General features: G+C 69.7%; 53 protein-coding genes and 3 pseudogenes (1 of these 56 only partly in view). 31 read left to right on the top strand and 25 right to left on the bottom strand.

From position 1 onward, the window contains the following. The 5 genes from ACGFRF_RS40250 to ACGFRF_RS40230 form a co-directional block, all read right to left on the bottom strand. On the bottom strand, nucleotides 1–1,978 hold the 5' portion of the coding sequence (locus ACGFRF_RS40250) for an ATP-binding protein (RefSeq protein ID WP_393748875.1). Its footprint begins 794 nt before the window's first position; only the first 1,978 of its 2,772 coding nucleotides appear in the window; it begins with the start codon at nucleotides 1,976–1,978; the stop codon falls past the left edge of the window. A gap of 291 nt (nucleotides 1,979–2,269) precedes the next feature. Continuing rightward, a complete protein-coding gene (locus ACGFRF_RS40245) occupies nucleotides 2,270–2,611 on the bottom strand; it encodes a hypothetical protein (RefSeq protein WP_393748874.1) in 342 nt (113 codons plus the stop codon). A 327-nt stretch (nucleotides 2,612–2,938) separates the two neighbouring features. Continuing rightward, the gene (locus tag ACGFRF_RS40240; protein ID WP_393748872.1) at nucleotides 2,939–3,658 is read right to left on the bottom strand and encodes an alpha/beta fold hydrolase; all 720 of its coding nucleotides are present in this window, start codon (nucleotides 3,656–3,658) and stop codon (nucleotides 2,939–2,941) included. A gap of 192 nt (nucleotides 3,659–3,850) precedes the next feature. After that, entirely contained in the window at nucleotides 3,851–4,801 is a 951-nt protein-coding gene (locus ACGFRF_RS40235) for an alpha/beta hydrolase (RefSeq protein WP_393748870.1), read from the bottom strand. A 167-nt stretch (nucleotides 4,802–4,968) separates the two neighbouring features. Beyond that, entirely contained in the window at nucleotides 4,969–5,757 is a 789-nt protein-coding gene (locus ACGFRF_RS40230; RefSeq protein ID WP_393748868.1) for a DUF427 domain-containing protein, read from the bottom strand. 310 nt (nucleotides 5,758–6,067) lie between these two features. On the opposite strand from ACGFRF_RS40230, the gene ACGFRF_RS40225 reads away from it, so the two are divergent. From ACGFRF_RS40225 to ACGFRF_RS40210, 4 genes are all read left to right on the top strand, one after another. Beyond that, complete coding sequence (locus ACGFRF_RS40225) at nucleotides 6,068–6,538, top strand: carboxymuconolactone decarboxylase family protein (RefSeq protein ID WP_393748866.1); 471 nt, start codon at nucleotides 6,068–6,070, stop codon at nucleotides 6,536–6,538. A 206-nt stretch (nucleotides 6,539–6,744) separates the two neighbouring features. Continuing rightward, nucleotides 6,745–7,710, top strand: a complete 966-nt coding sequence (locus ACGFRF_RS40220; protein WP_393748864.1) for an alpha/beta fold hydrolase — start codon at nucleotides 6,745–6,747, stop codon at nucleotides 7,708–7,710. Beyond that, a complete protein-coding gene (locus ACGFRF_RS40215) occupies nucleotides 7,707–9,242 on the top strand; it encodes an MFS transporter (protein WP_393748862.1) in 1,536 nt (511 codons plus the stop codon). Before ACGFRF_RS40220 ends, ACGFRF_RS40215 begins: the two co-directional genes overlap by 4 nt. Nucleotides 9,243–9,366: 124 nt before the next feature. After that, entirely contained in the window at nucleotides 9,367–9,861 is a 495-nt protein-coding gene (locus ACGFRF_RS40210; protein WP_393748860.1) for a cupin domain-containing protein, read from the top strand. A gap of 158 nt (nucleotides 9,862–10,019) precedes the next feature. Here ACGFRF_RS40210 and ACGFRF_RS40205 read toward each other — a convergent pair whose 3' ends face one another. Continuing rightward, the gene (locus ACGFRF_RS40205) at nucleotides 10,020–10,487 is read right to left on the bottom strand and encodes a cupin domain-containing protein (protein ID WP_393748858.1); all 468 of its coding nucleotides are present in this window, start codon (nucleotides 10,485–10,487) and stop codon (nucleotides 10,020–10,022) included. A 280-nt stretch (nucleotides 10,488–10,767) separates the two neighbouring features. Here ACGFRF_RS40205 and ACGFRF_RS40200 point away from each other — a divergent pair, with 280 nt between their 5' ends. The 3 genes from ACGFRF_RS40200 (at nucleotide 10,768) to ACGFRF_RS40190 (ending at nucleotide 15,631) form a co-directional block, all read left to right on the top strand. Beyond that, nucleotides 10,768–11,508 (top strand): SDR family oxidoreductase, encoded by a 741-nt coding sequence (locus tag ACGFRF_RS40200; protein ID WP_393748857.1) that lies wholly within the window; start codon nucleotides 10,768–10,770, stop codon nucleotides 11,506–11,508. 111 nt (nucleotides 11,509–11,619) lie between these two features. Then, nucleotides 11,620–14,307, top strand: coding sequence for a pyruvate dehydrogenase (acetyl-transferring), homodimeric type (gene aceE, locus ACGFRF_RS40195; RefSeq protein WP_393748856.1), 2,688 nt, complete (start codon nucleotides 11,620–11,622; stop codon nucleotides 14,305–14,307). 100 nt (nucleotides 14,308–14,407) lie between these two features. Then, nucleotides 14,408–15,631: a 2-oxo acid dehydrogenase subunit E2 gene (locus ACGFRF_RS40190; protein ID WP_393748855.1), complete on the top strand. Its 1,224-nt coding sequence runs from the start codon at nucleotides 14,408–14,410 to the stop codon at nucleotides 15,629–15,631. A 417-nt stretch (nucleotides 15,632–16,048) separates the two neighbouring features. Here ACGFRF_RS40190 and ACGFRF_RS40185 read toward each other — a convergent pair whose 3' ends face one another. The 4 genes and pseudogenes from ACGFRF_RS40185 to ACGFRF_RS40170 all read right to left on the bottom strand — a co-directional run. Further along, nucleotides 16,049–16,567 carry a GNAT family N-acetyltransferase gene (locus ACGFRF_RS40185; protein WP_393748853.1) on the bottom strand — a complete coding sequence of 173 codons (519 nt, stop codon included), beginning with the start codon at nucleotides 16,565–16,567 and terminating at the stop codon, nucleotides 16,049–16,051. A gap of 337 nt (nucleotides 16,568–16,904) precedes the next feature. After that, nucleotides 16,905–17,747, bottom strand: a complete 843-nt coding sequence (locus tag ACGFRF_RS40180) for an alpha/beta fold hydrolase (RefSeq protein ID WP_393748851.1) — start codon at nucleotides 17,745–17,747, stop codon at nucleotides 16,905–16,907. A gap of 317 nt (nucleotides 17,748–18,064) precedes the next feature. Next, entirely contained in the window at nucleotides 18,065–19,684 is a 1,620-nt protein-coding gene (locus ACGFRF_RS40175; protein ID WP_393748879.1) for a cytochrome bc complex cytochrome b subunit, read from the bottom strand. Between the two features lie 459 nt (nucleotides 19,685–20,143). After that, a pseudogene (locus ACGFRF_RS40170) lies at nucleotides 20,144–20,434 on the bottom strand (NAD(P)-dependent oxidoreductase); the annotation flags it as partial. Between the two features lie 254 nt (nucleotides 20,435–20,688). On the opposite strand from ACGFRF_RS40170, the gene ACGFRF_RS40165 reads away from it, so the two are divergent. The 6 genes from ACGFRF_RS40165 (at nucleotide 20,689) to ACGFRF_RS40140 (ending at nucleotide 27,291) form a co-directional block, all read left to right on the top strand. After that, nucleotides 20,689–21,453 (top strand): class I SAM-dependent methyltransferase, encoded by a 765-nt coding sequence (locus ACGFRF_RS40165; protein WP_393748849.1) that lies wholly within the window; start codon nucleotides 20,689–20,691, stop codon nucleotides 21,451–21,453. A 224-nt stretch (nucleotides 21,454–21,677) separates the two neighbouring features. After that, nucleotides 21,678–22,910 carry an NAD(P)/FAD-dependent oxidoreductase gene (locus ACGFRF_RS40160; RefSeq protein ID WP_393748847.1) on the top strand — a complete coding sequence of 411 codons (1,233 nt, stop codon included), beginning with the start codon at nucleotides 21,678–21,680 and terminating at the stop codon, nucleotides 22,908–22,910. Between the two features lie 195 nt (nucleotides 22,911–23,105). Beyond that, complete coding sequence (locus ACGFRF_RS40155; RefSeq protein ID WP_393748845.1) at nucleotides 23,106–23,579, top strand: carboxymuconolactone decarboxylase family protein; 474 nt, start codon at nucleotides 23,106–23,108, stop codon at nucleotides 23,577–23,579. A gap of 400 nt (nucleotides 23,580–23,979) precedes the next feature. After that, complete coding sequence (locus tag ACGFRF_RS40150) at nucleotides 23,980–24,723, top strand: PIG-L deacetylase family protein (RefSeq protein ID WP_393748843.1); 744 nt, start codon at nucleotides 23,980–23,982, stop codon at nucleotides 24,721–24,723. Nucleotides 24,724–24,799: 76 nt separating this feature from the next. Then, nucleotides 24,800–25,900 (top strand): phenazine antibiotic biosynthesis protein, encoded by a 1,101-nt coding sequence (locus ACGFRF_RS40145; RefSeq protein WP_393748841.1) that lies wholly within the window; start codon nucleotides 24,800–24,802, stop codon nucleotides 25,898–25,900. Continuing rightward, nucleotides 25,900–27,291 (top strand): aldehyde dehydrogenase family protein, encoded by a 1,392-nt coding sequence (locus tag ACGFRF_RS40140; protein ID WP_393748839.1) that lies wholly within the window; start codon nucleotides 25,900–25,902, stop codon nucleotides 27,289–27,291. Before ACGFRF_RS40145 ends, ACGFRF_RS40140 begins: the two co-directional genes overlap by 1 nt. A gap of 8 nt (nucleotides 27,292–27,299) precedes the next feature. Here ACGFRF_RS40140 and ACGFRF_RS40135 read toward each other — a convergent pair whose 3' ends face one another. After that, nucleotides 27,300–27,932, bottom strand: coding sequence for a DUF5134 domain-containing protein (locus tag ACGFRF_RS40135; protein WP_393748837.1), 633 nt, complete (start codon nucleotides 27,930–27,932; stop codon nucleotides 27,300–27,302). Nucleotides 27,933–27,940: 8 nt separating this feature from the next. Continuing rightward, the gene (locus tag ACGFRF_RS40130) at nucleotides 27,941–28,168 is read right to left on the bottom strand and encodes a hypothetical protein (protein WP_393748835.1); all 228 of its coding nucleotides are present in this window, start codon (nucleotides 28,166–28,168) and stop codon (nucleotides 27,941–27,943) included. Between the two features lie 258 nt (nucleotides 28,169–28,426). Between ACGFRF_RS40130 and ACGFRF_RS40125 the strand changes: the two genes are divergently transcribed. After that, entirely contained in the window at nucleotides 28,427–29,323 is an 897-nt protein-coding gene (locus tag ACGFRF_RS40125; protein ID WP_393748833.1) for an RNA polymerase sigma-70 factor, read from the top strand. Nucleotides 29,324–29,601: 278 nt separating this feature from the next. Then, nucleotides 29,602–30,099 carry an Ohr family peroxiredoxin gene (locus ACGFRF_RS40120; protein ID WP_393748831.1) on the top strand — a complete coding sequence of 166 codons (498 nt, stop codon included), beginning with the start codon at nucleotides 29,602–29,604 and terminating at the stop codon, nucleotides 30,097–30,099. 60 nt (nucleotides 30,100–30,159) lie between these two features. Here ACGFRF_RS40120 and fdxA read toward each other — a convergent pair whose 3' ends face one another. Next, complete coding sequence (fdxA, locus tag ACGFRF_RS40115) at nucleotides 30,160–30,546, bottom strand: ferredoxin (protein ID WP_393748829.1); 387 nt, start codon at nucleotides 30,544–30,546, stop codon at nucleotides 30,160–30,162. A 321-nt stretch (nucleotides 30,547–30,867) separates the two neighbouring features. Between fdxA and ACGFRF_RS40110 the strand changes: the two genes are divergently transcribed. The 3 genes from ACGFRF_RS40110 (at nucleotide 30,868) to ACGFRF_RS40100 (ending at nucleotide 34,216) form a co-directional block, all read left to right on the top strand. Then, nucleotides 30,868–32,568: an L-aspartate oxidase gene (locus ACGFRF_RS40110; protein WP_393748877.1), complete on the top strand. Its 1,701-nt coding sequence runs from the start codon at nucleotides 30,868–30,870 to the stop codon at nucleotides 32,566–32,568. A gap of 123 nt (nucleotides 32,569–32,691) precedes the next feature. After that, a complete protein-coding gene (locus ACGFRF_RS40105; RefSeq protein ID WP_393748827.1) occupies nucleotides 32,692–33,438 on the top strand; it encodes an SDR family oxidoreductase in 747 nt (248 codons plus the stop codon). 181 nt (nucleotides 33,439–33,619) lie between these two features. Further along, the gene (locus ACGFRF_RS40100; RefSeq protein WP_393748876.1) at nucleotides 33,620–34,216 is read left to right on the top strand and encodes a YceI family protein; all 597 of its coding nucleotides are present in this window, start codon (nucleotides 33,620–33,622) and stop codon (nucleotides 34,214–34,216) included. Between the two features lie 206 nt (nucleotides 34,217–34,422). On the opposite strand, the gene ACGFRF_RS40095 is transcribed toward ACGFRF_RS40100, so the two are convergent. Further along, on the bottom strand, nucleotides 34,423–34,689 hold the full coding sequence (locus tag ACGFRF_RS40095; protein ID WP_393748825.1) for a WhiB family transcriptional regulator: 267 nt from the start codon (nucleotides 34,687–34,689) through the stop codon (nucleotides 34,423–34,425). A gap of 472 nt (nucleotides 34,690–35,161) precedes the next feature. Here ACGFRF_RS40095 and ACGFRF_RS40090 point away from each other — a divergent pair, with 472 nt between their 5' ends. Further along, the gene (locus tag ACGFRF_RS40090) at nucleotides 35,162–36,082 is read left to right on the top strand and encodes an RNA polymerase sigma-70 factor (RefSeq protein WP_393748823.1); all 921 of its coding nucleotides are present in this window, start codon (nucleotides 35,162–35,164) and stop codon (nucleotides 36,080–36,082) included. Between the two features lie 22 nt (nucleotides 36,083–36,104). On the opposite strand, the gene ACGFRF_RS40085 is transcribed toward ACGFRF_RS40090, so the two are convergent. Further along, complete coding sequence (locus ACGFRF_RS40085; protein WP_393748821.1) at nucleotides 36,105–36,968, bottom strand: RNA polymerase subunit sigma; 864 nt, start codon at nucleotides 36,966–36,968, stop codon at nucleotides 36,105–36,107. 556 nt (nucleotides 36,969–37,524) lie between these two features. Here ACGFRF_RS40085 and ACGFRF_RS40080 point away from each other — a divergent pair. Beyond that, a complete protein-coding gene (locus ACGFRF_RS40080; RefSeq protein ID WP_393748819.1) occupies nucleotides 37,525–37,776 on the top strand; it encodes a hypothetical protein in 252 nt (83 codons plus the stop codon). A gap of 200 nt (nucleotides 37,777–37,976) precedes the next feature. Beyond that, complete coding sequence (locus ACGFRF_RS40075; protein WP_393748817.1) at nucleotides 37,977–38,516, top strand: hypothetical protein; 540 nt, start codon at nucleotides 37,977–37,979, stop codon at nucleotides 38,514–38,516. 120 nt (nucleotides 38,517–38,636) lie between these two features. Here ACGFRF_RS40075 and ACGFRF_RS40070 read toward each other — a convergent pair whose 3' ends face one another. Beyond that, nucleotides 38,637–39,986, bottom strand: a complete 1,350-nt coding sequence (locus ACGFRF_RS40070; protein ID WP_393748815.1) for an NAD(P)/FAD-dependent oxidoreductase — start codon at nucleotides 39,984–39,986, stop codon at nucleotides 38,637–38,639. Nucleotides 39,987–40,432: 446 nt separating this feature from the next. Next, nucleotides 40,433–41,167 (bottom strand): alpha/beta fold hydrolase, encoded by a 735-nt coding sequence (locus ACGFRF_RS40065; protein ID WP_393748813.1) that lies wholly within the window; start codon nucleotides 41,165–41,167, stop codon nucleotides 40,433–40,435. A 259-nt stretch (nucleotides 41,168–41,426) separates the two neighbouring features. Here ACGFRF_RS40065 and ACGFRF_RS40060 point away from each other — a divergent pair, with 259 nt between their 5' ends. From ACGFRF_RS40060 to ACGFRF_RS40050, 3 genes are all read left to right on the top strand, one after another. Then, nucleotides 41,427–42,323, top strand: a complete 897-nt coding sequence (locus tag ACGFRF_RS40060; protein ID WP_393748811.1) for an RNA polymerase subunit sigma — start codon at nucleotides 41,427–41,429, stop codon at nucleotides 42,321–42,323. Nucleotides 42,324–42,853: 530 nt separating this feature from the next. Beyond that, nucleotides 42,854–43,435: a hypothetical protein gene (locus ACGFRF_RS40055; protein ID WP_393748809.1), complete on the top strand. Its 582-nt coding sequence runs from the start codon at nucleotides 42,854–42,856 to the stop codon at nucleotides 43,433–43,435. Nucleotides 43,436–43,722: 287 nt separating this feature from the next. Then, complete coding sequence (locus ACGFRF_RS40050; protein ID WP_393748807.1) at nucleotides 43,723–44,313, top strand: MarR family winged helix-turn-helix transcriptional regulator; 591 nt, start codon at nucleotides 43,723–43,725, stop codon at nucleotides 44,311–44,313. 70 nt (nucleotides 44,314–44,383) lie between these two features. Here ACGFRF_RS40050 and ACGFRF_RS40045 read toward each other — a convergent pair whose 3' ends face one another. After that, entirely contained in the window at nucleotides 44,384–44,728 is a 345-nt protein-coding gene (locus ACGFRF_RS40045) for a hypothetical protein (RefSeq protein ID WP_393748805.1), read from the bottom strand. Between the two features lie 312 nt (nucleotides 44,729–45,040). Between ACGFRF_RS40045 and ACGFRF_RS40040 the strand changes: the two genes are divergently transcribed. From ACGFRF_RS40040 to ACGFRF_RS40030, 3 genes are all read left to right on the top strand, one after another. Next, a complete protein-coding gene (locus ACGFRF_RS40040; protein WP_393748803.1) occupies nucleotides 45,041–45,997 on the top strand; it encodes an alpha/beta fold hydrolase in 957 nt (318 codons plus the stop codon). 449 nt (nucleotides 45,998–46,446) lie between these two features. Continuing rightward, a complete protein-coding gene (locus ACGFRF_RS40035) occupies nucleotides 46,447–47,919 on the top strand; it encodes an FG-GAP-like repeat-containing protein (RefSeq protein ID WP_393748801.1) in 1,473 nt (490 codons plus the stop codon). Nucleotides 47,920–48,064: 145 nt separating this feature from the next. Further along, nucleotides 48,065–48,373, top strand: coding sequence for a hypothetical protein (locus ACGFRF_RS40030; protein WP_393748799.1), 309 nt, complete (start codon nucleotides 48,065–48,067; stop codon nucleotides 48,371–48,373). A 47-nt stretch (nucleotides 48,374–48,420) separates the two neighbouring features. Here ACGFRF_RS40030 and ACGFRF_RS40025 read toward each other — a convergent pair. After that, nucleotides 48,421–48,613, bottom strand: a pseudogene (locus ACGFRF_RS40025) (IS5/IS1182 family transposase); the annotation flags it as partial. Between the two features lie 108 nt (nucleotides 48,614–48,721). On the opposite strand from ACGFRF_RS40025, the gene ACGFRF_RS40020 reads away from it, so the two are divergent. Further along, nucleotides 48,722–49,120 (top strand): DUF6234 family protein, encoded by a 399-nt coding sequence (locus ACGFRF_RS40020; RefSeq protein ID WP_393748798.1) that lies wholly within the window; start codon nucleotides 48,722–48,724, stop codon nucleotides 49,118–49,120. Nucleotides 49,121–49,365: 245 nt separating this feature from the next. Next, nucleotides 49,366–49,827, top strand: coding sequence for a pyridoxamine 5'-phosphate oxidase family protein (locus ACGFRF_RS40015; protein ID WP_393748796.1), 462 nt, complete (start codon nucleotides 49,366–49,368; stop codon nucleotides 49,825–49,827). A gap of 354 nt (nucleotides 49,828–50,181) precedes the next feature. Here ACGFRF_RS40015 and ACGFRF_RS40010 read toward each other — a convergent pair whose 3' ends face one another. Together ACGFRF_RS40010 and ACGFRF_RS40005 are read right to left on the bottom strand one after the other, a co-directional pair. Next, nucleotides 50,182–51,372: a PP2C family protein-serine/threonine phosphatase gene (locus ACGFRF_RS40010; protein ID WP_393748794.1), complete on the bottom strand. Its 1,191-nt coding sequence runs from the start codon at nucleotides 51,370–51,372 to the stop codon at nucleotides 50,182–50,184. Nucleotides 51,373–52,068: 696 nt separating this feature from the next. Further along, entirely contained in the window at nucleotides 52,069–52,566 is a 498-nt protein-coding gene (locus ACGFRF_RS40005) for a lanthionine synthetase LanC family protein (RefSeq protein WP_393748792.1), read from the bottom strand. Here ACGFRF_RS40005 and ACGFRF_RS40000 point away from each other — a divergent pair. Then, a complete protein-coding gene (locus tag ACGFRF_RS40000; RefSeq protein ID WP_393748790.1) occupies nucleotides 52,544–52,948 on the top strand; it encodes a hypothetical protein in 405 nt (134 codons plus the stop codon). The two genes, ACGFRF_RS40005 and ACGFRF_RS40000, sit on opposite strands and share 23 nt — an antisense overlap. 63 nt (nucleotides 52,949–53,011) lie before the next feature. Here ACGFRF_RS40000 and ACGFRF_RS39995 read toward each other — a convergent pair whose 3' ends face one another. After that, nucleotides 53,012–53,287, bottom strand: a complete 276-nt coding sequence (locus ACGFRF_RS39995; RefSeq protein ID WP_393748788.1) for a helix-turn-helix domain-containing protein — start codon at nucleotides 53,285–53,287, stop codon at nucleotides 53,012–53,014. A gap of 60 nt (nucleotides 53,288–53,347) precedes the next feature. Between ACGFRF_RS39995 and map the strand changes: the two genes are divergently transcribed. Beyond that, nucleotides 53,348–54,115, top strand: coding sequence for a type I methionyl aminopeptidase (gene map, locus ACGFRF_RS39990; RefSeq protein ID WP_393748786.1), 768 nt, complete (start codon nucleotides 53,348–53,350; stop codon nucleotides 54,113–54,115). A gap of 661 nt (nucleotides 54,116–54,776) precedes the next feature. Here map and ACGFRF_RS39985 read toward each other — a convergent pair. The 3 genes and pseudogenes from ACGFRF_RS39985 to ACGFRF_RS39975 form a co-directional block, all read right to left on the bottom strand. Then, nucleotides 54,777–55,157, bottom strand: a complete 381-nt coding sequence (locus tag ACGFRF_RS39985) for a VOC family protein (protein ID WP_393748784.1) — start codon at nucleotides 55,155–55,157, stop codon at nucleotides 54,777–54,779. 15 nt (nucleotides 55,158–55,172) lie between these two features. Next, entirely contained in the window at nucleotides 55,173–55,343 is a 171-nt protein-coding gene (locus tag ACGFRF_RS39980; protein WP_393748783.1) for a hypothetical protein, read from the bottom strand. Nucleotides 55,344–55,761: 418 nt separating this feature from the next. Beyond that, nucleotides 55,762–55,887, bottom strand: a pseudogene (locus tag ACGFRF_RS39975) (IS5/IS1182 family transposase); the annotation flags it as partial.

The following is a 55,887-nucleotide window of genomic DNA, read 5'->3' as shown; positions in this document are numbered from 1 at the left end:
CCCGTCCCTTGAAGGGCTCCACGACGAGTGCTCCGTAGTGCGCGAAGAAGCTGCTGCCCGTGGCCTCACCGATCGCGTTCGCTTCCACGGCAAGGGAATCGGCGCCGCGGAGGTCGCCGGCGAACACCCGGTTGGACAGGCGCAGAAGGAGGGCCGAGGGGAGCACGGCGAGCGCTCCATTGCCGCGGGCGAGGTCGACCAACCGTGCCGAGAGCTCGGACCAGGCGGCGAAGTCCCAGGTGCTGTGTGCCATGCGGCACACGAGCGGAAGCCACCCCAGACCGTCCTCCTGTGAGAGCTCTTCCGTGCGGAACGCGGCCACGGCCTTCATGAGGATCGGGGCGCCCACGGAGTAATCCTCGGTGATCACCCGGGCGAGACCGGTCAGGAGGAGTCCCTCGCGGCTCGCGGTGTCGACGTGGCCCGGCGCGCTCAGCACCGCCTCGGCGACGTCGCGGACCCCGCCCGTGGCCAGCCGGCCCGCGGTCAGGGCCGCGTAGATCGCGTCCCGGTAGGTCTGACCGGCAAGGTCGGAGTCGAACGGCTGGAGCCGCTTGGCCGCTTCGAGCAACAGCGGCAGTCCGGCGCCGGCACTCTTGGCCGCAGACGTGATCTGTCCCCGCAGCAGGGTCGCCTGTCCGGCTTCGACCTCGTCGAGGTGGCTCAGTTCCGCCGCATCGACCAGTTCCCGCGCAGCGTCGAAGGCTCCCGCCTGGTATTTGGCCTGCGCCGCGGCCAAGGCCCTGGCTCCGCGGCGTACGGGATCCGGGGTCAGTTCGGTGGCTCGGTGCAGGAAGGCCGCCGCCGCCGCGATTCCGCCGCGCGCCTGCGCCCGCCCGGCGGATCCCTCCAGTTCGGCGGCCACGGCCTCGTCCGGTCCCATCGTCGCGCTCGCCAGGTGCCATACGCGGCGTTCGGGATAGAGCCTCGCGTCGATCGAGTCGGCCAGAGCTCTGTGCACGCGCCGCCGCTCCTCGAAGCCGACGGCGCGATACGCCGCGGACCGGACCAGCGGATGGCGGAAGCGCACCCAGGTGCCGAGCGTCATCAGACCGGACGCCTCGGCGTGGGTCACGGCGGTGTCCACGGAGATTCCCAGGCGCTCGGCAGCCTGTCGCAGCAGGGCCACGTCACCGACCGGCTCGGTGGCGGCGATGAGCAGCAATTGTTGCGCCTCCACCGGAAGCGACTGGATCCGGCGCAGGAAGCCCGCCTCGATCTGGCTGGACAGCGGCCGGGCCTCGGGCCCGGCGAGTCCTCCGGCCATGTCGACGGCGGTCAGGCCTCGCGGCAGCTCCAGCAGGGCCAGCGGATTGCCGCGGGTCTCGGCGACGATGCGGTCCCGCACACGCTGATCGAGCGGGCCGGTGACGACGGAGTCGAGGAGTCTGCGGGATTCGTGCTCGTTCAATCCACGCACCACGAGCTCCGGCAAGTCGGCGAGGATCTCGCGGGAGCCGGACTCGCGGACGGCCAGGACGAGCAGAACGGATTCGGCGAGCAGCCGGCGAGCGACGAACTCCAGAGTCTGGGCCGACACCCGGTCCAGCCACTGCGCGTCGTCGACCAGGCAGAGCAGCGGCTCGTCGCCGACGGCCCCGGCGAGCAGGCTCAGGGTGGCCAGGCCGACCAGAAACCGGTCGGGCGCAGCTCCGACCTGCATCCCGAACGCTGTGCGCAGTGCGTTGCGCTGCGGTTCGGGAAGATCATCGAGATGGGACAGCAGCGGAGCGCAGAGCTGATGCAACCCGGCGTAGGAGAGCTCCATCTCGGACTGCACGCCGGCCGCCCTGACGACGCGGCATCCGGTAGCCCGGTCGAGCAGGTGGTTCAGCAGCTCGGTCTTCCCGATCCCCGCCTCACCACGCACCACCATGACCCCGCTTCGCCCCGCCCTGGCCCGGGCGAGGAGGTCATCGAGAACCTGGCACTCCTGCCGGCGTCCGATGAGCCCGATCCGTGCTCCGTCCCTCGCCATGGCAGCCTCCCCGCCGCCACGATACCCCGGCATTCAACGTCCGCGCGCCTGTCTCAAACTCGCCGCTCTTCGTTTCACGGCGGGCGCGATCCGCTCCTGTCCGTTCCCGTTCCGTCATCCTCTGTTTCGCCCCGCTCGTGGCCCTGACGTCGGCAGGGCTCGCCGAGGGGCGATGCGACTGTGCGGAACGAGCAGCAGCGACACCGTTCGGCACTCGCGCACCGGCCAGGGCGCGGTGGCCGGAAGCCGCTGCGAGGACGTGCGCGGCAAACCCGGTGACGCGTCGGTGGATCAGGCCACCGATCCCACGAGGACTGCCGTGCACACGAACGTCACCACGGTGATCAGGGCCATGGCGATCAGGGTCCCTCGCAGCCATCGCCCGAACCGGATGTGGTGCGCCGCCTCGGCTGCGCCGACGCTGTCGGCGATGTGCTTCGTCACCATGCGGGCCACGTGCTTCTGCTCCTCGAGATACCACAGCTCGATATCCCTCTTCTGCTCATGGGTCAGCCCGTCCGTCTGTGCGGTGAAGGCGGCCACACGCCGGCGAGCAGCACTGAGATGAGCCTCCCGGTACAGATAGGCCTCTATGTCGACCAGCCCACGAGCGGCCTGTTTCTCCGTGTTCATGATGCGCTCCCAGAGTCGGTGGCCCGGCGCTCGGAACCCGGACCGGGCTGCGGGGTCGCGCGATGACTCGTGCACCGCGCACTTCGCGTCGGTTTACCCATAAGTGGGACCTGAGGTACCGGCCACGTGTGACAGTGTGCGCCGGATTTCGGTACTACGGGCCGACGGGGTCCTCGGGTGATGAACGGTGCCTGGAGCAATCAGGCGCCGAAGAGGAAATTGCCGGGCACCCGGCGGGCGACGGCCGTCGGCACGTGCCTTCGCCGCGCCTGCGGGCGGCCGACCGCGCATTCGATCGGCCACCCGACGGCCCGGTGCGCAGACCGCTCAGCCGGTCGCCTGCGCCGCCTCGTCGATCAGGCGCGCGACGTCACCGGGACGCGCGACGCTGACCGCGTGGGAGGCGGGAACGCTCACCGCGGTGGCCTTCGCGCGCTCGGCCATGAAGGTCTGCACCTGCGCCGGGATGTTCCGGTCCTCGGTGGCCACGAGGACCCACGACGGGATGTTCTTCCACGCCGGGGCGGAGGCACCCTCCGCCAGCGCGGCATCGGCCACGGGTCGCTGGGTGGCGGCCATGATCGCCGCGGTCCCTTCCGGGACGTCGGCGGCGAACTGCTGGTGGAACTTGCTCTTCTCGATGTAGAGATCTGCCACCTGGCTACCGTCGGCCAGTGTGACCGGCACCGGGTGGAGCGCCTCCCCGAGGGTGCTGCCCGGGAACTTGCCGGACAAGGTGATCGCGCTCTCGCCTTCGTCCGGCAGGAAGGCCGCGACGAAGACGAGCGCCTTGACGTTCTCGAGTCCCGTCGCGGCATTGCTGATGACCGAGCCACCGTAGGAGTGGCCGGCCAGGACCACAGGGCCGTCGATGGAGGCCACGAGTTGTCTGACGTACGCGCTGTCTCCGGCCAGTCCGCGCAGCGGATTGCTCGCGGCCATCACCGAGTAGCCGTGGGACTGGAGCTCGTCGATGACGCCGTTCCAACTGGAAGAGTCCGCGAACGCGCCGTGGACGAGGACGATGGTCGGCTTCTGTGCACTCATGAGAGTGGCCTTTCAATTTGCCAGTGAAATACGCGCGTCATCGGGCGTACGACCGTACTGAAGCGCAGGGGTTCCGATTCTCGGCATCGACGGACGGACCGCATTCCGGTGGCCGCCGGACATCACGAATTCCCGTCCGCGCGTCACTGCCGATATGCCTGGAACTCTCCCCGGAATTGCCGCGAGAGGGGGTCAGTCGGTTCCCAGGGCCTTGCGCAGGACGTGGACGGCCTGCTCGATCGCCGCGGTCGAGGCCTGAGTTCCGCGAACCGGGTTCAGCATCATGAAGTCGTGCAGGGTGGCGTTGTAGCGGATGCTGGTGGTCGCCACGCCGGCCTGGATCAGCTTGCGGGCGTACGCCTCGCCCTCGTCGCGCAGTACGTCGTTCTCGTCGACCACGACGAACGCCGGCGGCAGCCCCTGAAGGTCCTCCAGGGTCGCGCGCAGCGGGGAGGCCGTGATCTGGTCCCGCTCGGCCGGGTCGGTGGTGTAGGCGTCCCAGAACCACTCCATGGCCTTCGCCGTCAGGTGCGGGCCGTGGGCGAAGGTCCGGTAGCTCCCGGTGTCCTGCCCCGCGTCGGTGACGGGGTAGTACAGCGACTGGTGCAGGAAGGTCACGTCGCCGCGCCGCTTGGCCATGTGAGTGAGGGCGGCGGTCATGTTGCCGCCGACGGAGTCACCGGCGACGACCATGCGGGAGCCGTCCAGACCTTCTTCGGCGCCCTTGGTGGTGACCCACTGGGCGGTGGCGTACGCCTGCTCGATGGCGACGGGGTACTTCGCCTCCGGGGAGCGGTCGTACTCGACGAAGACCAGGGCCGCCTCCGCGCCCACGGCCAGTTCACGCACCAGACGGTCGTGGGTGCCGGCGTTGCCGAGGATCCAGCCGCCGCCGTGCACGTAAAGGATCACAGGCAGGACCCCGGTGCTGCCGACGGGCTTGATGATGCGTACCCTCACGTCGCCGACCTGGGCGGGGACGGTGATCCACTTCTCGTCCACGTCGAGCTTCTCGACCGGCCCGGACTGGACATCGTCGAGCAGCTTACGGGCGCCCTCGACACCGAGTTCGTACAGCAGCGGCGGCTTGGCGGCCGCGTCGGCGAATTCCTGCGCGGCGGGCTCGAGAATGGTGTCACTCACGGCATGCTCCTTGAGAGGTGGTGGATTACGGAAGGCTTTCCACCTCATGAGACCGGGCCGGGAGCCGATGTGTGACGCGCCGGGGAGAACTGCTCGGAAATCGCTCACCGGCCACGGCATTTCTCGAGCGGATCCTGCGCCAGGCCGAGCCCGCTGCTCCGGCGTTGCTAGTCAGAGGCCACCTGGGTGGGATCGGTGGGCCTCGGCAGCAGGAAGCCGTCGACATACAGATCGACATGTTCGTTGTAGAACGCGGTCAGCCCGGCGATGCGGTTGGCGTGGATGGTCGGCATGTCGTACATCCAGGCGATGTCCTCGTGGGAGGCGGTGTCGCTGTCGAACGACCAGTAGCTGCTCGTCGTCCCCTTGTAGGGACATCGGGTCACCGTGTCGGAGTGCCGCAGCCTGCTCCAGTCGATGTTCGTGCGGTCGAGGTAGTAGCGGGTCGGTAGGCCGGTCTCGAACAGCTTCACGCAGGTGGGGGCGTCCGCCAGCACGACACCGTCCAACTCGACTCGGACGCTGCTGCTGGAACGCAGGGCGTCCACGCGGGAGTAGGGGCTCCGGGGATGGACGAAGACCGGCTCGTCCTCCTCGAACCAGGAGTCCAGCGCCTCCCACTCGAAGCGCACGGTGTCGTGCAGGGGCCCCGGGGCGCCCTCTCCCCAGACCCACGCCGCCCCCGCACGGACCTCTGATCCGACCTGCAAGGTGTGACGGTGCGCGGGGCCGGCACCGAGTTGCTCCGTGTGCTTGTCGTCGTGGAGCACGCCGTCCACCAGGTCCTCGACCGGGATGCTGAACTGGGGGTACGCCTGCCATTCCCACACGTACAGCGCGCGGCGGGTATCGAAGACGACACGGCCGCCGATCATTCCGCGGATGCGGCGCGGTACGGGCTCGACGTGCCCGATCGGGACGATGAGGCTGGGGTGCAGGACACTTTCGGTTGCCATGGTGATCACCTTGAATTCGCTGATGGTGCGCTCGCTGTACCCGGTGTCTGCGGGCTCAGGACGACCGCGCTCACTCGGGCCGACGGCCCTCACCTACTCGTTCGATGCTATCGGCTGTGCCCGGCGGCGGTCCTCGGAAGGCTGGGTGCGACCACAAGGTGTCGTCACACGGTGTTCCAGATCGGCGTGGTGCACCGATCCGGACCGCGGCCCGGTCCGGCGGGAGGGGAATCGACGACCGACGATGTCACAGATCCAGGGGGCTCCCGGTCAGTCAGCTGTAACTGTTCCACACCTCAGGAGATCCGTCATGGACGCGCGTATCAACTACTTCGGCAACGCCCTTGCCGGCAAGGTCATGAAGCACCTGAACTCGGCCGGCGCGGCGATGCACGCGGCTCTCCCGGTCGCCACTCAGGAGCTGGTGAAGATCCGTGCCAGCCAGATCAACGGCTGCGGCTTCTGCACCGACATGCACACCAAGGACGCCATCGCCGCGGGTGAGGAACAGCAGCGTCTGAACCTGGTGGCCGCGTGGCGCGAGGCCACGGTCTTCACGGACGCCGAGCGCGCGGCGCTCGAGCTGGCCGAGCAGGGCACGCGCATCGCGGACGGCGCGGGCGGCGTGTCGGACGAGGCATGGGCGAACGCCACGAAGCACTACGACGAGGACCAACTCGCCGCGCTGATCTCGCTGATCGCCGTCATCAACGCCTACAACCGCATCAACGTCCTCAACCGGCAGCCCGCCGGCGGCTACAAGCCCGGCATGTTCGGCTGAGTCAGCCGCTCCGGCTCGGCCGGACGGGAACCGTCCCTCGCCTGGTCGCCCCGACCCTCGACCAGGCGACGGACCCCGCCCCCACCCGGTCGATCGGTGTCCGCCCGGCCGCATGGCTACCGGAGCGACCCGCCGTCACCCGAGTGACCCCCGCGTCCCCGGCGAACTGTGGCTACCCCCACGGGCAACGGAATCCAGAGGACCCCATGTCAGAACGCCACGCACTCGCCCCTCTGCGACGTGTCCACACCGACGTACTGGAAGTCGCCTATTACGAGACGGGTTCCGCCGGGGACGACACCGTGCTGCTCCTGCACGGTTTCCCCTACGACATCCACAGCTACGTGGACGTGGCCCCGTTGCTCGCGGACAGCGGGTTCCGGGTCGTCGTCCCCTATCTGCGGGGCCATGGGCCCACCACGTTCCTGTCCGAATCGACTCCGCGCTCGGGTCAGCAGGCCGCCCTGGGCGCCGACGTCGTCGCCTTCATGGACGCCCTGGGCGTGGAGCGGGCCTACCTCGCCGGATACGACTGGGGCGGCCGCGCCGCCAACGTCGCCGCGGCCCTGTGGCCCGAGCGCGTTCTGGGCCTGGTCTCGGTCAACAGCTACCTCATCCAGGACATCGGCGCGGCGACGACACCCGTCGCACCCGAACTGGAGGCGGGCTTCTGGTACTTCTACTACTTCCTCACCGAGCGGGGGCGGGCCGGTCTGTCCGCCGATCCCCGAGGGGTCGCGCGGGTCATCTGGAAGCGGAACTCCCCCAAGTGGCCGTTCAGCGAGGACGATCTGGGGCGGGCCGCGAAGGCCTTCGCCAATCCCGACTACACCGACGTCGTGCTCCATTCGTACCGGCACCGGCTCGGTTTCGCGCCGGGTGCCGAGGCGTACGCCGACCTCGAGGCACGTCTCGCCGAGCTGCCCGCGATCACGGTTCCCACCGTCACCCTCGACGGCCTGGCCGACGGCAACTTCCCGGCCACGGACGGTTACTCGACCGCCCGTCACTTCACCGGCCCCCGGCTCCACCGCAAGGTGGCGGGCGCCGGCCACAATCTTCCGCAGGAGAGCCCCGAGGCGTTCGCGGCGGCCGTACGTGACGTGCGCGTCCTGCGGCAGGAGAACGCCGTCCGAGGCCACTTCGCCGGACGACGCCAGGACACGACATGAATCACCCCCACACTCCGGACAGCCCCGCCTCCCTCCGCATCGCCAGTGCCCGAGGACGGTGGACCCTGCTGGCCACCGTTCTGGGGTCCGGCGTCGTACTGCTCGGCTCGACCGTCACCAACGTCGCACTGCCGCACATCGGTGACGACTTCGGCGCAGACCTCGCCGTGCTCCAGTGGACGGTGAACGCCTACATGCTGACCCTGGCGGGACTGATCCTGCTGGGCGGGTCGCTGGGCGACCGTTTCGGGCGGCGCCGCGTCTTCGTCCTGGGCATCGTGTGGTTCGCGGTGGCTTCCCTGCTGTGCGGTCTGGCTCCGGACACCGACACGCTGATCGCCGCCCGAGCACTGCAGGGCGTCGGCGGTGCTCTGCTCACCCCGGGCTCACTGGCGATCATCGAGGCCTCCTTCCACCCGGACGACCGGCCGCGCGCGATCGGCCTGTGGTCGGGCTTCGGCGGTGTCGGCGCGGCCCTCGGGCCGTTCCTGGGCGGGTGGCTGGTGGACGGCCCCGGCTGGCGCTGGACCTTCTTGCTGAGCGTCCTCCCGGCGCTGCTGTGCGTGCCCGTCGCGCTGCGTCATGTCCCCGAGTCCGTGGGAACGCCCCGCAAGGATGTGGTCGTCACGGCCGGCCCCGGCGGCCGACGGCGACTCGGTTTCGACATACCCGGTGCCGTCCTGGGCGCTCTGGCGCTCGCCCTGGCCACGTATGCCCTGACCGAGGCACGGAACGGCGGACCGGCGGCCGTCGCCGCGGCCCTCGGCAGCGTCGTGACGGGTGCCGCGTTCCTCCGCGTGGAGCGGCGCGGCAGCGACCCGATGATGCCGTTGTCGATCTTCTCGTCCCGGCAGTTCACCGCCGTCAACCTGATCACCCTGTGCGTCTACGCGGGCACGGGCGGATTCTTCTTCCTGACCGCTCTGCAGCTGCAGATCGTGGTCGGGTACTCGGCACTGGCAGCCGGTGCGGCCATGCTGCCCAACACAGCACTGATGCTGCTGTTCTCCTCCCACTCCGGGATGCTCGCCCAGCGGCTGGGGCCGCGGACCCCGCTCACCGTCGGCCCGCTGGTGTGCGCAGGGGGCATGCTGATGATGCTGCGGGTCGGTCCGGGCGCGTCCTACCTCCACGACGTCCTCCCCGCTCTGCTGGTGATGGGAGCCGGCATGGTCATCATGGTCGCTCCGCTGACCGTGATCTTGCTGTCCTCGGTGGATGCCTCGAACGCCGGGCTGGCCAGCGGCATCAACAACGCCGCGGCCCGGGCGGCCGGGCTGGTGTCCGTGGCCGCGCTGCCGCTGCTGGTCGGGATGGGACCGGACGCCTACCGGTCGGACGCCGCCTTCGACACGTCGTTCAGCCGGGCCATGCCGCTGTGCGCGGGCCTGCTGGCCATCGGTGCGTCGGTGGCCTTCGGCACGCTGCGGCAGACCGCCGCGGCTTCTCGTCCGCTGCACGGGCGGACACACGGCTGGCTGATGGAGCCGCCGCTGGTGTCCCGCTTCACCCATCACCAAGCCGTCGAATGACACCCGGCCGGGGCTCCTCTGTCACACCGACGGATGCCCACCGGTCTCGTTGTAGAGAGCACCGCTGTTCAGCGGTTCGCGTCGGCGCGTCATCGCGCGCCCCCCCGCAGGAAAGGATTCAGATATGTCGTACCCGTACCCGGAGCAGAAGTACTGGGGAGAGGACGGTGAGGTCAGCGCCGTCTTCCGACCGGCCACCACACCGCCGAACATCGGTGAGAGCGGCGCCGGGAAGGACGCCACACACTATCTGGCGACCACCGGCACCACACGGGGTGAGTTCGGGCTGTACCGGGTGGAGATGCGGCCCAGGGCGGGCGGCCCCAAGACGCATTTCCACAAGCGGATCTCGGAATCGTTCTACATCCTGGACGGCACCGTGCGCGTGTTCGACGGCATGCAGTGGGTCGACGCGCGCAAGGGGGACTTCCTGCACGTGCCCCAGGGCGGGCTGCACGCCTTCCGGAACGACTCCGACGCCCCGGCCGACATGCTCCTCCTGTTCACCCCGGGCGCCCCGCGCGAGGAGTACTTCGAGCAGGTGTCGCACCTGGCGCACGCCTCGGAGGAGGAGCGTGCCGCGTTCTTCGACAAGCACGACTCGTACTTCGTGGAGTAGGAGCCACCGAACAGGCGGGGCCCCGCGCCCGTGACATCCCGGCGGTAGCCGGTGTCACTGGAGCGGGGCCCCGCCTGTCGCTGTCTCCCGGCCGGTGAGCGCGGGTATGCCGCCGTCCGCCGCCATCGGGCAGCGGACGGCGTCCGACCCTACGGGGGTCAGGCGGTGGGCCGCGGGGCGCGCAGGTGGGCGCGCTCCTTCAGCTCCTCCTCGTCGACCAGTTCGAGCATGGGCTTGCCGGGTGCGCACATCATGGTGACGACGAACTCGGTCCGCTCATCGGCCAGGGCGTTGCCGTCCTGGTAGTGGATGGCGTCGCCGCCCGGCTCCCAGAAGGTGCCGCCGGCCTCGATGATGCGCTCGGGCTCGCCCTCGAGTTCGAAGCGGACCGCACCCTTGATGACATAGCCGAACGCCGGGCCGGAGTGGCGGTGCGGCGGGGTGCCGGGGTCACCGGGCTCCCACTGGACGTGGATGGTCATCGCCGAGGCACCCTCGGGAATGGTGACGGGCGAGGCGTCCTGGAGCAGCTTCGCCGCTCGGGTCCAGCTCGGACCGTCCTCACCGCCGGTTCCGTGACCGTGCCCGTGGTGGCCGTGGTGGGCGTGCTGTGAGTTCTCCGACATTGAGTCGCACCTTCCGTGGTTCCACCGTGTCCGGGCGGCACCTGGTCCGCCGTGCACGTGGTCGTGTCCGGTCTGAAGACCGCTTCGATACTCCTGACCGGGTGCCCGGCGGATCTGTGACAAGGGGTGATGGTGGGCGGGACGCGGGAGCGGGGCACGGTGTCACAACAGTCGGACTCGTCCTGTCTAGGTGTGGTGAGCACGGTGGCACGCCGGCGTCCGCCACCGTCTTCGACGGATACCCAGCGGGGTCATCGGCCCCCCGACGGAAGAGATCCAGATGAGAGTCGTCGTTGCAGGTGCCACCGGTCTGATCGGTTCCAGGACCGTCGCCAGGCTCCGGGACCACGGTGTGGAGGTCGTGCCGGTCTCCCGCGCAGAGGGGGTCGACGTCAGCACCGGACAGGGCCTCGACCGGGCGCTGCGCGCCGCCGAGGTGGTCGTGGACGTCACCGACGCACCCTCACGGGAGCAGGAGGTCAGCACGGAGTTCTTCACCACCGCGACGGGCAACCTCCTCAAGGCCGCCGCCGCCGCGGGCGTCGAGCACTACGTGGCGCTGTCGGTGGTGGGTGCCGACCGGGTCGGGTCGGGCTACTTCCGGGCCAAGGCGGCGCAGGAGAACCTGGTGCGGCGCGCCACCGTTCCGTACTCCCTGGTGCGCGCCACACCGTTCTACGAGTCCGTGGAGGCCGCTGCGACGGCCGGCACCCGGCCCGACGGTGTGCACGTGCCACCGCTGCTGCTGCGGCCGGTCTCGACGGACGACGTCGCCGCGGCGGTCGCCCATGTCGCGGTGGGCCTGCCGCGGTTCGGGGTGCTCGAGGCCGCTGGGGCCGAAGAGCTCCGGCTGGAGGACGTCACCGCCGAGCTGTTGACCTCCCTGGGCCGGCCCGGCCGGGTGATCGCCGACGCGCGGGCCCCGTTCTTCGGCGCGGTGCTCGAGGAGCGGGCCCTCCTTCCCGGGGCGGACGCCCATCTGGGCCACCACACGTTCGCCCAGTGGCTCAAGAGCCGCTGAGCCCACCGGGCGGCGACACGTCGTCGCCCGTGATTCCCCACCGACCGCCCTGCGGCACCCACTGTGTCCGCCCGGCGTCGCCGACACCCATGCCGTGACAGGAAGGCTGCCATGAGTGATCCGTCCCGGCCCACTGAGACCTCCGTGATCAGTGAGCTCGACCAGCTACCCGACCGTGACCGCGAGGAGACCGCAGAATGGCAGGCGTCTGTCGATGCTGTCGTGCGGAACGCCGGGCCGGAGCGGGCGGTGTACCTGATGCGGCGGGTGCACGAGTTCGCCGCGAAGTCCGGGACGCCCCTGCCGGGGCTGCTGTCCTCGGACTACATCAACACCGTTCCGTCCGCCGCGCAGCCGGAGTTCGACGGTGACCTGGAGATGGAGTCCAGGATCACCGCGCTCAACCGGTGGAACGCCGCGGCGATGGTCACCCGAGGTTCGCATCTGGGACTGGGCGGCCACATCTCCACCTACGCGTCCGCGGCCTGGCTCTACGAGATCGGGTTCAACCACTTCTTCCGGGGCAAGGACGGTGACGGCTCGGGCGACCAACTGTTCCTCCAGGGGCACGCCTCCCCCGGCATCTACGCCCGGGTGTTCCTCGAAGGGCGGCTGAGCAGGGAGCAACTGGACGCCTTCCGGCGGGAGGCGGGCGGTCACGGGCTGCCGTCCTACCCGCACCCGCGGCGGCTGCCGTGGCTGTGGGAGTTCCCGACGGTGTCCATGGGGCTGGGCCCGCTCGGCGCCGTCTACCAGGCCCGCTTCAACCGCTATCTGCACGCCCGCGGCATCAAGGACACCTCCGCCTCGCGGGTGTGGGCGTTCCTGGGCGACGGGGAGATGGACGAGCCTGAGTCGATGGCCGCCCTGGCGCTGGCGTCCCGCGAGGGTCTGGACAACCTGACGTTCGTCATCAACTGCAACCTGCAGCGCCTGGACGGGCCGGTACGGTCGAACACGAAGATCGTCCAGGAGCTGGAGGCACGGTTCCGCGGCGCGGGCTGGAACGTGGTCAAGACCCTGTGGGGCGAGGCCTGGGACCCGCTGCTCGGCCAGGACACCACCGGCGACCTGGTGCGGCGCCTGGGCGAGGTGCCCGACGCGCAGATGCAGACGCTGGCCGCGCGGGACGCCGCCTACATACGCGGGAACTTCTTCACCGGTGACGCCCTGTCCGCCCTCTCCGCCTCCCTGAGCGACGCGCAGGTGGTCGAGCTGTTCGAGAACTCCCGCGGTGGACACGAGCCGTTGAAGGTGTACGCCGCCTACCGGGCCGCGGTCGAGCACCGAGGCGCGCCGACGGTGGTCCTCGCCCAGACGGTCAAAGGCCACACCCTGGGTTCGGCGTTCGAGTCCCGCAACGCCAACCACCAGATGAAGAAGCTGACGATGGGTCAGTTCCGGGAGATGCGTGACCTGCTGGAGCTTCCCATTCCCGACAGCGCGCTCGCCGGTGACCAGGTCCCGTACTGGCACCCGGGGGAGAACTCGCCCGAGGTGCGGTACCTGCGCGAGCGCCGGGCCGCGCTGGGCGGTCCGGCCCCGCTTCGGCGGGTGATCGCCAAGCCGCTGCCGGAGCCGCCCGCCAAGCCCTTCGAGGCGTTGGAGAAGGGTTTCGGGCACCAGGAGGTCGCCACCACGATGGCGCTGGTCCGGCTGGTCAAGGATCTGATGCGCGACGAGCGGAGCGGGGCGCGCTGGGTGCCGATCATCCCCGACGAGGCCCGTACCTTCGGCATGGAGTCGATGTTCCCCACGGCCGGCATCTACTCGCCGCTGGGACAGAACTACGATCCGGTCGACGCGGACCAGTTGCTCTACTACAAGGAGAGCAAGACCGGGCAGCTGCTCATCGAGGGCATCACGGAGGCCGGTTCCGTGGCCGAGTTCGCCGCCGCGGCGACCTCGTACGCCACGCATGGCGAGCCGATGATCCCGTTCTACATCTTCTACGCCATGTTCGGGTTCCAGCGCACCGGCGACCAGTTCTGGGCGCTCGGCGACCAGATGGGCCGCGGCTTCGTCGTCGGCGGCACCGCCGGGCGCACGACCATGACCGGTGAGGGACTGCAGCACGGGGACGGGCACTCGCACCTGCTGGCCTCCACCAATCCGGCGGCGATCAGTTACGACCCGGCTTTCGCCTTCGAGATCGCGGTGATCGTCCGGGACGGCCTGCGCCGGATGTACGGCGAGCAGCCGGAGGACGTCTTCTACTACCTCACCGTGTACAACGAGCCGAAGCACCAGCCCGCCATGCCGGCGGTGCCGGGTATCGAGGAGGGCATCGTCCGGGGCATCTACCGGTTCCGGCCCGCCGAACCCGCCGCGGCCGGACCCCGGCTCCAGTTGCTGTCTTCCGGTACGGCCATTCACTGGGCTCTGCGCGCGCAGGAACTCCTCGTGTCCGACTGGAACGTGCACGCCGACGTGTGGTCGGTGACGTCCTGGACGGAGCTGCGCCGCGACGCGATGCGCGCCGACGACGTCCGGATGCGCGGTGAGGAGCGCACCCCGTTCGTCACCCGGGCACTGGCCGGTGCGCCGGGGCCGGTGCTGGCCGTCAGCGACTGGATGCGGCAGGTACCCGACCAGATCAGCCAGTGGGTCGAGCAGGACTACTACTCCCTGGGCACCGACGGTTTCGGTCTGTCCGACACCCGTGAGGACGTGCGCCGCTACTTCCAGGTGGACGCCGAGTCGATCGTGGTGACCGCACTGGACCGGCTGGCCCGGGCAGGGCAGGTCCCCCTGGCGACCGTCGCGCAGGCCCGCGCGCGCTACGGCCTCGACCGGTGAGCGGCACGGACGTGCGAACTGCCCCGCATGACGCAGGCCATGGACGACAGGTCGGCAGGGCGCTCGCGCCCTGCCGATCCGTGAGGAGCTGAACGACATCATGACGGTTTCCGTGACCCTGCCGGCCCTCGGCGAGTCCGTCACCGACGGCACTGTGACCCGTTGGCTGAAACAGGTCGGCGAACGCGTCGAGGCCGACGAGCCCCTGCTGGAGGTCTCCACCGACAAGGTCGACACCGAGATCCCCTCCCCCGCCGCCGGCGTTCTGCTGGAGATTGCCGTTGCCGAGGACGAGACGGCCGAGGTCGGCGCCAGACTCGCCGTCATCGGTACGCCGGACACTGTCCCGGCGGCCACACCCGCACCCCCGGCCGAGGCCCCTCGGGCCGCGCCGACGCCGGCACCCGCACCCGCACCCGCACCGGCACCGGCACCGGCACCGGCACCGGCACCGACTGCGCCGGTTCCCCCCGTACCCGCCGCCCCGGCACCGACACCCACGCCGGCAACACCCGTGTCGACGCCTGCCGCGCCGGTGTCATCCGCACCCGCACCCCCCGTTCCGGCAACCGTGGCGGCGGAGGCATCCGCGCTGCGCGGTCGGACGGTCCGCATGAGCCGCATCCGCAAAGCCCTCGGGGACAACCTGAAGAAGGCTCTGCTGGAGCAGGCGCAACTGACCAGCACGGTCGAGGCGGACATCACCCGGTTGATGCGGCTGCGAAATCGGGCGAAGGACGGTTTCCTGGCCCGCGAGGGTCTCGAGCTGTCCCCGATGCCCTTCTTCGTCAAGGCCGCCGCCCAGGCGTTGAAGGCGCATCCGGTCGTCAACGCCAGGATCAACGAGGCCGACGGGACCATCACCTACTTCGACACCGAGAACGTCGGCATCGCGGTCGACACGGAGAACGGTCTGATGACCCCGGTCGTCAAGGCCGCCGGCGACCTGACCGTCGCCGGGATCGCCCGGGCCGTCCACGGCCTGGCCGACCGGGCCCGCGGGGGCCACCTCACCCCCGACGACGTGTCGGGCGCGACCTTCACGATCTCCGACACCGGTTCGCGCGGTGCCCTGTTCGACACCGTCATCGTGCCGCCGGACCAGGCCGCGACCCTGGGCGTGGGCGCCACGGTCAGGAGGCCCGGTATCGTGCGCAGCGGTGGCGAGGAGGTCATCGGCATCCGGGACCTGGTGCACCTGTCGTTGTCGTACGACCACCGGCTGGTGGACGGGGCGGATGCGGCTCGCTACCTGACCACGGTCAGGGAGATCCTGGAGTCCGCGGCGTTCGAGGACGACCTGTACCCCGACGCCGCGTCGTGAGACGTGCCGGTGCGGTCGGCGGACCGCACCGGCTGCCGTCGGCGCGGGTTCGATGATCAGCACCGCGCACGACCGGAACCGGCTCGCGCCGCACGCTCGGCGGCTGTCTGCCGACTCGGCGCAGCTCGACGAGATCACGACCCATACGCGAACTGAGCTTCATCAGGTCGATTGCCGTCGGTGCGGAACTCCGCGGGCGCGGCCCCGCGCTCGACGGAAGGGCGCGGGCCGTGTGCTGGTGCCCTATGCAGGTCTTGGTGGCATCGCCGATGTGGAACATTCTGTTCCACATCGGCTTCCTCATGCCCTTCCCGGCCGTCCCGGCGCGCATCACGGGTATCCGGATGCACTCTCTGTGTTGCGGGAGCGGATCGGTCTGAGAGGTACTCGTTCCGCGTGGCCGGGAACGGTCGGCGATCACCGGCGCCCGGCACGGAGGAAGCATCGCCGTCGGCGGGCGGGCAGGCCGGCCGCCAGGTCAGGGACGTGGACCCAGGCGGTGATGGCCCCGCCCTCCTCCCTGCGGTGCACGGGGACGGACGCGTGGCGCAGGATGGCGTCCATCCGCTCGTCGCCGGACAGGACGAGGCCGTAGAGCTTCGTCCAGCCGCCGCTGAGCGCGTGGTGGCCCAGGTGGTGCAGCAGGCGGGTGCCCAGTCCATGGCCCTGCCAGGAGTCCTCGACGAGAAGCGCGGCCTCCACTGCCGAGTGGTCCGGCATCAGATGGCCCACGGCGACGATGCGGCCGGTGGTGTCCCGCGCGGCCAGATGGACGGAGCCGGGGCGGGCCAGCAGAGTGGGCAGGTAGGTCCGAGGGTCGGCCATGGCCCGGTGGTAGCGGCTCCACAGGGTGTGCGACGAGCAGCGACGGTGCATCGCCACGGTGGGAGCGAGGTCGCCGGGGCCTATCGGGATGATCCGCGGTTCGCGGCGCATGGGCTTGTCCTTGCGCGGCCGGTTCCGGTGCGGGACGTGCGGGACGAGCACGGGTGGACCGGCGGTGGATGGAACGGGGTTCGCACACATGACCGGCCACACTGGCCGGGTGTGACAACGCCGGTCCGGGACCCGGAGGAGGTCGCGCGGGCGAGGCCCTGCGGGCTCCGGGTCGTCGGCGGCGAGCCGTGCCACTGGATCAGCCGGATCAGGCTCGTACGGGGCTCCGGCCCGTTGTCCGTCCTCAGTGTGTGCGCCCGCTGGGGAGCGCGGAGCGCCTATGCGACTGGCGCGGACCGTTCGGTCCGCGCCAGTCGCATAGGCGTTGTGCGGAAAGTCAGCGCACCGAGCGCGCGGCGTCCTCGATGACGTCGGTGACCTTTCCGGGCCGCGAGACGCTCACCGCGTGAGACGCTCGGACCTCCGTGGTGTGGGCGCCGGCCCGCTCGGCCATGAACTCCTGGGTCTTGCGCGGGATGTTGCGGTCCTGCGTGGCGACCAGGACCCAGGACGGGACGGTCTTCCAGGCGGGCTCCGCCGCGCCTTCGGCCAAGGCGGCGTTGGTGACCGGTCGCTGGGTGACGGCCATCAGGTCGGTCTCGTCACGGGGCACATCCGCCGCGAACTGGTGCCGGAACTTGTCGTTCTGAATGTACAGGTCGGTGCCTTGAGAGCCGTCGGCGTTGGTGAACGGCACCGGACGCAGCGCATCGCCGAGGGTGCTGCCGGGGAACTTTCCCGACAACTCCACCGCGCTCTCGCCCTTCTCCGGGAGGAAGGCGGCGAGGTAGACCAGTGCCTTGACGTTCTTGTTGCCGGTGGCTGCATTGCTGATGACCGAGCCGCCGTAGGAGTGACCGGCCAGGACGACGGGACCGTCGATGCCGGCCAGGACGTCCTTGAGGTAGGCGGAGTCGCCGCTCAGGGAGCGCAGCGGGTTGGCGACGGCGACCACCGGATAACCGTCATGGCGGAGGTTCTTGATGACGCCGTTCCAGCTCGTGGAGTCGGCGAACGCACCGTGGACCAGCACGACGGTGGGCTTGGGACCCCGCGAGGGGGCGCCCTTGTCGGCGGAGGCCGGGGCCACCGTGGTGGCGAGCAGGCCCGCGGCGATCGTGGCGCCGGCCAGAACGGTGAGGGAGGTACGGGCCCGGCTGGTGCGGGAGGTACGACTCATGTCGAGTGCCTTTCGGAACGGGATCGGTGCGCCCGGCTCCCGGAGGGAGAGCGGGCGGTATCGGTGGTCGGCGACCCTGCGCGGACCGCTGCTGAGGTACGGGTGAGGATCCGCTACGGCTGCGAGGACAGCACCGTTGCTGCTGCGCGGGGAAGGACGGCCGCTCGGGTCGGCGAGGCGGAGGTGCCGCGGGCGAACCGCCGTGTGGGGCGGGCCGGTTGACTCGGCAGTTCCTTGTGTCGCCTTTCACCCCTATGACCGGAGACCTGTCGAAGGTGTGACATGTCGCGACGACAGGTTCTGGAGCGTGTCACCGGTCAGGGCCGGTGGTGGCCGCTGATCTCCTTGTACTCGGCCGCCGTAGGCTTGGGGATCTGCGTGCCCGGGCCGTAGAGGACGCGGCTGAGCCCGACGCGCAGGCGCTGGGTACGGCCGGGTATGGCGCCGTCCGCGTCCCGCACGGGTGCGGCCTCCAGAGGCCGGTACTGCGTGTGGGCGGTCAGGGTGTGCAAGTGCGCCTGGTCGAGCGGCTCGTGGATCTCGACGTACTCGCCGTGCGGAAGACGTTTGATGATGCCGGTCTCGCGCCCGTGCAGCACCTTGTCGCGGTCGCGCCGCTGCAGGCCCAGTGCCAGGCGTTTGGTGATGAAGAAGGCCAGGACCGGGACGGCGAACAGGCCGATGCGCACGGTCCAGGTGACGGCGTTGACAGACACGTGCAGTCGGGTGGCTATCAGGTCGTTGGCGGCACCGATGAGGGCCACCGAGTAGACGCTGAGCCAGGCCACGCCCAGGGCGGTCCGCACCGGGCGGTTGCGGGGGCGGTCCAGCAGGTGCTGGTCGCGGTCGTCGTCCGTGACCCAGGCCTCGAGGAAGGGGTAGGCGCCCATGGCGAGGAAGAGCAGCATGCCGATCAGCAGGGGCAGGAAGTTGTCCAGGGCCAGGGTGTGGCCCCAGACGTCGATCTCCCAGCCGGGCATGACACGCAGAAAGCCGTCAGCAACGCCCATGTACCAGTCGGGCTGCGATCCTGCGGAAACCTGGTCGGGGCGGAAGGGCCCGTAGTGCCACACTGGGTTGATCTGCGCGACGGCTGCCATGAAGAAGATCACGCCGGACACGAGGAAGAAGTAACCGCCGGCCTTGACGGCGTACACCCGGAGCGGAATACCGACGACGTTGCTGTCGGTACGACCGGGACCGGGATATTGAGCGTGCCGGTGGCGCACGGCCAGGGCCAGGTGGCCGACGAGCAGGGCGACCATCAGTCCGGGGATGATCAGGATGTGGATGGTGTTGAAGCGGGCGATGAGGTCGTCGCCGGGGAACTCACCGCCGAAGAGGAAGAACGACAGGTAGGTCCCGACGATCGGTATCGAGAGGATCGTGCCGTTCACGACCTGCAGGCCGGTTCCGGACAACAGGTCGTCGGGAAGGTCGTAGCCGGTCAGCCCTCCGAACATGGCCAGGATGAGCAGCAGGAACCCGAATACCCAGTTCAGCTCGCGCGGTTTGCGGAACGCGCCGGTGAAGAAGACCCGCAGCATGTGCACGAACACCGCGGCGACGAAGACCAGCGCCGCCCAGTGGTGGGCCTGGCGGACGAGCAGACCACCGCGGACGTCGAAGGAGATGTGCAGGGTCGAGTCGAAGGCCTCCGACACCCACAGTCCCCGCAACGGGGTGTAGCTGCCCTGGTAGACCACGGGGTCGGAGGAAGGGTGGAAGTAGAGGCTCAGGTAGGCGCCGGTGACCAGCAGGATGACGAAACTGTGGAGCGCGATCTGGCCGAGCATGAGTGACCAGTGGTCGGGGAAGACCAGGCGCCGAGCGGAGCCGGCCAGACGACGGTAGCCCAGTCGGCCGTCCGCCCATTGGGCGAACCTCTCCCCGGTATGCCCCTGCCCCGGCTCGGCCGGCCGGTTGTCGTTGCCCATCTCTTCACCCTTCATTTCCTCATCCCCCGAAGCTCGCTGCGTCGGATGGCGCCGCGGTCCCGGGCACTGCCGTGGGCCCGCGGCACCGGCGTGTTGTCAGGGCTTCCGATCGCCGTGCAGCCGTAGCTGTCCGTGCCGGTTACCGGCGCGTTCCTCGCTCACGAACACCAGACCCGCGTGCGGCGCCGGCCCCGGGAGCGGTTCGGCCCATGGTCCGGTGAAGCAGGGGGCCGTTCCCCGAAGTGGCGCCGTCCGTTGCGATCCGATGGTCCGCGACGTTGCGGACCCAGCCCCGGCACCGGCCGGAGTAATGCGCACGTGGCACGGCGGAGCCGACTCGTCCAGGGCTGTGCTGTTCGGGCAGGGTTCGTGAACTGCTGTCGCAGTCATGACCGGTGAGACGGCTCAGGTGTGACACGAGGCGTCCGGGCGGCATTGTCAGACTCGTCCCGCGCACGGGGTCACGTCGAATGCGGCCCGCAGCCGACCGTCGGGTGCCTCCTTCAGCAGGGTGTCGGTGTCGACGACTGCCCCCCGGGACACGTTGACGAGCAGTGAACCGTCCTTCATGCGAGCCAGCAGGTCGGCGTCGAAGAGCTGACGGGTCTCGGGAGTCAGCGGAGTGGACAGCACGACGACGTCCGCCTCCGCGACGAGCCGGGGCAGGCGCGTGACGGAGTACACCGGTCCTCGGAGTGAGCCTCGGTCGTCGTGCGCGACGCGGGTCACGGTGCAGCCGAAGGGTGTGAGGAGCGGCGGGCGAGGGGCTTGCAGGGGCGGGACGTAGAACTCCACATCCGCCGGGTCCGACGGGAAGGCCGAACGGCCGTCCCAGCGGGCGTACCTCAGCCCGCACGGGAGAATCGGCGAAACTGGTGAACTGCGCGGGCAGCCATACCTGTCGCGAACGCTGGTGACGGCCGTCACCCACTCCCCGCACGGGCCGGCACCCCGCCCGCCACCACTGCTGTCACACGCACGGCCCACGTGCTGTCTTGCTGGATATGCACCCTGTCATAGCGAGAGCACCGACCGCCCGGCCGCAACCGGACCCCTACGACGTCACCGCGGAGTTCTACGACATCCTGCAGGCCGACGAGGACGAGACGCGCGTCCGTCACCTCTACGGCCGCGAAGTTTCGAAGGCCCGTCTCGGCGTGCTGGACATCGGTGCCGGCACGGGACGGGTCACGTTGATGAGCCTGGCCGAGTCCCGGGTCGACGTGCACGCCGTCGAGCCCGCACGGGCCATGCGCACGTCCTTGATGACCCGCCTCGCCGCCCTGCCCGCGGGGCAGAGAGAGCGGGTGACCGTGCATCCGCACGCCCTGGACGAGGCGGCTCTGTACGCGGTCGCGGACGTGGCCGTCTGCCACAACACGGTCGCCTGTCTCTCGCCGGCCGCGCGGCACGCCCTCTGGCCTGCCATCGGTGCGGCCCTGGTCCCCGGCGGTTCGCTGTTCCTGCAGCTACCTCCTGCCCGGCTCCCCACCCGGAACGTTCTGCGCGTCCTGCCCGAGCAGCGGGTCGGCGAGCACGCGTACGGCGGGAGCATGGTGATGTCGACCGCCGGGGACCGCATCCGCACACGCGTCGACTACTGGGTCCGGGGGGCGGAAGGTGTGCTGCGGGAGCACTCCGAGACGTTCTGGATGTGGCCCGCCTCGCGCTCTCAGATGATCGGCGACCTGGAACGGCACGGATTCGTCCCGTTGCCGGGACACGACGATCCGGCCTACCTGGCCGTGACGCTCCGAGCCCCCTGGTGAAACCGGATCACACATCCTGCCCCGGTGGGCCGACAGACGTGTGCGGGACGAGTGCTGGACGGTTGCAGGGCCTCACGCGAAGACGGCCGGGGGCGAACGCCGACGACACTCGCCCCCGGCGCGCTGACGCAGCGGTGTCACAACCGGTGTCGTCGCCCGGTCTCATGGATGACCGCACCACACGGCTCGCTGTGTGTGCCTCACCAACTGGGACTGTGATCATCATGTCGCGTGTGAATACCTTCGTGATCGTCGGGGGCGGCCTGGCCGCCGGCAAGGCCGCGGAAGAACTGCGCGAGCACGGCCACGACGGGCCGCTCGTCGTCATCGGGGACGAGCGGGAGCGCCCCTACGTCCGACCGCCGCTGTCCAAGGGCTATCTGCTGGGCAAGGAGGACCGCGAGTCGATCCATGTGCACCCCGAGGGCTGGTACCGGGAACACGAAGTCGACCTGCTCCTGGGCACGAGCGTGACGTCCGTCGACGGGCAGGCCAAGGAGGTGACGCTGGACGACGGTCGTCGCGTGCCCTACGCCAAGCTGCTCCTGGCGACCGGATCCTCACCGCGCCGCCTGTCCGTCCCGGGGGCGGACCTGGACAACGTGCTGTATCTGCGGCGCGTGGGCGACAGTGAGCGGCTCAAGGCCGCCTTCACCGAGGGTGCGCGGATCGTGGTGGTCGGCGGCGGATGGATCGGCCTGGAGACCGCAGCGGCGGCCCGGACGGCGGGGGCGGAGGTGACCGTGCTCGAGCACGCGGAGCTGCCCCTGCTCAAGGTGCTGGGAAGGGAAGCGGCCGAGGTCTTCGCCGGTCTGCACAAGGACCACGGCGTCGACCTGCGTCCCCACGCCCAGATCGAGCGGATCACCGGAACCGGCGGCCGCGTGGACGGCGTCCGGCTCGCCGACGGCACTCATCTGCCCGCGGACGCCGTGGTGGTGGGTGTGGGCATCACACCCAACGTCCGCCTCGCCGAGGAGGCGGGCCTGGAGGTGCGCAACGGCATCGTCACGGACGAGCACCTGCGGACCTCCGTGGCCGACATCCATGCCGCCGGTGACGTCGCCAACGCCTACCACCCGCTGCTCGGCCGGCACCTGCGTGTGGAGCACTGGGCCAACGCGCTGCACCAGCCGCGCACCGCCGCGCTGAGCATGCTGGGCAGGGACGCGGTCTACGACCGGCTGCCGTACTTCTACACCGACCAGTACGACCTCGGGATGGAGTACACCGGCTACACCGAACCGGGCGGCTACGACCGTGTCGTCTTCCGCGGGGCACGGGACGAGCGGCGGTTCATCGCCTTCTGGATGTCCGGCAACCGGGTCCTGGCAGGCATGAGCGTCAACGTGTGGGACGTCATCGAGATGATCCGTTCCATGATCGAGTCCGGCGTGGAGACGGACGACGCCGTCCTCTCCGATCCCGCGGTTCCCCTGGAGAGCCTTCTTCCCTGAGACACGGGCGAGTCGCCATCGGCATGAGGGCACTGCCGGCCGATCGCGGTGGCGGCGGCGCCCGTCGCAGCCTGCGCACCGGCTGGACCATGACCGGCAGACATGTGACGCGCCTCATACCCCGGATCCTGTCACAGCGCGCCGGGTCACCTCTGTCAGTAGGGAGGTATCCGCTTCACACGAGGAGAACTCATCATGGACGCCCGTCTCAACTACTTCGGCAACTCGGTCGGTTCCAAGGTGCTCAAGCACATCAACTCGGCCAACAAGGTGCTCTCCGACTCGTCGCTGCCGCACACCACGCAGGAGCTGGTGAAGATTCGGGCGAGCCAGATCAACGGCTGCGGTTTCTGCACCGACATGCACACCAAGGACGCGGCCCACGCCGGCGAGACGCAGCAGCGCCTCAACCTGGTGGCCGCATGGCGGGAGGCCACGGTGTTCACCGAGGCCGAGCGCGCCGCGCTGGAGCTGGCGGAGCAGGGGACGCGGCTGGCTGACGCGGCCGGCGGCGTCACGGACGAGGCGTGGGCGAACGCCGCGAAGCACTTCGACGAGGACCAGCTCGCGGCGCTGATCTCGTTGATCGCGGTCATCAACGCCTACAACCGCATCAACGTCATCAACCAGCAGCCGGCCGGAAGCTACCAGCCCGGTCAGTTCGGCTGAACCGCCCGCACCACCCGGATCACCTGAAGAACCGCACACCCGCCGTCCGTCTCCGCGCCCGTCCCGACCGCGGCGAGGAGACAGACGGCGGTCCCTCGATCCGTGGCGATCAGACGGTACGCACACCCTGCACCCATCGACGACGGGGAGCACGCGCCCTCGATGCGGGGTGTCAGCAGGCTCTGGCAGGAGTACGCCCCATGCCGCGGAAGGAGACGGACCTCCCGTAGGTCGCCACCTGTTCGAGCTGACGAACCGGTGCCCGGTCTCCCCGGAGCGCCGTACTGCCTCACGACAGGACCCTGCGCACCGCCCACCCGGCGGCAACCCATGTCGTCTCCGGGGCGGCAACCCCTTGCCGGCTTGCCGCCCACCACGCACGACCGACGAGAGCGGACACATGCCCGACAGCCCCCTTCCTCCTCTGCGACCCATGCCGGACGACTGGCAGCGGGCACTCGCCGTGGTGGCCCATCCCGACGATCTCGAGTACGGATGCTCGGCGGCCGTGGCCTCCTGGGTGGCTGACGGCCGGCAGGTCACCTACGTACTCGCCACCCGCGGTGAGGCCGGTATCGACACCCTGGCCCCCGAACGAGCCCGGTCGTTGCGGGAGGCGGAGCAACGCGCGGCCGCCGCGGCCGTCGGCGTTTCCACGGTGGAGTTCCTCGACCACCAGGACGGTGTGATCGAGTACGGCGTACCCCTGCGCCGCGACATCGCCGCGGCCGTCCGGCGCCACCGGCCCGAGCTGGTGATCACGCTGAACCACCGGGACACCTGGGCCCGCGGTGCCTGGAACACCCCGGACCACGTGGCCGTGGGGCGCGCCGTGCTGGACGCGTCGGCGGACGCGGGCAACCGCTGGATCTTCCCGGAACTCGCCGAACAAGGCCTGCAGCCCTGGAACGGCGTCCGGTGGGTGGCCGTCGCCAACTCGCCGACGCCGACGCACGCGGTGTCCGCCGAGCCGGGCTTCGAACAGGGGGTGCGGTCCTTGCTGCGGCACCGCACGTACATCGAGGCGTTGACCGAGGAGGACCCCGTGACGTACGCCCGCCGTTTCCTGGCCGACAGCACCCGCGCCCACAGCCCACGGTTCGACGGCCGGTCCGCCGTCGCCTTCGAACTGTTCGGCCGGTGACCGCACGCCTCCAGATCTCACACGCCCCACGGAACCTCGGCCATAGGCACGAGACCGTGCCGAGAAAGGACCATCCATGACGTACGAGTCCCCCGCCGTTCTGGACGCCGGACCGTCCGACGGTGTCGACCCGGACGAGTTCGTGCGAGCGGCCATGCGCTGGCACTTCGACCCGGCGACAGGCTCGCGCTACTGGCTCGACCGGGCCGATCGGCTCGCCTTCGACCCGCGGCAGGACGTCAAGGGCGTGGACGACCTGGCGCTCTTCCCCCACCTGACCGACGAACTGCGGGACGTCCCGGTGGCGGACCTGATCCCCCGCGGCTACGGAAGCGGCGCCCGGCTGATCAACGTCTTCGACAGTGGCGGAACGACCGGGGCGCCCAAGCGGGTCGTCCAGCTCGACGACTGGATGCGGCACAGCACGGAGCAGGTCGACAAGCGTCTGCGAGAGCACGGCTTGCCCATCGGCAGGCAGTGGCTGACCGTGGCGCCGACCGGCCCGCACCTGGTGGGGGACGTGCTGCAGCGGGCGGCAGGGTCCCTCGGCGGCCCGGGGCTGAGCATCGACATGGACCCCCGCTGGGTGAAGAAGCTGGTCGCCGCGGGCCGGAGCGACGAGGTCGAGTCCTACACCGACCATCTCGTCGAACAGTGCCGGCGGATTCTGCTGACCCAGGACATCGGGGTACTCGCCGCGACCACCCCGCTGCTGGAGCGCTTCGCCCGCGAGGACGACCTTCTGGAGCGGATCAACGGCTCCGTCGAGGCGATCATCTGGGGTGGCACGCACATGGACCCCGACACCCGCCACCTGCTGGGCACGGAGGTCTTTCCCGACGTACCGCTCATCGGCATGTACGGCAACACCATGATGCTCACCGCGCTGCTCGAACGGGTCGGTCTCAGCACGTCGCAGCCCTGCGTGTTCGACCCGGTGTCGCCGTACGTGTTCCTGTCGGTCGTGGATCCCGGGACGGGGGAACGGGTCGAGATCGGTGAGCGGGGCCAGGTGATCGTCAGCCACGTCAGCAAGTCCATGCTCATACCGAACAACGCGGAACGTGACACGGCCGTGCGCATACAACCGGCCGACGGCCATGCGGGCGACGCCGTCGCGGACGTGGCACCGGTGGCCACGGTGAACGGCGAGACGGTGATCGAGGGCGTGTACTGATGACGGCTGCCGAGGTCACCGGGCCGGTGTACCTGGACGCGCTGGGCCCTCGCGGTCCGTACCGGACGCTGGGGCCGAGCGCGGTGACGGATGTGTCCGGTGCCGAGGTGGCGCGGCTGAGCCTGGTGCCGCCGGTGTACGTGGGCCGGGCGCTGGCCGCGCTGCGCAAGGCCGAGGCGGTGCCGGCGGGCGACGTCGACGCGCTGCTGGGGGCGGCCGGCGAGGAGTTCGCCACCGGCACCATCGGCGGACTGGGCGTACGCGAGTACGAACACCTCGTCAGCCGTACCTCCGGCATCCCACTGACGGTGGTGCGATCCGCGACGCGGGACACGGCACGGTTCGTCAGCCTGGCCCGTTCGTCCGCCGAGCAGGGCAGACCGCGCGGGGCGGTCTCCGACCGTCGGGATCCGACCCTGGAAGCCGGGCACGCCGTATGGGCCCGCCGGGGTGACGTGTTCGCCGTCAACGCCTCCGGCAACCATCCCGGTGTCCACCGGCTGTGGCTCGAGGCGCTGGCCCTGGGCTACCGCGTCGCCGTGCGTCCCTCGCGGCGGGAGCCGTTCACTCCGCACCGGCTGGTCGGGGCGCTGCACCGCGCGGGTGTCCGGGAGGACCGACTGGTGCTGCTGCCCACGGACCATCGGACCGGCGACACGCTGATCCGCGGTGCCGACCGCGCGGTGGTGTACGGCGGCGACGAGGTGGTCGCCCGGTACGCCCATGATCCCCGTGTGCTGCCCCAGGGGCCGGGCCGGACCAAGATCCTCGTCACCGCGGACACCGACTGGCGGGAGCACCTCGACACGATCGTCGGCTCTGTCGCCGACGAGGGTGGCACCGCGTGCGTCAACGCCACCGCCGTCTTCGTCGAGGGGGATCCGGCGCCCCTCGCCGAGGCCGTCGCGGCACGCCTGTCCCGGTTGCCCGGTCTGCCGCCCCAGGACGCGCGGGCGGTGCTCCCGGTCTGCCCGCTGGACCGGGCACGGGCCCTCGGCTCCTACTTGAGGTCGGTGGCGGCGGGGACCCGTGCCTGGCTCGGTGCCGACGGCGTCGTCGACGACCTCGGTGACGGAAGCGCCGCCCTGCGTCCCGCCGTCCACCAGGTCGGCAGTTCCAGTGCCGCGCAGCTCCGGACCGAACTCCCCTTCCCCTGCGTGTGGGTGGCGCCCTGGAACCGTACGGACGGCGTCGCTCCGCTGCGGGACACACTCGTGCTCTCGGCGCTCACCCGCGACGGCGCGTTGCTCGACGCGCTGCTGGCGGAACCCACCATCGCCAATGTGTACGTCGGTGACCACCCGACCTACTGGATGGCTCCGGGGGTGCCCCACGACAGTTACCTGTCGGACTTCCTGATGCGCAGCAAGGCCGTCGTCGGCGCCCTGTGACACGCCGGTCAGTGGGGCATGAGCAGCATCACGGCCGTCCCCAGCGCCATCGCTCCGTCGCGCAAGTGACCGTAGGGGTCCGTCGCGGCGGCGCGGTGCGCGGCGTCCGTGGCGGACCGCAGCGAGGGCATCGGGCGCGTCAACGACCGCATCCCGCACGCCAGGAGATACACCGTCAGCAGCCCGGTGACCACGGCAGCCGTTACCGATGCGCCGGCGGCATGGCCGAGAGCCACGGTGTGGTGCGTGGCCGGGACGCCTCCGGCCAGGGTCTCGTGGGACGGGACCGCCCGGCCGTGGGATGTGCGCAGCATCCAGGCCATCGCGGCCATGCCGGCCGCGGGCGGCAGCCGACCGGCGAGCGCCGCCAAGCTGTCCGCCGTACGGCGGCGGAGGGCGGTCAGCGGGAACCACAGAGCGGCGGTCGTGAAGAGGACCGTCATGGTCCGGCCGGACAGCGATCGGCCGAGGCTCCAGGGCATCGCCGCCATGGCCACGGCCATGGCGGCGTGCAGGAGGTGGTCCACCCGGTCACGGCGCCCCGTCCCCGGTGAGCGGACGCCGTGCCGCAGTGCGTGCACCGCCACGAGGGCGAAGAGCACCGTCAGCATGCAGTGCACGACGTCGACGGGAGTATCCACGGGGCGGGTCAGGTGGTGGAACGCGGGGCCATGTCACGGGCCGGCCGCCAGAGCGTGCCGCCCGCCTCGACCGCGCGCTCCGGCTCGCCTTCAGGCTGGGTCCGGACCGCTCCCCCGGCGGTGCTCAGGGGCGCGGCGTCCTGGAGCACCTTCGCCGCACTCGTCCAGTTCTCCGCTCCCTCCTGGCCTCCGTGTCCGTGAGCGGAGTGGTCGCGTGCTGGCGTCTCGTCCGACACTGTGTGCGCCTTCCTCGGTCCATGGCTGTTCGCAGTCTTGACCGGGCGCGCGATTGATTCGTGACAGGGCACGTCCTCGGGGCGTGCGGTCTCAGGCCCGAGGACGCGCCCTGCCTGCGACGGCGAGCAACCCGGACCCATCGAGTGCCACGGTGTGCCACGTGGACGGCGTCAGGCGCGGTGGTGTCAACGGCCCACGGACGCATGCCTCCGCGGCCGCTTGTAGCATGGTGCGCACGAGGCCAGAAGGGATGATCCATGCACGCTGGCGCCCACCCCGGCACCCTTGATCAGGCGACGAAGGACTTCCTTTCGGCGCGCCCGCAGCTCTTCGGCATCGCGTACCGCGTTCTGGGCAGTGCGGCGGAGGCTGAAGACGTCGTGCAGGACACCTGGCTGCGGTGGCAGAAAACGGACCGTACGAAAGTCCACGAACCGGCCGCCTTCCTGACCACGGTGGCCACCCGGCTGGCGATCAACCTGGCCCAGTCCGCACGGGTACGTCGGGAGTCCTATGTCGGCCCCTGGCTTCCCGAGCCCGTCGACACCACGCAGGATCCGCAGCTGGGCGCGGAGCGGTCCGAGGCCCTGGAGATGGCGGTTCTGCTGCTCCTGGAGAAGCTGAATCCCGTGGAGCGCACCGCCTACGTGCTACGGGAGGCGTTCGACTACCCCTACGGGCGGGTCGCCGAGATCCTGGAGACGAGCGAGGCCAACGCCCGTCAGCTGGTGAGCCGCGGGCGCAGGCACCTGGCCGCCGAGCGCAGGGAGCGCGTCACGCCGGCAGCCCACCGGCGGCTGCTGGAGGTGTTCCTCTCCGCGGCGCAGACGGGAGATCTGTCGGTACTGGAGGACGTTCTCACCGCCGACGTCGTCAGCTACTCGGACGGTGGCGGGATTCGCGGCGCGTCCAAGATCCCGGTGATCGGACGGCCTCATGTCTCGCGGTACCTCGTGGCCTTCGCCCCGCGCTTCTGGCCACAGGCGGACATCCGCTGGGTCGAGGCGAACGGCCGGGCGGCCGTGCTGGTCTCGTCCGGCGGGAATGCTGTCGCCCTGCTGTCCGTCGACGTCTCGTCGGAGGGCATCGACCGGCTCATGTGGGTGATGAACCCGGCCAAGCTGTCGCCCTACGTGGCCTCCCTGCGCGACTGACCTGCTGTCGGGCGTTCTCCCCGGGCCGTCACCGGGGGAGCGTCACAGGAACGGTTACTTGTCGGTCATCCAGTAGTCCGGACCCCGGACCTCCCGCAGATCTGAGGACAGACAACGTGACGTGCGTCGTGTGCGGTGCGGTACCGCCTGCGACAGCGGGCGTCCCGGTCTCCCCGGGGCGCCCCGCCCGTCACCGCCCTCTGCGCCCCAGCCCCCGTGTACGCGCTCCCGGACGTCTGCCGGGGCGCGCCGTACCACGACGACATCGGAGTCATGCCGTGACCGAGCGGATCCAGTTGCCCACCCTGTCGACCGATAAGGACTACGACGGGGACGCGTTCTCGCCCATCTACACGACCACCGTGACCGTCGACGGCGGTGCGGCCTCCCATGGGCGGGCCTCCGGCCGGGCGCGCTCGTCCGACGGCGCCTTGGACCTCGACCTGCGCATGCCCGTCGAGCTGGGCGGTGACGGCCAGGGAACCAACCCCGAACAGCTTTTCGCGGCCGGCTTCGCGGCGTGCTTCCACGGTGCGCTGAGCCTCCTGGCGCGGCAGGAGGCACTCGACCCCACGGCCATCTCCGTCGTGGCGACCGTCGCCTTCGGACGGGATCCGGAGGACGGTGGTTATCTGCTGCGCGTCGATCTGGTGGTGCAGTGGCCCGGCGTCGAGCCCGAGACGGCCGCCGGTCTGATGGAGAAGGCCGACGCGTTGTGTCCCTACGCGCGCATGGCCTGGAGGGGCACGCCGACGACCATCACGCTCGCCTCCTGACCGGCACGTCCGGCATGCGGCCGCCGCCCCGGCGGCGGCCGCTTTCGTATGCACGGCGGGTCAGGACGGGAACCACAGGTCCACGTCGGCAGCCTCCTCCTTGCGCACGGCGAAAACGGAGATCTCCTTCTTGTGCAAGTTCTGCGGGGGCAGGGCCGCGACCACGGGGTGGTCACCGCGCGAGTCGCGCCGATGGGGCTGCCCCGGGGTTGCCGCTGCGAAGAACTCCGCGTTGACGGACCGGTAGTGCGCCCAGTGCTGCGGCAGGTCGTCCTCGTAGAAGATGGCCTCCACGGGGCAGACAGGCTCACAGGCGTGGCAGTCGACGCACTCCGCGGGGTCGATGTAGAGCGTGCGTGGGCCCTCGTAGATGCAGTCCACGGGGCATTCGGTCACACACGCGCGGTCCTTGATGTCGACGCAGGGCTGCGCGATGACGTACGTCATCCCTGTCTTCCTCCTCGTCGTCGCACACGTCAGGGGGCCGGCTCGTGCGGCCCTCGCACTCGTCGGTTTGACCGGAGATGCCGCCACGTTGTGACACGCACACACGGCCGGTGGTCACGATCGCCCGTCCCACGCTCCGCCGAGCCGCCGCCTTGCTCCCGACCCGGCTCCCGTCCGGACACCCGGTGCGGGAGGACCCCGTCCCGGGCGTCGGGAGCGGTCGTGCCGGTGTCACAAACCGCCGCCTGGCCTGGTCCTAGTCAGTGACCACCCACAGCGACGGGAGCAATCGTGGCTATCACCGAACAACGTCTTTCCACCATGGTGCTGGTGATCGGCACCGGCGGGTCCGGCCTGCGGGCGGCGATCGAGCTGGCCGAGGCCGGCGTCGATGTCCTTGCTGTCGGCAAGCGTCCCAAGGAGGACACCCACACCTCTTTGGCCGCCGGCGGGATCAACGCGGCCCTGGCCACGATGGACCCCGAGGACAGTTGGCAGCAGCATGCCGCGGACACCCTCAAGGAGAGCTACCTGCTCGGCGACCCACGCACGGCTGAGATCGTCACCCAGGGCGCGGCCCTGGGCATCGACGACCTGGAACGCTACGGCATGGCCTTCGCCCGCGAAGGGGACGGTCGCATCTCACAGCGCTTCTTCGGCGCCCACAAGTTCCGCCGCACCGCCTTCGCCGGCGACTACACCGGCCTGGAGATCCAGCGCACGCTCATCCGGCGCGCGAACCAGCTGGACATACCCGTGCTCGACAGCGTCTACATCACCCGCCTCCTGGTCCACGACGGTGCCGTCTTCGGTGCCTACGGCTTCGACCTCAACAACGGCACCCGTTACCTCATCCACGCGGACGCCGTCATCCTCGCGGCCGGCGGGCACACGCGCATCTGGCGGCGCACCTCCTCGCGACGGGACGAGAACACCGGCGACTCCTTCCGCCTGGCGGTCGAGGCCGGGGCCCGCCTGCGCGACCCGGAACTGGTCCAGTTCCACCCCTCCGGCATCATCGAGCCGGAGAACGCCGCCGGCACCCTGGTCAGTGAGGCGGCCCGCGGCGAAGGCGGCATCCTGCGCAACGCCCTCGGTGAGCGGTACATGACCCGCTACGACCCTCAGCGTATGGAACTGTCCACCCGCGACCGCGTGGCCCTCGCCTCCTACACCGAGATCAAGGAAGGCCGCGGCACCCCCAACGGCGGGGTCTGGCTCGATGTCTCCCACCTTCCCCGCCAGACGATCATGAACCGGCTCCCGCGCGTCTACCAGACGCTCCTCGAGCTGCAGATGCTCGACATCACCCGCGAACCCATCGAGGTCGCCCCCACGGCGCACTACTCGATGGGCGGCGTCTGGGTCCGCCCCGAGGACCACAGCACCGACGTCCGCGGCCTGTACGCCATCGGCGAGGCCTCCAGCGGCTTGCACGGCGCCAACCGCCTCGGTGGCAACAGTCTCATCGAACTCCTCGTCTACGGCCGCATCACCGGCCAGGCCGCCGCGGCCTACTCGGAGTCACTCACCGCGCAGCCCCGTTCCGCGGCCGCCGTGGCCCAGGCCCGCGCCGAAGTCGACGAACTGCTCGCCGCCGACGGACCCGAGAACGTCCGCGCCCTTCAGCGCGCCATCCGCAACACCATGACGGAACACGCCGGCGTCGTCCGTGACGAACAGGGGCTGCGCACCGGCCTGGCGGAACTGGACACCATCGAGAAGCGCATGGAGAACGTCGGAGTCCACCCCGACATCGCCGGCTTCCAGGACCTCGCCCACGCGTTCGACCTCAAGTCGGCCGCCCTGGCGGCCCGCGCCACCCTCGAAGCGGCGCTGGAACGCCGGGAAACCCGCGGTTGTCACAACCGCAGCGATTTCCCCGACATGGATCCCGCCTTCCGCGTCAACCTCGTCTGGTCCCCGACGACCGGAATCACCCACGAGAACATTCCCCCCATCCCGGACGAGATCGCGTCCCTCATGGAGGACGTCTCCACCGAAGGAAAACTCGTCGAATAGCCGCCCAGCTTTTTCAGACGCAGTAAGGATCCGGGAATGCCCCGGAATCTTGTCACAGAAAGCGTGCGCGCCAGGTCATTCCTGGTGCAGACGACATCACACATCTCCGAAAGGATTCCCACCATGAAGGTCGTAGTGATCGGCGGTACCGGACTGATCGGCTCGAAGCTGATCGCCAAGCTCAACGAGCACGGTCACGAGGCTGTGCCTGCCGCCCCCAACACCGGCGTCAACACGCTCACGGGCGAGGGCCTGGCCGAGGTCCTGAACGGCGCCTCGGTCGTGATCGACGTCTCCAACTCGCCCTCCTTCGAGGACGACGCCGTGATGGAGTTCTTCCGTACCTCGACCACCAACCTCCTCAAGGCGGAGGCGAATGCCGGCGTGACTCACCACGTGGCACTCTCCGTGGTCGGCACGGAACGGCTTCAGGCGAGCGGCTACTTCCGTGCCAAGCAGGCGCAGGAAGAGCTGATCAAGAACTCGGGGATTCCGTACTCCATCGTCCACGCCACGCAGTTCTTCGAGTTCATGAAGGGCATCGCCGACTCGGCGACCGAAGGTGACACCGTCCGTCTGGCCCCGATCAAGATCCGGCCCATCTACTCCGACGACGTGGCCGCCGCAGTCGGCCGCACCGCTGTCGGCACCCCCGTCAACGGTGTCGTGGAGGTCGCCGGCCCCGACGTGTTCCAGCTCGACGAGCTGATCCGCAAGGGTCTGGCCGCCAAGGACGACCCGCGCAAGGTCGTGGCCGACGCGCACGCCCCGTACTTCGGTGCGGAGCTGCAGGAGAGCACGCTGCTCCCCGGTCCGGACGCACACATCGCGCAGACCCGTCTCGCCGACTGGCTCGCGCAGCAGCACTGAGCCGCCGGGTGGCGGGCCCTGGGGTCGGGCCCGCCACCCGCGTGGGGTCTGTCGTGCCGCACCGCGGTACGACAGACCCCTTTTTCACATCCGGCACGACCTTGGTCGAGACGCCGACACGCCCAGTCACCGACTCCTTGTCACCGACAGACAGCAACCGCAGAGAAAGACACTCATCATGCTGATTCAACGCGATCAGACCGCTTCGCCCCGCTCCGGTACGTATGCGGCAGTGACCGGTGCCTACACCATCGACCCGGTCCACAGCACGATCGGTTTCTCCGTCAGGCACGCCATGATCTCCAATGTCCGCGGGAGGTTCGACCGTTTCGAAGGCCTTCTCAAACTCGACGGCTCCGACCCGTCCCGTTCCGAGGCGTACGTGAGTGTCCAGACCGACAGTCTGGACACGGGAGTCCAGGAGCGCGACGCGCACCTGGGAGGACCCGACTTCTTCGACTCCGCGACGTTTCCCCTGATGAGCTTCCGCTCCACCGGCATCGTCCCGCTCGGCGACGACGAGTTCCGCCTCGCGGGCAGTCTGCGCATCAAGGACATCGAGCTGCCCCTGGACATCGACGTCGTCTTCGGCGGAGCCGGCGAGGACGCCTACGGGCAGCACCGGGTCGGCTTCGAGGGCACGGCCACCCTGCGACGTTCGGACTGGGGGCTGGCCTGGAACGCTCCGCTGGCGACGGGGGGTGTCCTCGTCAGTGACAAGGTGACTCTGACCCTGGACATCTCTGCGGTACGCGTCGACCGGGACACGGCGGCCTGACCAAGAACCGGTGTGGGCGGGGTGGTACCGGTTCCGGTGCCACCCCGCCCACCCATGTCCCTGACTGTGGCCTGCGGCTTCGGCTCCTCCCACCAGTCACCCCAGCCGGGTCCGCTGGTCGATGCGGCACGTCGACGCCGGCGCGGAACCGAACCCGGGAACTCCATGATCGCCGGGGGGTCGCGGTCGAGTCACTCAACCCGCGCTCACGCGGCGGTCTCCGTCCCCGCCGGCTTGCGCGCCGCGCGCCGTCGCATGGCGCGGCGCTCCCCTTCCGTCGTGCCGCCCCAGATGCCCTCCACCGGGTCCGCGTCGACGGCCCACGCCAAACACTGCTCCGTCACGGGGCAACGATGGCAGACGGCCTTCGCCTCGTCCGTCTGCATCGCTACCGGACCACTGTTGATGTTGCCTATCGGGAAGAAGAGATCGGGGTCTTCGCGCAGGCAGAGCGCCCGTTCGCGCCAATCCATGAAACACCTCCTGCGGTGAGGGACGGATACGGTCTCGGGGGGCGGCTCGTCGTGAGGGAGAGCAAGGGACGCGGACGGGCGTGTCCATCACCGCTCGTCACTTGAAAGACCGAACGATCAGCGCGTGTGTGACATCGAACCGGTGCCGACGGTTCGACGGAGCGACAGGTCGATACCAACGGTGTGTCACTGGCCTGAGAAGGATCACCACGCCCCGTCCGCCCGTCCCCGAGCGATGCGGGCTCCGGGACGGGACGACCGCCCGCTCTTCGAAGGCCCGGCAAGAAATTCACCGCAAAACTGTCACGAAGCGCCTGCGCGGCCGGTCTCTTGGAGCGGAGGTGACCGCAACACCCTGCCAGAACCCTCAAGTGCGCGGGCCGGCCCGCCGCCCGGGCGGTCCTCGACAGACGGCCCGCGTGGTCGCCTCCCCCGACACCACCGCAACAGGAGAAACGGAGACCACAGGATCATGCATCCAGAGGCGCCCCCCGTGGAAGGCGACTTGAACGAGGCCGTTTCCGTCTTCGTGGAGCTCCGGCCACGTCTGTTCGGCATCGCGTATCGCGTGCTGGGCAGTGCGGCGGAGGCCGAGGACGTCGTCCAGGAGGTGTGGCTGCGCTGGCAGAGGACCGACCGTGCCGTCGTGGTCAGCCCCGTGGCGTTCCTGTCGAGCACCACCACACGGCTGGCCATCAACGTGGCTCAGTCAGCCCGTGTCCGCCGCGAGACCTACATCGGTCCATGGCTGCCCGAGCCCGTCGACACCAGCAATGACCCGGAGGTCGGCGCCGAACGAGCGGAAGCACTGGAACTCGCCCTGCTGCTGGTACTGGAGAAGCTCCCCCCGACCGAGCGCGCCGCGTACGTCCTGAGAGAAGCCTTCGACTACGCCTATCCCGAGATCGCGCAGATCCTGCGACTCAGCCCCGTCAACGTGAGGAAGATCGTGAGCCGGGCGCGCAAACACCTCACCGACGACCAGCGGGACAGCGTCGACGCCGCCGAGCACCGGAAGCTGCTCGATGCCTTTGTCGCCGCCGCTCGACAGGGGGACGTCGCCTCGCTGGAGGCACTGCTCACGCCGGACGCGGTCAGTGTGTCCGACGGGAACGGCATCCGGGGGGCGGCTCGCGTCCCCGTCCTGGGCCGAGCCCGAGTGGCGAACCTGTCGACCGCCTATCCCCGGTTCTGGCCGACGGTCGAGGTCGAACCGGTCCAGGCCAACGGACGGAGCGGGATCCTGCTCCACCGGGACGGCCGGCCCGCCACCTTCATGACCGTCGCCGCCACGCACCGGGGCATTCACCAGGTGATGTGGGTCTTCAACCCGACCAAGATCGCCGCCTTCTTCGACTCCCGTCACCGCTGTGGGGCCGTCCGCGGTGTCTGAGATCCGGCCCCTGTGCAGCATGTCAGGGACGAGGACGGTTCCAGGAGCGCAGTTTGTCGGGGTTGAGGACGACCCAGACCTGTACGACACGGGAGCCGGCGATGTCGAGGGTGACGACCGCGGCGACCTGATCGTCGTAGCGGGCGACGAGACCGGTGCGTCCATTGACGGGGTAGGCGTGCACGGTGGTGCGCGGGTGCCGGGCGAGCAGGGTCAGCAGACTCCGGGCGACCCGTTCGCTTCCGGTGACGGGCCGCGTCAGCGCGCGGACCTTGCCTCCGCCGTCGAAGAACGCGGTGGCGTCGGGGGACAGCAGAGACGCCAGACGGTCGGTGTCCTCGTCGGCGCACGCCTGTCGTACGGCGCGGACGATCTCGTCCTGCCGGCCCGGTGACGTCGGCTGTGCACGCCGCGACCGAAGGCTGTGACGGGCCCGGTCCGCCGGTTCGGCGCATTCGGGCTCGGACTGCCCCATGATGCCCGCGACCGTGCCCGGTGCCATTCCGAAGACGTCATTGAGCACGAACGCCGCTCTCTCGGCCGGTGACAGCGTGTCCAACGACCGCAGCAGCACGACGCTGACTTCGCCCTCCAGTCCGGTGTCGCGCTGTTCCCTCTCCCGCACGGGGGCCTGCGCCTCACCGGCGCGGTCGGGCAGGGCCAGCCGCGCCAGGCATATGCCACCGACGACCTGGGTCAGCCAGGCGCGTGGCGCCCTTATCCGCGCCCGCTGGTCATCGGAGAGCCCGTACCACTCCCGGTATGCCTCGTCGGTGACGCGCTCGGCCGCGATGCGGCTGCCCAGCATCCAGTGAGCGACCTCCAGCAGATGCCGCCGCTCATCGAGCAACTCAGCGATCGGCAGGGTGTCACCGACAGGTTCCATACCGTGTCCTCCTTCCGAACGGCCCTCCAGCACCACTGCCGCTGCGGCGGCGTGCGCACCGGAACGTTACCCGCGGTGTCCGGGAACGCCGCATCCGTCTCTCGGGGAACGGCACGGTCTCCTCGTCTTCTCTCAGTTTGACAGCTACACCGGTCGCGTGAGGACGTTGTGACAGCTCCGCAACAAAACACACTTTCATGTGACCCCGCCCATCCGACGTCATATCCGGTGGCAAGACCAGTGTGTCGAGTCGAACAGGCCGCTCATGGGGGTGCACCTACCCCGGCCGGCCCCTCACACACTCGTGCGCATCGCGCAGGACGCTCCTGATCCCGGCTGCGAACTGCAGTAGCGCGCGCAGTACGACTGGCTGTCACAGCTCCCCCCACTGCTCGGTCAATGCGGTGTCGACGGCTTGCGGCGGCATCCGCTCAAGCCCCGCAGCGAAGAAGGAGGAGCATGGCACAGACACACGTCAGCCGATGCGTTCGAGCGATCGCTGGTCGGGAGAAGCCCGTCCGCGGGCTTCCGGCACGAGCTGAGGAAGGACGAGAGGATGCCCCGAAGCACTGACCAGCAGAGCGACCCCGCCGCCGCGACCGCGTCGCTCGTGGCGGAGGCCGCCCTGCTCGAGGGACGGCTGCGCCTGCTTCGAGAGGCGATCGACACGGTGGACGCCCGCATCGACGCGGTCTCCGAGACCCTCAGGAAGCTGCAGCGCTCGGTGCCCGGTCCCGCCGACGGCGCCGCGCGCTCGGGCGAGGCGAGCGACAGCGGGCTCGATCACTCGGTGACGGGCCGTCCCTGAGGGATCGCGCGGGCGGATTCGGTGAGTCGTCGCACTGAACGATGTGCTTTCTCCGCTGTCCGTCCGCCCGCTCCGTTCTCGACCGGCGCGGGCCGCTGCATATGATGTCCGGGTAGCTTCCCCCCCGGTGCTGGGCCGGGTGACGGAGCCGGCGCATCGGGCGGCCCCGCCAGAACAAGGGTTGAGGACGAGAGGAACGCATGGTCTCCGTGACCCCCACGGCTCGCAACATCGAGATCACCGCCGAGAGCCTCCAGGAGGATCTGGCCCGGCTGGAGATTCAGAAGCAGGCGCTGGAGAGGGAACTGGCTGCGGTCACCGCTCACCTCGGCTCGGTACAGCGAGCCCTGAGCGCCCTTCAGGCCCTCATGCCCGGGGCCGCTCCGTCATCCGCAGCACCCGGTCCCGCAGAGGTGCCACCGGCGGTGGAGCCGACGCCCGCGCACCGTGCGACTCCCGCGGACACGACCGAGGACGCCGACGAGAGGCGGGCGACGGCCGGCCACACCGACGTCGACGCCGACAGTGTGAAAAGGTACGGCAAGCTCACCGAACAGATCCTGGCCTACTTCGCCGAAGCCGGAGACGTCGACGTCCGTGCCCGCGATGTCGCCGCCGCGCTCGGCCGTGACACCGACAGTGGCAGCATCAATGCCGTCCGGAGCACGCTCGACCGTCTGGTCGGCAGCTCCCGCGTGCGCCGTGTCGGCCGCGGTCTGTACCGCGCGGCCAAGTCCTGAGCCGACGGTGCCGCTCCGCCCCGTCGGGGGATCTCACCGGTGTCCTCGTGGGTCGGTAGCAGGTCCGGGCAGCCGGCGCTCACAGCGAGACGCCCGCCGCCCGGCGGAGTCACCGACGGCCTATCCGGGGACGACGTCCGTGGGTTCCTCGCTGCGGCGTGGGTCGCCGCTGGAGACGAAAGCCTCCCTCGGGCGCTGGACCGAGACGAGAGAGACGATGTCGCGGCCGTAGAAGGCGGCCGTGGCCCACACGGCGAACACGCGGGCCTTGCGCTCCCAGCTCGGTACGGCCAGAACGTGGTAGCCCCGGTGCATCAGCCAGGCCGGGAAGCCCTTGATGACCAGGCGCCGGTACTGGAAGATGCCACGGCCCAGCCCCAGTGTGGCCACCACCCCCAGACTGTGGTGCACGTAGTCCTTGGTCGGCCGGCCGCGCAGTGACGCCAGGATGTTCTTCGCCAGACGCTTGCCCTGGCGGACGGCGTGCTGAGCGTTGGGCACCGTGCGGGCGTCCGGTCGTCCGGCCGCGAGGTCGGGCACCGAGGCGTCGTCGCCGGCCGCCCAGACGTCCGCCACCACCTCGGTGTCCGTGCCGACGCGAAGATCCGCTCGCACGATCAGCAGGCCGCGTTCGTCGACCGGAAGGTCGGTGTGGTTGTGCACGATCGGGTTGGACGCGTTGCCCGCCGCCCACACGAGCAGACCCGTGTCGTACTCCTCTCCGTCCGACAGCACGACCCGCCCCTCCTTCGCGGAGACGAGTTGGGTGTTCAGATGCACCCGCGCGCCCCGCTTCTCCAGGGAGCGCACCACCCACTCACCTGGCCCGTCGGTGACCTCGGGCAGGATCCGTCCCCGCGCCTCGACCAGATGGAAGGCCAGTTCTTCCGCGCCGATCTCCGGATAGTGCTTGAGCAGCGCGGACGCCAGGCCGAGCAGCTCGCCGAAGCCCTCCACCCCGGAGAAACCGCCGCCGACGACGGTGACGGTGAGCAGCTTGCGGCGTTCGGGCCCCCTCGGCAGGGTCGCCGCGCGGTCGAACGAGGTGAGCAGCCGGTCGCGGATCGCCACGGCCTCCTCGACATGCTTCAGCCCGTACGCCTGGTCACTCAGCCCCGGGATCGGGAAGGTGCGCGTGACGGCTCCCGCCGTCACTACCAGCACGTCGTAGTGGAGGTCGAAGTCCGGCCCGGTCTCCGGCCGGACCGTGACCGTGCGCGCGCTGTTGCGGATCTCCGTCACCGAGCCCGCGATCAGACGGGTCCGGTGCAGATGCCGCCGAAGCGAGACCGCGGCATGACGGGCCTCCACCGACCCGGCGACCACCTCGGGCAGGAACGGCTGGTACGTCATGTACGGACGAGGGTCGACCACGGTGACGCGTGCCTCACCCCGTCGCAGCTTCTTCTCCAGGCCCCACGCGGCGTAGAAGCCCGCGTAGCCGCCACCCACGATCAAGATCTCACGCACGGTGTCCTCTGTTCCTGTCGGTTTCACCCTTCTAGACCGGCCGGAACCACTAGCTGTGACATGACCGAGCCTGGTCCGGGCGGCCACCACACCTGCCAGGTGGCAGGCCGGAGTCCACGCGGTCTTGTGGATCGGGACCTCCGCAGGTGCAATCGACGGCGCCGTTTCTGGTTCACCCCTTGGCGTTCGCAGTGCCGACCGGCGGATTGCCACACCTGCGCTTTCGGCGGGTCGACGCAGTCGACCCGGGGATCGGTGGGTCTGCGGCATCGGCCCTTTCCGCAAGTCCACACCGTGAGCCGTCCCGTGGCGCCCTTGTACTGCAGTGGGCGAGTCCGTGGTCGCCCCCGGGCACGGCCCGTGGCGACCGCGAGGTGCTCCACCCCCTCACCGCGCTCCAGCGGATGCGGCGGCCCGCCGTCCGATCGCTCCGGTCGGCGCCCTCGTCACACGCTCGCGTGCGCGCTCCAGTGCCTCTCCAGGATCCCGGCCACCTCCGCGGGCCGCTGGAGTACCGTCCAGTGATTGCAGTCCATCTCGATCACCGCGGAGGCGTGCAGGGAGGCGCCGAGCTTGCGCCCGAACTCGATCTGGCAGGCGGGGTCGAGCGCCCCCCAGAAGACCAGGCACGGCGCGGACACGGCGGACAGCCCCGGCTCCCACTCCGCCCCCATGGTGACTGCCGACCGGTACAGCCTGAGGATCGCGTCCTTCATCGGCCCGTCCACACGGCTTGCCATCTCCCTGGCCAGGTCGATGGGCACGTCGAAGCCGGCCGCGAGGTCGTCGGCGAAGGGCTCCGTTCGCAGTTCGTCCATGAAGCGGTCGCCTTCAACCTGGTCCTGCCAGACTTTGGCCAACGGATGCCAGACATATTCGGAGTTGATCGGACCGTTGCCTCCTGCCCAGCTACGGACCAGGTCGGGACGCAGGTAGGCGACGCGGAGGGTGAGAATGCAGCCCCAGTCGTGACCGACCAGGTCCACCGGCTCACCGATCCGCTCGAGCCGTTGGATGAGCCAGTCCACGTACTCCTCCTTGGTGGAGGTGAAACCGGCCGGGCGCGCGGCGCCGAAGCCGGGCAAGTCCCAGGCTTCCACGTCGGTCCGGGTCAGGTGCTGTCGCACACCGTCCCATACGTGGTGGGTGTCAGGAACGCCGTGGATCAGGATCGCAGGCATGAGTGAATTCCTTCGTCAGGGGACGACGCCTCGGGCATGAGAGCGGAATCGCATCCTGTCACACTGTCAGATGTTCATGAATCAAACGGACCACCTGGCAGCCCGCGCCTGCGGCCGACTGTCCGCCGCAGGCGCGGGCTGTCCGCCGCACGTGAACTCGTGTCACACGATCCGTGTCTGTCCGGTCTGCACTGGCGAGGGCACTGTCGGCCGATCGCGGTGGCGGCGATGTGGTGCCGTGTGAGAGGAAGGACACCTCATGGGTCAGACCGGTGACACGGTACCGATCGCGGAGCTGCTCGACGAACGACGGCATCTGCTCAACGTCGCCTACTGGATGCTGGGCACCGGCCCCGGAGCCGAAGACGCCGTCACCGAAACCTACCGGCAGTGGTACAGCCTGACCGACCTCCAGAGAACCGGCATCGCCGAGCCGCGTACCTGGCTGACCAAAACCATGGGCACCATCTGCCTCACCCGCCTGACCCTGCCCGACCGCCGACCCTCGAACGCCGACGGCGAGGACAGTGACACCACCGAACTCCACCGGGCACTGACAGCGGAAATCAGCGACGTCCTGCTCGACGCCCTGAACACCCTGTCCCCGGCCGAACGGGCGGCGTTCGTCCTCAACGACGTCTTCGCCATGCCACCCCGCACAGTCGCCGACATCCTGGGCCAGCCACCACACGAATGTGCCGAAATCGCCGACCGTGCCCGCCTCAGCCTGCGCACCAGCCGCGCACACCCCACCACACCACAACAGCACGACACGATCGTGCGCGCCGTCCGGCGCGCCTGCACCGCAACCGACGCCGCCGGCCTGACATCCCTCCTGGCACCCGACGCCACCGCGTTCTTCGACGGTGGCGGCAAAGTCCGGGCCCTGACCCGACCGGTCCACGGCAACCAGCACGTCGCCCGCACGCTCCTCACCCTCCTCACCCCCCGCCCCCACACCACCCTGCACCTCCACCCCGCCAACGGCCGCACCGCAATCGTCGTACGCCACCACGACCAAGTCGCCGCCGTCATCAGCTTCGACATCACCGATCACCACGTCACCCACGTCTGGGCCGTTCTCAACCCCGACAAACTCCGCACCTGGAACCGACCACACACCCTTGCCGACGAGCCAGGAACCCAGGGCGGTTGAGAAGGCCTCGCCCGGTATGGTCCGGCGGCACCCCGCTCAGCGGGCTGCCGCGCGGCAGCGGACATGGTGCCGTGCCGCGACGTCTTCCCAGGCGAACCTGCTTTCTGCGTGCTCCGAGAAGCCCCGCAGATCTGTCACAGACCGAGGGTGGCCCTGGTCAATGGGGCGGTGCTGATGCGTTGCCGCGTTGCTCACGACCGCAACCGACGATTGCCCAAGCCCTCGCCGACGTGATGCGACCGGCTGTCGCCCCGCCGAGGATGCGCCGGCCCGTTGCGCTTCGCCCGTGACAGTGGCAACAATTGACGGACGGCTTCCGTCGAACCATCACTGCATCTTCATCACTGTGACAACGCGGGTCTCCTGGTTGCCGAGGTTTCAGCACGTCACATGATTCCCTGGGACGCACGGCGGTGGAGAGTACATGGTGCATATGATGCACCGAAGTATCCATCCCGGCGTCCGGCCGAGCGGCACCCAGGTGAGCTGGGCAGGGGCGCGGCACGAGGGGTTGAGGATGAGAGGGAGACATGGTTCCGGCATCTCGCGCGGCGCGCGACATCGAGATCACTGCTGAGAGCCTCCAGGAGGATCTGACCCGTCTGGAGCTGCAGAAGCGGGCGCTGGAGAGGGAACTGGCCGCCGTCGTCGCCCATCTCGACACCGTCCAGCGGGCCCTGAGCGTCCTCGAAGTCGTGATGGCAGGCTCGGCGGGAGCGACGGCCGCCGACGACACCGTCGACACGGGCGGGCACCGCGCCTCAGGGTCGGTTCAGGTCAAGGCGGACACTCCATCGGCGGCACCCCTCGACACTTCTGCCGGCGCCACCCGGGCATCGCGGCAGCCCGGAAATCAGCAGGAAGCGGGGAAGCGGACATCCCGCCCGAATGCCGGCACAGAGCGAACGTACGGCAGGCTGACCGAGCAGGTCCTGGACTACTTCGCGCAGGTCGGTGATACCGATGTGCGCGCTCGCGACGTAGCGGCAGCGCTGGGCCGCGCCACTGACAGTGGCAGCATCAACGCGGTCCGCAGCACACTCGACCGTCTCGTGGGTACGTCCCGTATCCGGCGGACCGGTCGAGGTCTCTACCGTGTCCAGCGCTCCTGAGCAGATCCTCGGGGCGGCTTCAGGTAGCCCCGGACGCCGACACGCGGGGGATCGATCGGCGTCCGGGGCTACTGCACCCACTCGGCTCCATGCAGCAGGTGCGGAAGCGTTCCTGACGCCTGTCACAGGGCTTTCACCCGGCGCCTGGAACACTGTGATCAGCATACCGCACTCTGACATGCTCCGAAGCCAACAGTGGTAACTACAGCCGACTCTCGTAACAATGTTATGACGAGCACACTGCCGCCTCGAACGGAAACGGACCTCGGCGCATCATACTGGTGGATGTGAACGACCCGCACGAGCCTCCCCCCTCTCCCATGACGGCAGAGGCCCCCGAGGCGCACCCCTCGGCCAACTCGAACGCACATCGTGGTGACAGTGTGGATGTCATGCTGCGGCAGTGGGAGGGGCGACTGCCTGGGCTGGACTTCTCATCGAGTGAGGTACTCGCGCGGCTGCTTCGCGCGGCCCGCCTGACCGAGGAGTTGTTCGCGGAACGGTTGCGTCGTCAGCCCGGTAGGACCATCACCAACGTCGGGGACTTCGACCTGCTGCAGACGCTGCGCCGGGCGGCTCCCGGTCACGCACTGACGCCGGGGCAACTGATGCGGTACCTCGTCATTTCCTCAGCTGGTCTCAGTGGCCGCCTCAACCGACTGGAGCGTGATGGCTGGATCGTCCGCACCGCGTCACCGGACGATCGGCGACGCTCGCTGGTCGCTCTGACGACACAGGGACGGGAGGAGTTCGACCGCCGCTTGGAGGGCCACCTCGCGGTGGAGCGTCAGCTGCTGTCCGTGCTCAGCCCCGAGGAACGCGCCACCGTCGTGAGTGCGTTGCGCAAGATGCTGCTCCTCCTCGAAGGAACGGACTGAGCCGGCACCGGCAGGCGGGAGGCACGACGGGCATCGCGCCCGTGGCCCGAACCGCCAGTCCGCCGGAAGCTCAGCCTGCGGTGACGAGGACGAGAGAGACACTCAGGGCGATCACGGCCATGACGAGCAGGGCAAGCGCGACGCACGCATCGCGGCGCAGCCGTGCGTAGCGTTTGGTGTGGCGCGCTTCCACCATCGTGATCTGCTCGGTGAGGTGATGGGCGATCGCACGGGACACCCTGATCTGTTCCTCCACGTACCACCACTCGATGTCGGCCCTCTGGTCCTCGCTGAGTCCCGGCACACGGGCGGCGAAATCGGCCGCGCGGTGATGAGCGGCCCGGCGATGGGAGTCCCAGTACAGATAGTCCTGTATGTCCGTCAGGCCGCGCTCGGCCTCGTCCTTCGCGTCCATGATCTGCTCCAGCCGTACATGCCACGTTTTGCCCACGATGCCGAGGACACCACTACGGTCGGGCTCCTGTGCGGCGGCGGGTGAGCGGGCATGCGCCAAATCGTGTCACAGGACATCTTATATCTCGCTCGCGAGAGAGCGGACGACGTGTGCTCTCTGCCACCCTCCGGCGCGCTGAAGCCATCACGCTCCCGTGCCTCGCGCCAGACGGCCTCCGATGTTGTGCAACGATGTGATTCATCCGGTAACAGTGTGATGACATGTTGCGCCGCGTCTTGGCGCACGACCTCCCCCGGTGGATCATCGGAAGGCGTGAAGCACTCGTATCAGCCGCGGACACTCCCCCGGACGACCGACGATCCGTCATCGCCGCTGTCCCCCGGCACCCACACGATCACCGTCCCTCACGGGCCCGCCCGCATCGAACAGCGGTACCACGTCGCCGGTTCAGGCCCGGTGTGCATAGCTCACTCGGGCGGACCTGGCATCGGCTGGGAGTACCTGCGCATGCCTGCGCTCGAACGCTGCCTGACCATGGTCTACATCGAGCCGGTCGGCACGGGCGATTCCGGACGGCTCCCCGATCCGCACGACTACACCGTGGCCACGTACACGCGTCTCCTGCACAGTGTGGTGGAACACCTGGGACTCCCGAAGGTCACCCTGCTCGGCCACTCCCATGGTGGTTTCATCGCCCAGCGGTACGCCCTCGACCACCCCGGACGGCTCGCTGCCCTCGTCCTGTACGACACGTCACCGGTTGCGGACGAGCAGTTCTGGTCGGCCGCGGTCGCCGCCATGGAGCGGTTCGTGGAACGTCACTTCAACGACCATCCGGAGACGGCCGGTTACGTCGCCGCCCTCACCACCCGTCTGGACCTGCTCGACGACGACGGCACCACCGCCGTGCTGCGGACCATCATGCCGGCCTATCTCTTCGACTACTGGGGCAGGGAGGAGGAGTTCGCGCCCGCCCGTCAGTCGCTGCGGATGTACGCGGATCCCACCCGGGGGCAGGGCCCTTCGTTCGACATCCGGGCCGAACTGCCCCGCATCACCACACCGGCACTCGTCCTGGCCGGCAGACAGGACTTCATCTGCGGACCGCGATGGGCCCGTCTCCTGCATGAGGCCATGCCCGCTGCCGAGTTGTCGATCCTCGAGGACACAGGGCACCTGGCGCATATCGAACGGCCCGAACAGTTCAGCGCCTCGGTCCTCGCCTTCCTCCGCTCCCACGGCGTCCTCGGCACTCAGCAGAACCCGTAACCGTCAGCCCGAGGCCAGTGGCCGGACGCCAAGACCGTGCCGTACGAGTAGCGGTGACCAGCCCGTCGTGGCGGAACTCGCCAAGGGGGGCTGTCCCACCTGACGCCAGCCCCAGGTGGGCCTACCGGGTCAGGAACGCCTGCTGAGCGCACCGCGGAGGCCCGATGCCGGCTCCCGCGCCATAGGGCGGCCTGCTTTGCGGACGCAGGGGAGGGCACCGGAGCGGCGGCCCGTGGGTGCGGCCGGGGAGCCAGGGAAACGTGAAGAAGGCGGCGACGATCTCGTGCAGCCTGCTGCGCCGCTGCTGTCGCCGGGCGCGCTGCGCGTCGCACCGTCCACCGCACAACCATCGTCCCTCCGCGTGGGTCTCACAGGCGAGTTCACCCGCGTGTGCTTCCGCTCCGGAATCGCTCGCGCTCCGCTACCGCTTCGTGCTTCAAGGAGGACCCGTGGGCATCCGCAGACCGGCCGTCACAGCCGCCGCAGCCGCCGCGCTGATAGGGGCGTTCACCGTGCCGCTCGCCGGGAACACGGCGTTCGCCCGGGAAGGCACCGCCACCGCGCGCGAGGACTTCAACGGCGACGGCTACCAGGACCTCGCCGTCGCCGCGCCCGCCGCCACGGTGGGTGGCCACTCCTGGGCAGGCTACGTCGCGATCAGCTACGGCTCGGCGAACGGTCTCGCACCGGCCCGTACCACGGTCATCAACCAGGACACCCCGGGCGTGCCCGGCACCTCCGGCGACAACCACGGCTTCGGCTACCGGCTGATCCCCCGCGATCTGGACGGCGACGGTCTGACCGATCTGGCGGTGGCGACGAACGAGTACCAGCCGGCGAACAACAACGGCGGTTCGGTGATCATCCTCTGGGGCCGCGGAACCGGTATCTCCGGAACCGGCGCGATCCGCGTCCCCGCACCGGTGAACGCGTTCGTCGGCGAGGACATCACCGCGGGCGACTTCGACGGTGACGGGCATACGGACCTGTTCATGCGCGACGCCGAATACTACGACTACCGCGAAGTGCTCTACGGCCCGTTCGGCCGGAACGGGGCACCGGCCCGCGACCAGCAGCTGACCGTGTTCAGCACCGACAACACGATGTCCTCCACCGCGGCGGGCGATTTCAACGGCGACGGCATCGACGACCTCGCCACCTTCTACGTCTACGAGAACCATGCCGAGGGCGGCAAGCTGTGGCTCGGCACACGACAGGGCCTGTCCACCGTTCCTCAACGGCTGCCCTCCGCCAATGCCACCGCCGTCGGCGACTTCGACAAGGACGGCTACGCCGACCTCGCCATCCGCATCTACCCGAACAACGAGACGTATCTGGAGGACGACCCGGGGACGATCAGGATCTACTACGGGTCGCCGACCGGTCCCAGCACGACCCGTACGAAGACGATCACGCAGGAGACCGCGGGCGTGCCCGGCGTGAGTGAGAAGGGCGACATGTTCGGGGCACGGCTGAGCGCGGGCGACGTGAACGGCGACGGTTACGCGGACCTGGCCGTGGGCGACCCGGGCGAGGCGATCGGCTCGGTGACGAAGGCCGGCTCGGTGGTGCTGCTCAAGGGCGGCAAGGGCGGGCTCACGGGCACGGGCGCGCAGACGTTCCACCAGGACACATCGGGTGTGCCGGGGGTCGTGGAGAAGGGCGACCTGTTCGGTGGCTCGGTGCGGCTGCTGGACGTGACGGGGGACGGGAAGGCGGATCTGGCGGCGGGCGCGCCGGGTGAGGACCTGGGCACGGTCGCGAACGGCGGCGCGGTGTGGCTGCTGCGCGGCACGGCAACCGGCCTGACGGCATCGAAGGCCTTCGCGGAGAACCCGGTGGACCTGAAGGCACCGGCGGCGAAAGCGGAGTTCGCGAGGAACCTGGCCGGGGACAACGGGCCGACGTTCGTGATTCCGTAGGTCCACTGGTTTCCCTCGCTTCGTCCCGTTCACCCGGCAGGCTCCGGGCCCGCTGCCGGGGTGGGGTGAGAGTGGGTTGACCTCAAGCCCGGTTGAGTTTCTAGGTTTGGATGCGTCGATGTCGACGTACCGGTGAGGAACGGCTATGAGGACGCTGGTGCTGGGAAGGACGCCCGCCAGGGTGACGGCGGTGCTGGCCACGCTGCGCGCGGACGGCTTTGATGCGGAAGGAGTGACCACCGACGAGGAGGCCCGGAAGCTGTTGGAGACGGAGAAGTTCGGGGTGCTGATCGTTGGCGGGGGTGTGCAGCCGGACTCCCGCGCAGCGATCAAAGAGTTCGCGGTCAAGCACCGGGTGCGGCGGGTGATCGACGGCGCGCTGACGGCACCGTTCGACGCGTACGTGAAGCGAGAGTTCGAGCCGCTGATCCGGGAGGCAGCCTCCAAGGGCTGACGGCTGACGGCCACGCAGGCACGAGGCGCACACGAGTTGGAACAGGCTCGTATGCGCGGTATCGCGTCAAGCAGCGCATGAGCTGGGTGACGCCGTGGCGGTTTCCGCTGGTCGCAGAGACGGCCAGCGGCGTCCCGTACCACTCGGTGATCAAGTGGTGCTCGCTGCCCGCCCGTCCCCGGTCAACCATTTGAGCGCCCTCACGTGGAAGCCGTCGACCGCCGCGTCGTCCATGTCCAGCAACACCGAGGATCAGTCGACGAAGCCACCCCCCACCTGCCGCTCCCTCGGACCGAGTTGAGTACGGCTACTCATGCGCGTCACCATCAGCCGCGACACCCTGCACCCATGACCGACACCCTTCCCGTACCGGAACGCCGACGCCCCTGGTCACACCGAACACGCCTGGGCGCGGACCTCGCCCTCGCGATCCCGCTGTTCCTGTTGGAGACCGCGTGGCTCGTGCTGGACTGGATATACGGCTACGGCCTGGAGGTGTGGGCAGCGCAAGGCGAGCAAGCTCGGATCGACGCGGCCGGCCTCGCGCACATCGAACGGGTACGGATGCTGCTGATCGCCGTACTCCTCGTCGTAGTTCTGGCGGCACTCTTCCGTGCCCGCTGGACAGTGATCGCACATTTGCTGATGGCCCTCCTGGTAGGCGGATCGCTGGCAGCCGCCCAGCACGAGTGGGACCACAGCCACGCCCCGCCACCCGGATGCATCCGCTACAGCGCGAACTGCTGAGACCGCCGGGCGCGGATCGAGCCCCCTGATGTCACCGACCAACGCCGACGACCGGTGAGGGGAACGCTCATCTGCGACCCGCTCATCCGCCTGGTCTTGGACGGACTCGGTTCCTGGGGCGAGCTGGACCAGTGCGCGGTACGCGATCGACTCCGTCAGCGTCCGAGCTCTCAAACGGGGCCGGTTCTCGCTGATTCGAAAAGGGGTCGGTCGCCGCCTCTGCCGAATGGCTAGGGTCGGTCCTCATGGAGACCACGGGAATCGTTCGTCGCCAGACGGCGGAGCGTATACGCGACGCTCTGGAGCGGCTCGTTACCGAGCGGGACGTATGGGTGTCGACGGCTCACCCTGATCACGGGCCGCACCAGGTGCCGCTGTGGTTCTTGTGGGATGGGCGAGCGGTGTGGATGTGTACCGACGCCACTTCCGTGACTGCGCGGAACGTCCGTGCAGAGCCGCGCGTGCGACTGGCGCTACCGGACACCTCCGACGTGGTGCTCCTCCAGGGTGAGGCGGAGTGCTTCACGGACCAGGAGGTGCCCGGAGGCGCAGCGGAGGCGTTCGCCGACAAGTTCGGGTGGGACCCGCGCGTGGAGGAGGGTTCCTTTCTGTATGTACGCGTGGTCCCGAGGACGGTGCGCGCTTGGCGCGGCGAGCCGGAACTACGCGGGAGAGTCATCATGCGCGACGGAATGTGGCTGGAATGACGGCCGTCCCTCGCTGACGGGCCTCTCTCGGATCACGAGCTCAGTTGGAGTACTGGGCTTGCGCAAACGCCGGTTCGGCCCGTACACCGGGGGAATGACGCGCGAGTCCGAAGACGGTGGCGCAAAGCTGCGCGGTGGCCTTATCGCCCACAGGTGCCCGATCCGCCCCAGGGTCGTCGTGGCGCGCCTGTTTCCGGCGTGGGCCTTGGGCTCGACCTGGCTGCCGTGTAACTGAGTTGCGGCCGGAGTCGGCGCCGACGAAGAAGGCGTTGGTGAGCGGGGTCGGGTGCCGATGAGCGAGTAGCCGGATGGTGGTCATCGGGCTGTCTCCTGCTCGGCGCTGTCCGCTGCTCATCACTGCGGGCCCGGTCTGGTTTCGGGCGGTCGGCGACGATTGCCGTGCCAGTCCAGTATCAGGACCGTGGCGTCGTCCTTGAGGTTGCCATGGCAGGCCTCAAGCACCGCGGCGGTCAGCCTTCGGACGGTTTCTCTCGGATGCAGCGCGCGGGTGTCGTGAAGGACCGAGGCCAGGTCGACGGCTGCGGCACCGCGCTCCTGCATTCCATCGGTGAGCAGTATCAGGCGGTCGCCCGGCCGCAGCTGCAGTTCCTGTACTCGGTAGGAGGTGGGTGCCGCCACGCCGAACGGCAGGTTGACGGCGAGTTTGACCTCTTCGACGGTGCCCTCGCGCAGCAGCAGCGGCCAGGGATGGCCGGCGTTGACCAATTCACACAGGCCTGTTTCGAGCTCGATGCACATCAGCTGTCCGGTGGCCAGGCCGCGGCTGTGGCTCAGCAGGGCCTGGTGGGCGTGCTGGGCTTGCTTGAGGGCGTCACAGCCGCTGCGGCGTGCCCGCCGCAGCGCGCCGACCAGCAAAGTGGCCAGCAGAGCGGAGTTCGTGTCGTGGCCCATGGCGTCGGTGATCGACAGGTGCAGGGTGTCGCGGTCGAGGGTGTAGTCGTAGGTGTCGCCCCCGATGTCGTCGGCCGGGATCAGTCCGGCGGCGAGGGTGAACTGGGGCGCCTCGCAGCAGGGGGCCGAGGGAAGCAACTGGTGCTGGATCTCCGCGGCCAGGCTGGTCTCGGTGGTGCGCCGGCCGAGGTGGTACAGATCGGTGAAGCGGCGGTCCGTGACGATGATGTAGGCCAGCGCGTGTGCCGCATCGCGGACCTGTCGAAGGACGGTGTCGTCGGCGGACTGCAGGGTCGCCTCCAGAACGCCGATGCAGTCGCCGCGGTTGGTGACCGGCGTGATGACGCGCCGTCCGCCCTGGCCGTCCGGTTCCACATGCTGGCGCTGGCTCTGCAGAACGCTTTCGTAGACGCTGCCCTGCAGGTCGATGGGCTCGGCATGGTCCGCGACATCACCGCCGGCCGCGACGAGCCGTACCAGCTGCTGACCGATGAGGTCGGCGAACAGGAAGGACACACGTTCCGCACCGAATCGCTTTTGCAGGTCGTGTGCTACCACGTTGACGGATTCACCGGGCGGCGCCGCCTCCGCAGCGGCCAGCAACTGGCCCAATTCCAGATCTCCACGCTCCACGGCAACCTCCCATCGGCTGCCACAACTTTTTCCCCGAGTTTCCGCGACCTCACCTCACAGTGCCCATCTTGCCCGGTCAGGACGACGGACCGGGGCGGTGCGAGGAGGTTGCAGGTCCGTCGGAAGGCGTCCGCGGACGGCCGGGCGGCAGTGCGTCGGCGGCCGGAGGGTACAGGCGAAGCGGCGTTCACGCACGGCGAGCGGTCCGGGTACCGACCGATGCCGCTCCGTGCGCGGTGACCGGCCGGACGGCTGCCGTCTCCGCTTTGCCGCCATGACCCTGCCCGTCACCCCGCGGGCACGTCCACGACCAGCTTGACCACTCTCCGGCCGCCCCGGGACGAGGACGCAAGGGCGGGTCGGGTCTGCGGAGCGACGCAGGTGCCATTGCCGGGCTCCGTCCGGCGTTCGTTCCGCGGCGGGAGACATCTCCTTGGACGGGCTGGATGCTGAGCGCGGTGAGCGGGTGGTGGTGTCGGTGCTCACGGCGCAACCGGGTGAGCTTCCTGCGCCTGTCAGTGCGCTGTTCGCCCCCCTTTCCCGAGAGCGGTCACCGTCTGGCTGGTTCACCCGTCGTCGAGAGTGGCTCGCAGACCGTGAACCTCGATCGCGGGGAACCCGGCGGCACCGAGCAGCCCCTGGACACCGCCCCGGGTCACTGGTGACCGTCACATCCAGGAGTGTTCACTTCGGAGCTCAGCGCAGCCCGAGGCAGGGCAGCCACGCGCGCGAACCGCCCCCAGCCGCGGTGAGCAGCGCGCAGAGCGGGCTCGCCGCGCCTCCGAGCAGTCCCATGCGGTCCTCGCCGAGGGCCTCTACCAGCGGCAGGCGGTCCGGCAGGTGGGCGAGGAGGCGGGCCTTGAGCCTGGCCGCTGCGCGCAGTCCGGCCTGGTGGTCGAAGGCGTCGGCCACGGCCAGCGCCCCCGCGGCCCCGTGGCACAGGCCCAGAAGGTCGCTCGGCCGGTCGCCGAAGAGGTGGAAGTCCTCGTAGTAGCGGTCGGCGAGCGGGGTGAAAGCCGCAGCGGCCCAGGCAGCCGTCTCCCCGTCGGCGATCGCGTCCGCCGCATCCCACAACGCCCAGGACACCCCGGGCGTGCCGTAGCACCAGGCCTGGCGCGCGCGGTCCGGCGGGCTGTCGAGGCCGGCGCCGTCCCAGGTGCGGATGGAGCGGGTGTCGTCGAAGGACTGCCGCATCAGCCATGCGGTCGCGTGCCCCAGAGCGCGTCAGGCCTGGCTGCGGGCCGAGGTGGCGAACCGCCGCGGTGAGCGCTGCGGCGACGCCGGCGGTGCCGTGGCCCGTGCCGGTGTTGATCCGTCCGTTCAGCCAGTCGAGGTGCGGGTGGCCGGCGTACCCCGCGGTCCGCAGCCGCGGCACGCCGTCGGCGTCGCACAGGGCGGCCAGGTGGTCGACGAACGGACGGAGTCGGTCCGGTGCCGGGTGGGCTCCGGCACACATGGCGAGCAGGACGCCGGAGGGGCCCACGATCAGGTCGTAGTCGGGGAACGCGACCTGGTCGCGGCGCCATCCCTGCATCGCTGCGGTACGCACGACGTGGTCGCGCAGGCGCGAGGTTGATCTGGGCCCAGCCAGCCTCGGGCAGGTCGTCGCGCAGTGCGGGGTGCGGCGCTGCCCACATCCTCAAGCCGAGAGCGCCGGTTCCTGCCAGTCCGGGTCATGCCCGCACGCGGCCGCCAACTCGTCCAGCGACGCGTGGAGCGCGGCGGCCAGGGCCGCGATCGTGAAGAAGGCGGGGGTCGGGGCCCGGCCGGTTTCGATCTTGCGCAGGGTCTCCGCGGAAACCCCCGCAGCGGCCGCCACCTCCGCCATGCTGCGGCTGCCCCGCGCTCGACGCAGCAGCGCGCCGAACCGCTCGCCGCGTTCCCGTTCCCATGGCGTCAGAGGAGTTCTCACCATGACCGTGATACTAATACCGGTATAAGTATTGGGCCCGACGGAGGCGAGGAGTCACAGCACATGGTGGAGATCAAGACCGATGCCGCACTGGACGCGATGCGGGAAGCCGGACGTGTGGTGGCCCACGCCCTGGCCGCAGTCCGAGAAACAGCCGACGTGGGGGTGTCCCTGCGAGAACTGGACGAAGCGGCCCGATCGGTGCTGGCCGAGGCCGGAGCCGGCTCCCCCTTCCTCGGATACCGACCGTCCTTCGCCCCGGTCGCTTTCCCGGCCGTGATCTGCACGTCCGTCAACGACGCCGTGTCGCACGGCATCCCCACCGGCTACCGGCTGCGCGACGGCGACCTGGTGAGCATCGACTGCGGCGCCCAGCTCGACGGCTGGACGGGCGACGCGGCCATCACCTTCACCGTCGGAACGCCACGCCCCGGCGACCTCGATCTGATCGACGCCACCCAGCAAGCCCTCGACGCCGGCATTGCCGCCGCCCAGGTGGGCAGTCGCATCGGCGACATCTCCCACGCCATCGACACCGTGGCCCGCAAAGCGGGCTGCGGCATGCCCCCCGACTTCGGCGGCCACGGCATCGGCCGCCGCATGCACGAAGACCCTCATGTCCCCAACCGCGGCCGCCCCGGCCGCGGCTTCCCCCTCCGCCACGGCCTGGTCCTCGCCATCGAACCCATGCTCATGGCCGGCGGGCAGAACGCCTACCGCACCGATGTCGACGGCTGGACCCTGCGCACCACCGACGGCAGTCGGGCCGCCCACATCGAGCACACCGTCGCCATCACCGACCAGGGCCCCCGCATCCTGACCCTGCCCTGACGCCCTGAACGGATCAGCGAGCCCCTAGGACTGCGGCGCCAGGGCATGCACCTGCTCAGCGACTCACGGGTGCTCGGCTGCCGGGCGTCGACGAGGAGGCCGTCCGGGCGTCGACGAGGGGTCGTCCAGGAACCGTTGGGGCGCATCTCCCGGTCACTCGCTGACGTCTCACCTGCACACGACGGACGGGGACAAGCGGACCGCGGTCGAGCTGGTGGCGGCGGGGGGCGACCCTGACCAGTCCCGTCGCCGTCACCGCGGAGCCGCTCTCCCCCGGTCGTCCCACTTCATACTCCAGACGGTCTTCTTCGTCCCCATGGGGAGGCGGTGCGTGAGCCGGGGGTGGTGGACGGGCGGGTATGTGTTGCCCACCGCGTGGGCAGGGAAGACCGCCACGCCCTCTGCTGCCGAGCCGTCTCGTCGTTCGGCCCCCGGAACTCGACAGCGGCAGTTCCGGCCGCGCCCCCTGCCGCCCATCGGTCGGGTCAAGCCGCCTCCGTCACCACCGGCGTGGCCGCGAGGTCTCCGGTGGTCAGGTTGTCCTCGGCCGATGAACCCTCTACCGGAGACCTCACTTACTTCTCGATGACGACAGCACCCACCACGGCGGACTTCGAGGCAGACCCTAGGTCCCTGACGCCGAGGGGTGACCCGATGAGCATCACAGCGGGGCGAGGCGGGCCTTGAGCAGGCAGAACTCGTTGCCTTCGGGGTCGGCCAGGACATGCCACTGCTCCTCCCCCGTCTGGCCGATGTCGGCCGGGCGTGCACCGAGCTTCAGAAGGCGTTCGAGCTCGGCGTCCTGATCGCGGTCGGTGGCGTTCACGTCGATGTGCAGCCGGGACTTCCCCTTCTCCGGCTCATCCCTGCGGCTGAGGATGATCGTGGGCTGCGGACCCCCGAACCCTTCGCGCGGCCCGATCTCCACCGATCCGTCGTCCTCGCGGTCGAGCACGACGAAGTCGAGGACCTCGCACCAGAACCGCGCCAGCACCTCAGGATCGCGGCAACCGAGCACGAGTTCACTGATACGACATGCCATTGACGGGTCCTACTCTCAGCCTGGGTCCTGCGGGGGAGGCCACACGAACCTCATGGCTCCCAGCAGCGTCGACAATCCCGCGACCGTACCGGACCGGGCGAGCACGGGCGAGATGTTTTCAAGGCTGCCCAGGACCGGCATGTCGTCACCGCCTGCGGCGAAGACGACCAGCCGGTCGTCCGCCATCGCCGCCTAGGATCCCGTCCCGATGCCACTTTCGCGGATGTGCCCTGATCCGCTGGAGGCGGCTCGCAGCGCCAGGGCAGCAGCCGGTCCCTGCACCGCACTGGAGCCAGTCAGTGCACGCGATCCCCGCACTCCGTCGGCAACAGCACGGTACCGGGCGGCAGTTCGCCCGGATGCCGGGCCCGTAGACACCGCGGCGCTGTGGTCATGAACGACTTCACACCGCCGAGCTGCGAGCCAGCCTCCGCCCTGAGGGCGGCGCCTTGGATCTTGCGACGGCGGAACGAATGGGGGCGTCGCACGGAGCCGGTTCTTGTGGGCGGGCGGTGAGAGGGCCGGCGGGACGCTGGTTCGCGCCGGCCCTCGCGCCGTTGTCGGCGCGTGTCTTGGAACACCTTCGGGTGTCTTACTGATCATTTCAGAATGAGGTTCGGAGTCGTCTCAAGCAAATGACGCTGCAGGCGAGTTGGAGTAGTCCGAGGTGGAGGTCGCCTCGTATCTCGTAGCGGATCCGTAGGCGATTGAACTGGTGGAGCCAGGCGAA

Source organism: Streptomyces sp. NPDC048521 (genome assembly GCF_043199855.1).
GTDB lineage: Bacteria > Actinomycetota > Actinomycetes > Streptomycetales > Streptomycetaceae > Streptomyces.
The sequence above is the reverse complement of the archived record's forward strand: the minus strand, read 5'-3'. Positions and strand labels throughout refer to the sequence as shown.

Bases quoted from the DNA above. Each gene is read 5' to 3' on its own strand.
- ACGFRF_RS40155 (WP_393748845.1), top strand. From the start codon at position 23,106: ATGGACGCCCGTCTCAACTACTTCGGCAACTCGGTCGGTTCCAAGGTG.
- ACGFRF_RS40175 (WP_393748879.1), bottom strand. From the start codon at position 19,684: ATGGGCAACGACAACCGGCCGGCCGAGCCGGGGCAGGGGCATACCGGG.
- ACGFRF_RS40185 (WP_393748853.1), bottom strand. From the start codon at position 16,567: ATGCGCCGCGAACCGCGGATCATCCCGATAGGCCCCGGCGACCTCGCT.
- ACGFRF_RS40065 (WP_393748813.1), bottom strand. From the start codon at position 41,167: ATGCCTGCGATCCTGATCCACGGCGTTCCTGACACCCACCACGTATGG.
- ACGFRF_RS40075 (WP_393748817.1), top strand. From the start codon at position 37,977: ATGGTCTCCGTGACCCCCACGGCTCGCAACATCGAGATCACCGCCGAG.
- ACGFRF_RS40215 (WP_393748862.1), top strand. From the start codon at position 7,707: ATGAATCACCCCCACACTCCGGACAGCCCCGCCTCCCTCCGCATCGCC.
- ACGFRF_RS40060 (WP_393748811.1), top strand. From the start codon at position 41,427: ATGGGTCAGACCGGTGACACGGTACCGATCGCGGAGCTGCTCGACGAA.
- ACGFRF_RS40055 (WP_393748809.1), top strand. From the start codon at position 42,854: ATGGTTCCGGCATCTCGCGCGGCGCGCGACATCGAGATCACTGCTGAG.
- ACGFRF_RS39980 (WP_393748783.1), bottom strand. From the start codon at position 55,343: ATGGCGGACGACCGGCTGGTCGTCTTCGCCGCAGGCGGTGACGACATG.
- ACGFRF_RS40220 (WP_393748864.1), top strand. From the start codon at position 6,745: ATGTCAGAACGCCACGCACTCGCCCCTCTGCGACGTGTCCACACCGAC.
- ACGFRF_RS40020 (WP_393748798.1), top strand. From the start codon at position 48,722: ATGACCGACACCCTTCCCGTACCGGAACGCCGACGCCCCTGGTCACAC.
- ACGFRF_RS40190 (WP_393748855.1), top strand. From the start codon at position 14,408: ATGACGGTTTCCGTGACCCTGCCGGCCCTCGGCGAGTCCGTCACCGAC.
- ACGFRF_RS40095 (WP_393748825.1), bottom strand. From the start codon at position 34,689: ATGGATTGGCGCGAACGGGCGCTCTGCCTGCGCGAAGACCCCGATCTC.
- ACGFRF_RS40225 (WP_393748866.1), top strand. From the start codon at position 6,068: ATGGACGCGCGTATCAACTACTTCGGCAACGCCCTTGCCGGCAAGGTC.
- ACGFRF_RS40105 (WP_393748827.1), top strand. From the start codon at position 32,692: ATGAAGGTCGTAGTGATCGGCGGTACCGGACTGATCGGCTCGAAGCTG.
- ACGFRF_RS40015 (WP_393748796.1), top strand. From the start codon at position 49,366: ATGGAGACCACGGGAATCGTTCGTCGCCAGACGGCGGAGCGTATACGC.
- ACGFRF_RS40140 (WP_393748839.1), top strand. From the start codon at position 25,900: ATGACGGCTGCCGAGGTCACCGGGCCGGTGTACCTGGACGCGCTGGGC.
- aceE (WP_393748856.1), top strand. From the start codon at position 11,620: ATGAGTGATCCGTCCCGGCCCACTGAGACCTCCGTGATCAGTGAGCTC.
- ACGFRF_RS40150 (WP_393748843.1), top strand. From the start codon at position 23,980: ATGCCCGACAGCCCCCTTCCTCCTCTGCGACCCATGCCGGACGACTGG.
- ACGFRF_RS40045 (WP_393748805.1), bottom strand. From the start codon at position 44,728: ATGGACGCGAAGGACGAGGCCGAGCGCGGCCTGACGGACATACAGGAC.
- ACGFRF_RS40085 (WP_393748821.1), bottom strand. From the start codon at position 36,968: ATGGAACCTGTCGGTGACACCCTGCCGATCGCTGAGTTGCTCGATGAG.
- ACGFRF_RS40125 (WP_393748833.1), top strand. From the start codon at position 28,427: ATGCACGCTGGCGCCCACCCCGGCACCCTTGATCAGGCGACGAAGGAC.
- ACGFRF_RS40180 (WP_393748851.1), bottom strand. From the start codon at position 17,747: ATGAGTCGTACCTCCCGCACCAGCCGGGCCCGTACCTCCCTCACCGTT.
- ACGFRF_RS40205 (WP_393748858.1), bottom strand. From the start codon at position 10,487: ATGTCGGAGAACTCACAGCACGCCCACCACGGCCACCACGGGCACGGT.
- ACGFRF_RS40160 (WP_393748847.1), top strand. From the start codon at position 21,678: ATGTCGCGTGTGAATACCTTCGTGATCGTCGGGGGCGGCCTGGCCGCC.
- map (WP_393748786.1), top strand. From the start codon at position 53,348: ATGGTGGAGATCAAGACCGATGCCGCACTGGACGCGATGCGGGAAGCC.
- ACGFRF_RS40030 (WP_393748799.1), top strand. From the start codon at position 48,065: ATGAGGACGCTGGTGCTGGGAAGGACGCCCGCCAGGGTGACGGCGGTG.
- ACGFRF_RS40230 (WP_393748868.1), bottom strand. From the start codon at position 5,757: ATGGCAACCGAAAGTGTCCTGCACCCCAGCCTCATCGTCCCGATCGGG.
- ACGFRF_RS40165 (WP_393748849.1), top strand. From the start codon at position 20,689: ATGCACCCTGTCATAGCGAGAGCACCGACCGCCCGGCCGCAACCGGAC.
- ACGFRF_RS40145 (WP_393748841.1), top strand. From the start codon at position 24,800: ATGACGTACGAGTCCCCCGCCGTTCTGGACGCCGGACCGTCCGACGGT.
- ACGFRF_RS39995 (WP_393748788.1), bottom strand. From the start codon at position 53,287: ATGGTGAGAACTCCTCTGACGCCATGGGAACGGGAACGCGGCGAGCGG.
- ACGFRF_RS40005 (WP_393748792.1), bottom strand. From the start codon at position 52,566: ATGCGGCAGTCCTTCGACGACACCCGCTCCATCCGCACCTGGGACGGC.
- ACGFRF_RS40210 (WP_393748860.1), top strand. From the start codon at position 9,367: ATGTCGTACCCGTACCCGGAGCAGAAGTACTGGGGAGAGGACGGTGAG.
- ACGFRF_RS40080 (WP_393748819.1), top strand. From the start codon at position 37,525: ATGCCCCGAAGCACTGACCAGCAGAGCGACCCCGCCGCCGCGACCGCG.
- ACGFRF_RS39985 (WP_393748784.1), bottom strand. From the start codon at position 55,157: ATGGCATGTCGTATCAGTGAACTCGTGCTCGGTTGCCGCGATCCTGAG.
- ACGFRF_RS40200 (WP_393748857.1), top strand. From the start codon at position 10,768: ATGAGAGTCGTCGTTGCAGGTGCCACCGGTCTGATCGGTTCCAGGACC.
- ACGFRF_RS40090 (WP_393748823.1), top strand. From the start codon at position 35,162: ATGCATCCAGAGGCGCCCCCCGTGGAAGGCGACTTGAACGAGGCCGTT.
- ACGFRF_RS40245 (WP_393748874.1), bottom strand. From the start codon at position 2,611: ATGAACACGGAGAAACAGGCCGCTCGTGGGCTGGTCGACATAGAGGCC.
- ACGFRF_RS40240 (WP_393748872.1), bottom strand. From the start codon at position 3,658: ATGAGTGCACAGAAGCCGACCATCGTCCTCGTCCACGGCGCGTTCGCG.
- fdxA (WP_393748829.1), bottom strand. From the start codon at position 30,546: ATGACGTACGTCATCGCGCAGCCCTGCGTCGACATCAAGGACCGCGCG.
- ACGFRF_RS40110 (WP_393748877.1), top strand. From the start codon at position 30,868: ATGGTGCTGGTGATCGGCACCGGCGGGTCCGGCCTGCGGGCGGCGATC.